This is a genomic window from Marisediminitalea lipolytica (genome assembly GCF_001758465.1).
GTDB classification, from domain to species: domain Bacteria; phylum Pseudomonadota; class Gammaproteobacteria; order Enterobacterales; family Alteromonadaceae; genus Alteromonas; species Alteromonas lipolytica.
On record NZ_MJIC01000010.1, the window covers coordinates 576,716 to 634,386 of the forward strand.

A 57,671-nucleotide genomic window follows, 5' to 3' on the forward strand; every position below is an offset into this window, starting at 1 on the left:
TGGCTGGCCGTCTTTTTTTGCGCAGAGTGAAGATAAAAACGTGGGCTACCGGTTTGATGACAGCCACGGAATGCGCCGCACCGAAATTTACTGCAAACATTGTGACGCCCATCTGGGTCATGTTTTCGATGATGGTCCGGCACCCACCGGCCAGCGTTATTGTGTTAACTCCGTAAGTCTGGATTTTCATCTTCAGAAATAATCTATCTGCAAAAAAGCGCTGTCGATGACAGCGCTTTGCTTATTTCCTACTTAAATAACCGCTATTTGAAAAAAATAACGATTTTTTTTCTGTAATTAAATTTCAGCTTTTCTCATAAACGATCGATTTTTAATGTTTTGGCATCAAATTCCCGGGCTTCGATTGCATCGGTAATTTCACCGGCCAGACGATCCAGAATGTCCACCGGCAGCGCGTATTGCTGACCCAGTGCCAGCAGCTGTGCGTTGTTGATGTTATTGGCAAAATGATTAGTTACTTTGGTCCAGACATAAGCCATGCGGTAATTTTCCGTGTCCAGTGAGAGCGTCATCAGCATGCTGGCAATATGACCGTCAATCTCCTGATCCACATTGGCATACTGACTTAACGCCATAAACAGAGCGTCACGCGCGGCCCGTGGGTCTTCGTCAATCAGGATGCCAGCTAAGTCACTGTAATATTTGGGTTCGGTAAATACGCCTTGTTTAGCCGCGGCAATAAAACGCCCTTTGGCTGCTTCATTCCCAAACCTAGACCATTGATAATAGGAGATATATGGGTCCGGAGAATTTTTTGTTTGCCACTGTAATTGTTTCAGCGCCTTATTAATCGATACGGTGGCATCCTTACGGGCAAACTCTTTTTCCCGGTATTTTATATATTCAATTTGAGATGCCTTGGAAATACAGGACTGGTATTTTTCGTAATTAATAAGCAGGTCGTATTTCGGGCGATCAGACTTATCATCCTTATAATCAAAGCGATGGCGGATAATGTCGGAGCGCTCTGCGCGACACCAGCCATCGGTATTTAAATCGGCACAAAAATGGGGGTAATCCTCACAGATGCTTTTAACACTGGGGGCAAACAGATCACCACAACCCGTGAGCAGTACTAATGAAAAAACGGGCAGAGTAGCAGGCTTAAATGTGGAAAACTTACTAAATAAATTGTCATAGATTGTTGTTTTTAGTGGTTTTCTGAAAATTTTCAACAATTTGGAGTTCCCTCTTTGATTATTTAGAATACACGCCGACGGGAATAAGCGGTTACACAGTGTTCTGACGTACAACCACATATTCCTGTACACATCGTCAATTTTATACATGATTTATTTGATGAAGGCACTAGTATGAACCAACCCTTTGAGCAAGAATTGCAATCCAGCTGGCAGGAACGCCAGGAATACGCAGAAATGATGTTACCCATTATCGGTAAGTTATACCGTAACAAATCCATCGAAATCTCTGTGTACGGTCGCACGTTATTAAACGCCAGTGCGATCGATGTAATCAAAGCTCATCGTAAAGTCCGTTTGCACGAAGGTATTAAATTACGCCTGCGCGAGAGCTACCCAATCCTAGAAGCTATCAATGAAATGCAACTGGCACCGGCCCAGATTGACATTGGCAAGCTGGCTTTCGACTTCCATTATGGCAGTGCCGTTGATAAAACTGACCTGACCGCTTACCTTAAGGACAAATTAGCGGACGTGGTTGATAAAACAGATGAACATGAACCACAAGACGTTGTGCTTTACGGTTTTGGCCGTATTGGTCGCTTACTGGCCCGCCTGATGATTGAACGTCAGGGGCAGAACAACAAGCTGCGTCTGCGTGCTATTGTTGTTCGTGGCGGCCGCGATGGCGATTTAGAAAAACGTGCCAGCCTGCTGCGTCGTGATTCGATTCACGGACCGTTCAACGGCAGTATTACCATTGACCATGAGCGTAATGCACTGAAAGCTAATGGTTCGTATATACAGGTTATCTATGCTAACAGTCCGGATGAAATCGATTATACCGCTTATGGTATTAACAATGCGCTCGTGATTGATAACACTGGTATTTGGCGTGACCGCGATGGGTTAGGCTTACACCTGAAGGCGAAAGGCACGGCAAAAGCACTGCTGACTGCACCTGGTAAAGGCGATATCAAGAACATCGTGTACGGTGTTAACAACAGCGATATCCTTGATTCAGACACTATTGTTTCTGCGGCCAGCTGTACCACTAATGCCATTACGCCAGTGCTTAAAGCGCTGGATGAAGAATACGGCATTGTGAATGGCCACGTTGAAACCGTTCACTCATACACCAATGACCAGAACCTGATTGATAACTATCATAAAGGTGAGCGTCGTGGACGTAGTGCGCCACTAAACATGGTTATTACCGAAACCGGTGCTGCTAAAGCGGTGGCCAAGGCTTATCCTAAGCTGGCGGGTAAATTAACCGGTAACGCGATCCGCGTGCCGACGCCGAATGTATCAATGGCTATCCTGAACCTGAACCTGGAAAAAGCCACCGACAAAGTGGCAGTGAATGAATTCCTGCGTGACACCGCGTTGTTCTCATCGCTGCAACATCAGATTGATTACACTGCATCGACCGAAGTGGTTTCTACCGATATGGTGGGTACCCGTGCAGCTTCTGTGGTCGATTCACAGGCGACAATTGTGGCAGACAACCGCTTAACCCTGTACGTCTGGTATGACAACGAATTTGGTTACAGCTGTCAGGTAATGCGTGTAGCCATGGATATGGCTGGAATTACTGTTCCAACGCTGCCAGCCTGATCGATTATTGCTTAAGCTTTAAACGGCACCTTTTACGGTGCCGTTTTTTTTTGCTCCCCGTAACTGATTAATAGATCGCCATAAACCACAAAAATCGGCTTTTCACCGTTTAAGTGCATAGTATTGTTAATCTCGACTGTGTTAAATTAAGTCATTCGCACAGACATATAAAACAGATAACTATAACGACAGATGCAGATATCCAGCCATTTTGATAGCGGTAACATCCGCGTGATTCGCGCCGAGCAACCAGACGACATCCTGCTTGCCATCAATAAAGATAACCAATCCGACTTTTACCAGTGGTTTCATTTTCGCCTAACCGGTGAAGTTAATTGTTTGCACACGCTGCAAATTACCGAACTGGCCGGTTCGGCTTATCCGAATGGCTGGGAAGGATACAACGTACTGGCGTCTTACGATCGTCAGACCTGGTTCAGGGTCGACAGTGAATTTAACGGTGATACGCTGACGTTTAGCATTGCGCTGGAACAGCCGCAGGTGTATTTCGCTTATTTCATTCCGTATAGCTACGAGCGTCATCTGGATTTGTTAGCCGATGCACAGTGTTCGCCTTTGTGTGAGTTAAAATACCTGGGCGAAACCCTGGACGGACGCGACATGTCCATGCTGGTGATTGGTGAGCCGGCTGAAGGAAAACGCAATATCTGGATTACTGCACGTCAACACCCCGGCGAGAGCATGGCCGAATGGTGTGCTGAAGGCATTATAGGGCGCCTGCTTGATGAGCAGGACGGTATTGCCCGTTCATTGCTGGACAAAGCGGTGTTTTACATTGTCCCGAATATGAACCCTGATGGCAGTGCCCGGGGTCATTTACGTACCAATGCGGTAGGGACTAACCTCAACCGTGAGTGGGAGACCCCCAGTCTGCAAGCCAGTCCTGAAGTGTATTATGTGCTCAACGCAATGCATGAAGTGGGCGTGGACATGTATCTGGATCTGCATGGTGACGAAGCGTTACCCTATAATTTTGTCGCCGGAAGTGAAGGAATTCCCGCTTACTCAGAACGTCTGGAGCAGCTTGAAAGTCAGTTTAAGCAGGCATTACTGATGGCGACGCCTGAGTTCCAGGATGAATTTGGCTATGCCAAAGATGCACCCGGACAAGCAAATCTGACCATTGCATCCAATGCGGTGGGACAAGCATTTGAATGTCTGGCCTATACGATAGAAATGCCTTTTAAAGATAATAATAATTTACCTGATCCATTATTCGGCTGGTCGGTGCAACGTTGCCAGCAGTTTGGTGAGGATATCCTGGTAGCCACGCACAATGTGGTTGGCAGCTTAAGGACATAATAACAATAAAACCCGTATCGCCCCTGCACAGACACAGCAGGGGACGCAGGGTTATCCATTTAACAACAAGGGGAAACTGGTTTGGAAGGCTTGTTTAATTTTTTAACGTCAGTCGACGGGATGCTGGGGGGAGCCGACTGGTTTCCTTTTGTGCTGTTAGGCGTAGGCTTATTTTTTACGATTTATCTTAAATTCCCACAAATTCGCTTTTTTAAGCATGCGTGGATGGTGGTAACGGGCAAGTTTGATCACAACGACGATCCAGGAGACACCACCCATTTCAGAGCGTTGACCACAGCCCTGTCCGGTACGGTAGGCACCGGTAATATCAGTGGTGTGGCCTTTGCTATCTTTTTAGGCGGACCGGCGGCTTTATTCTGGATGTGGGCCACGGCTTTTCTTGGCATGACCACCAAGTTTGTTGAGGTGACCTTATCTCACAAGTACCGGGTTAAAACCGAGGATGGAACCATGGCGGGCGGCCCCATGTATTTTATGGACCGCGGCCTGAACATGAAATGGCTGGCAGTGGCGTTTGCAATTGCTACGGTCATTTGTTCCTTTGGTACCGGTAACCTGCCACAAAGTAATGGTATTGCTACCAGTATCGAAGCGACGTTCGGCATTGACCCAATGATTGTGGGTGGTGTACTGGCGGTGCTGTTAGCCCTGGTTATTCTGGGCGGCATTCAGCGTATTGCCGCATTTACTGCCCGCGTAGTGCCGCTGATGGCAGTCATTTACCTGATTGGTGCGCTAGCCGTAATCTTCGCCAATATTGAAAATGTCGTGCCTTCGTTTATGGCTGTGATCAGCGATGCCTTTACCGGTTCGGCGGCAGCAGGCGGCTTTTTGGGCGCATCACTGGCTTACGCGTTTAACCGTGGGGTAAACCGTGGCTTATTCTCCAACGAAGCGGGGCAGGGCTCTGCACCTATAGCCCACGCGGCAGCAAAAACCACTGAGCCTGCCTCAGAAGGTATGGTGTCGTTACTTGAGCCGTTTATTGATACCATCATTATTTGTACTATTACCGGTCTGGTTATCCTGTCGTCGGGTGTGTGGAAGGAAAAACATGAAAACGTGTTTGACCGTTCTGACATGATTTTTGTGGCCGGTGAATATTCAGACACAGTGGATGCCGATAAACAGGCACTCTACAACTATCTTAACGGGGTTAGTGGCAGCGAGCTGGAAAATTATACCGGGGCAATTACGGTGGTGAACGGTACCGCAGTAACAGGTGGTTACACTTTGATTAACGCCCGCTCGGTAGCGGAAGACGTGCAGTTTTTAGTGGGCAGTGAAGATCCTTTCTCAGGTACGTTGCAAATTAAAAACGGTAAGCCGGTGAAAGAAAACCTGATGGTTAAAGGTAAATCACTGGTACACTCTGCACCGCTTACGACAATAGCGTTTACCCGTGGCTGGTTTGGTGATTTTGGTCAGTATATTGTATCGATTGGCTTGTTATTATTTGCTTTCTCAACTGCCATTGCCTGGTCTTATTATGGTGACCGCGCCATGACCTATTTGTTGGGGCCACGTTCCATCATGCCGTACCGGGTGATTTATGTTGCTGGTTTTTTCTGGGCATCATTCTCAGATACTACCCTGGTGTGGGCATTGTCAGCCGTAGCCATTGTGGTGATGACCCTGCCTAACCTGTTTGGTATTGTGCTGTTAAGTAAAGAAATGAAAGAAACCATGGATCATTACTGGCAGCGGGTAAAAGAGAGCGAAAAGTAAAAGTAAACCAGAGCCGGGGTTGCTAAGTAATAACAGTAACCCGGCGATGAAATACGAAAGCCAGGACCATCCTGGCTTTTTGATATGATGCGTGTAATGCGCAGCGAAATGCATTTGTGAGGAGATAGAATGGCATTAATTGATTGTCCGTCGTGTGGTAAAAAGATGTCAGATAAAGCCAAGACGTGTCCTAATTGTGACTTTTCTTACGGCGATGCCTCGGTTGAGGATATCGAACGTAAAGAGAGCATGAAACGCTTTAAGAAAATGCACAATATTCAAAATCAATCCATGCTGGCGATGCTGTTATTTATTGGTGGGTTTGGATTTATGTACTGGGGTGGCGTGTCGCCCGGTGATGTTCAGCACAGTGTGGCATTAATGACCTGTGTTATCGGTTTTTTGTGGTACGGCATTAACCGTGTTCGTATTGTCTTATTAAAGCGATCAAGTAAATGAATGTAGAACAACTTCTTGCCGCCATGACGCCGGACGTTTACGAACGTCTGCGTCAGGCTGTTGAAACGGGTAAGTGGCCGGATGGCAAGGTATTGTCTGACGAACAAAAAGAAAACTGTCTGCAGGCTGTTTTGTTATATCAGGCCAAAATCGCGCAAACTAACGAACATATGACAGTTGGTGAGACAGGCGAGATTATCCATAAAAGTAAAAGTGAGCTGCGTCGCGAATTACGCGAAAGTCAGTCAAATGAACAATCCATTGCGCGGTTTAAACAGGATGATATTTAGTCGATTTTTTTCGCCTTCCCATAGTAGTAACGATCCGGACACAAGATTAAAAGCCATTGCCAAACTGTCACCAGATTCGCCCAACGAACGGCGGATCCTGCACGAACTGGCTTTTAACGATGCTAATCATAATGTCAGCCTGGCGGCATTGGAAAAGCTTAATTCTTTTGTGCTGTGGCTGAAAATGTCACAAATTGCGAAAGACGTTAAATTGCTGAATGCAGCGCAGGCGCGGGTAGAGTGCGCCCTGATTGATGGTCATGCTGATATCAGTCTGCGTGAAATCAAAGAATATTTGCTGAAAACGGCACCCACCGAGCAACTGATGAAATGTCTGCCACTGATGACAGAGTTGCATCAGGATGCTGATTTTTGCCTGGCAGTACTGAGCAAAGTTAGTCGCAGCAGTTTTACTCAGCAGTTTATTATTGCCACCCCTGAGCAGAGCCTGAAGCGGGTTATTATCGAGCAAAGCCAGGACACTGACATGTTGCAGCGCTTATTGCGTAAAACGTCAGATAAAGCCTTACAGAGCGTGCTCAGTGAACGTATTGCGGTGTTAACCGAACTGGCCGAAAAGCCAGAAAAGCTGACGCGGGAAGTCACACTGGTGTTGTCCAAACTGATGGCCACTTTGGATAAAGCTGACTATTTACAAATTCGCGATAGCCAGCAGTTACTCAATGAGCAATATGCGGCGCTCAGCAGCCAATTCGATTGTCTCGATAGCGAAGCCCGGGACGCTTTTAATAGCAAACTACAGGCATTAAATACGCGTATTAACGCGCTGTTAGCGCGCTTAAAACCGGTGTACGAAGCAGAGCAACAGGCTGCCAGACACGAACAGGCCAAAGCAACTTCTGCCCAGGCTGTGGCTGAAGTAAAACGCTTACATAAGCAGTTGCAGGGCGAACAACTGTTAAGTCTGACCCTGGGCGAAGTCTCGGTGTTTCAACAGGCTGTGGAAGCGGCTGAGCGGGCGCTGGCAGAACTCCAGCAGTTTGAAGCGCCAGCGGAACAAATTGAGTCAATGCTGGAAAGCTACCGCAGCATGTGGGACCGGTTGCCAGAGTTACAGCGTCAGGTGACCGCGGCACAAAGTCAGCTGCAGAGCTGGGAAGCGTTATTGAAAGTGGATGACGCCGAGTGGCAACTGGACTCGTTAAAGCAGGAATGGCAACAACGGGTTGCTGACATGGTGGTGGTGCCAGCCTTTTTGCTCAACCGCTGGCAGCAGCTGTTTGAACAATTTAAGGTTATCCATCAGCAGCGCCAGTCCAGTCAGCAACGCCATCTTAAGCATTGCCGAAAGCATATCAATATCATTAATAACCTGGTGGAGCAGGGTAAGTACCGTGCGGCTATGACCCGTTTTCAGCGGCTCGAAGCAGACTATCAGTCCTTGCCACAGGATACTCAGGCGCTGCTCGAGAAACGCTTTGAGCAGACCCGCGAGCAAATTGCCCGTCTGGAAGGCTGGCAGATTTATCTTGCGGCGCCGCGAAAACCCGAGTTGATTGAACAGGCCGAAGCGCTTCTCAATGAAAAGCAGGACGATATGCCTGCGCGAGCGCGTTCCATTAAGTATTTGCGTCAGCAATGGCAAAGTCTCGGAGAAAGTCACAACGCCCAGGACAACGAGCTGAATCAACGCTTTGATGCGCTGTTGGAACAGGCTTTTGAACCTTGTCGTCGTTATTATGCGCAATTAGAACAGCAAAACGATGCCGCTGCCGAACAGCGTCAGCAGCTTATTGCGCAAATGCTGGCTTTGCCGGACACTGAACTGACAATGGCAGAACGCTACCAGCAGTTTGAAGCGCTTAAGAAGCAGTGGCAGCAGGCCAGTCAAACCGATGCTGAACGCTATCGTCAGCTGCGCGATGAGTGGGATACCGCTTGCGCTACAGTGCTCGATACTATTGTTCCCTGGCTGCAGGAAAATCGTCAGGCTAAACAGACGCTGATAGACGAAGTCAAAGCGTTAGCCAGTCAGGATGATATGGATTTTGCTCGTCAGCAGGCCAAAACGTATCAGAGTCAGTGGAAGTCAATTGGTCCTGCCGGTAAACGCTACGAATCTAAATTGTGGTTTGCATTTAAGCAGGCTAACGATGGGATTTTCAGCAAGGTCAAATCTGCCCAGGCGCAGCAAAAAGCTGAGCAGTCGGCGGCCGCTCAGCAGTGGCGCGAGCAGCTAAATTTAGTGGCTCAAGCCGTGAATGAAGCGACACAAGCCGACAGTGACATTCAGCAACAGTTGAGCGAGTGTGCCGCGGCTTTGCAGCAGGTTGCTGATAACCGAATGCAGAAATCATTACAGCGCGAATTAGACGCTTTGCAAGCCGAGTTTTCTGAGCAGGTAAATGCTCGTTTACAACAGCAACTGATGGAGGAATTAACTGACTGTCTGCAACAGCTGTTTAATGGCGCTACGATGTCATCCTGGCAAGCTTCTACTGCAACGCGGTTACCTGCGGCCTGGTTTAAAGGCAATGAAATTACGTCTGTTGAGGACTGGCAAAAAAACCTGGTAACACTGGAAGTGCTGGCGCAACTGGATTCACCGGAAGCGGAAGGTTCATTGCGTTCGACCATTCAGCTGCAACTGATGCAGTCCAAGCTTAATGGTGAACAATTACCGTCAGCCTCTCACCTGATTGCGGCATTACTGGCCAGTAATACCGTGCTGGCAGAATTAGACGCCAGTATGTTCAGGGGGCGCCTGCTGGATGTGTGTGCCAGTTTTATTCTGACTCAGGAGTAAACGGATGCGCAATTCGGTGGAATATGTTTTTCCTTCACAGCCGTTAGCATACCGGTTTTTAAATACGGTAAGGCACTTTGACGCGGAACAGTTGGTGGTTAAATATGGCCAGACTAATCTGCATGTTAAAGTGAGTTATCGGATTAAAACCGATGGATTTGATGCGACATTAGGGGAGCTGGATGATTTGGCCCGCCAGATGGAAGGCTGTGAAGTGTAATGTCGAAAACACCAGCGGTTTGCTGAATCATCTCACCTGAAACGATTATATTACCCGCAGATTTAACAATCTGACGGGTAATATTGCGTTAACGCTTTATTAATGATGCCACTGGTTAAAACTGATAACGCGCTGAAAGTGTGTAAGTTCTTGGCAGACCAGGTGAGCCGTTTACTGTTCCCCCTCCGGAAGGTACAGTGTCCAGTTTGCTCAGATAATACAGCTCGTCAGTCAGATTACGTCTTTCTATAGTGACAACCCAGACTTCATCAGGTGATACCCAACGAATGGATGCATTGACCAGGGTGTAGGCGTCAATTCGGTTACTGGCGGTATTATTGGCTTCGGCATATACATGGTCTGTGGCATTGATATCCAGACGCCAACGGAGATTACCCCGCGTGGTGGTAATATCGTACTGTGCGCCAAGACTCCAGCTACTTTGTGGTGTATAGGCGGGACGGCTGTTAAGCGGTAATCCGGTTGATGCATTCAGTTCAGTAAAGGCAAAATCCAGATAACTGTAGGAACCCTCGAGCAATAATCCGCTGACAGGCAGCCAGTCAAACTCTACTTCAATACCACTAACATCCGCCTTTCCGGCGTTGGTTGTAGCCAGACAGGGGAAGCCATACACAGGCCCGAAAAGTGCTGAGCATTCGTTTAGTGCGAGCTGAATAGCCTGATAGTCGTTGATAAAATAGGCGCTATTAACGCGCAGACGACGGTCTGAGGTTTCTGCCTTGATGCCCACTTCATAGGTGGTTAATTCTTCCGGCTCGAAGGTGATAACCTGAACATCATAATAGGGACGGGGATTAATGCCGCCGCCTTTGTACCCGGTTGACACCGATGCATAGGTAAGCACGTCAGGGTTTAGCGAGTAAGATAGCGCCGCACGGTAATCGATACGTTTATCGGCAAAAGTTTCCTGCTGTCCGTTCAGTGAGGCAATCAGGCAGTTTGGCGGATTGCCTGGTGCACCAAGCGGCGCGGTGCAGGGCTCAATTGGCGACAAATCCACATTTTGTCGTCGAAAGTTATAGGTTTTCTTGTCATTAGAGTAACGCAGTCCCAAACTGGCTGTCAGGTTGTCGGTAAGCGACATAATGCCATTGGCAAACAGTCCATAATTTGACGTGTCCACCCGATCCGGACCGTGTAAAAAATCAAACCCGGCATAACCGAGATTCACCCGTCCGGTCACCTCACTTTGCGAGTCAAAATAAAAACCGCCAAGGGTCCAGTTCACACCTTCTCCTGCTGTGCCGTTTAACCGCAGTTCCTGACTGTACTGTTGATGATTATTGGTTTGATACAGGGTCATTACCGGTACCGGCGATGCATCATTGTCACCGGCGAAGCTCGACTCGTATTTTCGGTAGCCAGAGATTGCAAGAAATTCTAAATCGTCATTAATAAGCCAGCTTACCTGTAAACTGGACCCGGTTGAGTCAAGTGTTCGATCCAGCGGCTGTTGGTAACCCACCCGGGGATCGGCATAAGTTGCATAAGTCCGGTAAGGGTCATCTGCAATGAAGTCAGCAGGGTTAATGACCTGAGGATTACCGAGTAATTCGAGCGGTACCAGCGTTGGCCACACTGCGCCATTTTCGGCAAAGACCGGCGCCAGAGTGGGACCATAACCCAATAAGGTATTAGGCGTGGTGTTGCTGTTGTCGTTGGTATGATCCACCGCGAAGTTCACTTCAACTGCATCAGTGGTAAACCAGCGAAGAGCCAGCCGCAAAGCGGTAGAGTCTGTATCACCATCAGCGCCGGTTTTACAATTACCCTCACTGGATGTTGAGGGAAAGCCTGACTCGGGAAAAAGGCAACCAAACTGATAACGGTCGATGTAGCCGTCACGGCGGGTTAAGACCCCTGACAACCTTGCATATAAAGCGTCGTCGATAAGGGTGAAATTAGCCGCGCCGCGTAGCTTGCTGGCATTGAATGAGCCGACGGACGCTTGCACGTAGCCATCGCGGTTTTCGTCTGGACGCCGGGTATAAAGCCTGATAGCACCACCAACCGAGTTCTTGCCAGACAAAGTTCCCTGCGGCCCGCGCAGGATCTCCACACGCTGAAGATCTAACAGCTCGAACACTGAGCCGGTGAGGGTGGAGTAATATACATCATCTACGTACAGCCCTACGCCGGGTTCAAGGGCCGGGTTGGAGTCAGTCTGTCCTACGCCGCGAATAAAAGCCACCAGTGCAGGTCCGGTGTAGGAACCGCCGGGGTTGAGCATGACATTGGGAGCTTGTGCCGCGATATCTGTGGTCGATGTCTGTCCCCGGGTATCCAGTGTCTCACCAGAAACAGCAGTAATGGCAAGGGGCGTGGATTGTTCTTCCTGTTTGATAAACTGCGCCGTGACGGTGATTTTTTCCAGCGTTGCTAAAGGCTCTGTCTGCGCCAACGCGGCCGGGGATGCACAGGCCAGTAGCGTCAAAAGAATGCGTTGCTGAGGTTGCATTATCAAGTTTATCTCCAATTTCACTCACGGCTGGGCAGAGCCATGCCTTGGTATCACTGATAAGTTAGTACATGAGCGTTAATGTTGCGCAATTTTGTTAGGCAAATTCATAAAAAACCATGTATCCGGTGCGACGCTATCTGGTCAGAAAGCGCGTGGTACATGGCTTGTGTTGTTTACGGCGTCAGTTACTGATATCAGGCTTCAAAGAGCACTTCATAGCCAGCATATTTGCGGATATTGATGACCCGATCGCCATCCAGCATCCAGTACTGGCCTTTAATGCCCGTCAGCGTGCCACTGAACGTGTTTTCTTTGTCTAAATTAATGGACTTGATTTTTTCAGGGTATTGATTGACCGGGTAAGCAATCTGGTGAGCCAAATCGTCAACGGTAGTAACAGCCTGCAAGCCCTTTTCACTGATGATTTCTTCAAGTTCGGGGGCCAGCTTTTCCAGCATGTCGTGCTTTAATGCTATTAAATCCTGTTGCTGTGGCGCGCCTTTCAGCATGGTCCGCCAGTTGGTTTTATCGCCAATATAGCGGGTACACAACTGTTCAACCCGCCCACTGGTAAGCCGGTCGGGTACCCTGAGCATCACCGTGGCCTGACTGGCGCCCTGGTCAATCCAGCGACTGGATATGCCATCGGTTACATGCCGGGTGATCCCCACCTTAAGATTGCCGGTGTTGGCCAAATAAACAAAGTGGTCAGAAAAACAATGTTCCTCGCCCCACTGTGGTTCACGGCAGGTCCCTTCATGGTAATGGCATTTTTCGGGTTTAATAATACAGCTGTCACACTGTGCCAGGGAAATCAGGCAAGGATAACAATAGCCCTGATTAAAGCTTTTTTTGGTTTTACGCTGACAGTGGACACAGAAAATATTGCCACTGTAGCTGACACTGACTGGCTGACCAATCAGCGCATTCATATCAATCAGGTTGTCTCCCACAGGCAGCTGGTACTGGGCCTGGTTTGCCGTGTCTGTAGATACGCGCATTTTTTTTAAAGTGCCGGTGTATTGCATAATCCGTTTTCCTTTAGCTGCTTAGTTCGCCCTGAAGACTGGTGGTAACCTGGGTTTTCAACGTTTCGAAATCCAGGGACTGGCTGAGTAGGTAGTGCAACTTGGCCAGCGTCGCCTCGGGGGTCATATCAAAGCCTGATACAACGCCGGCCTGCGAAAGACCGTGTCCCGTTTTATACCCACCCATATTGACCCGGCCTTTGAAGCACTGGGTGCAGTTAACTACCACGATCTCTCGTTCGGCTGCCAGGGCTAACTGGTCCAGCAACTGTTTGTTCTGGGGCGCATTGCCCACACCATAGCTCAGCAGAATTAAAGCATTAACCGGCTGTTGCAGGGTGTTTTGGATGACCATGGGTGAAATCCCCGGATACAGGCTCACTAAACCAATGGGTTGCGCTGTCACTTTATTTACCGTGATAGCCTGATTGGTTGAAGTGGCCAGTTCTCCCGCTTTGATACGAATATTGATACCCGCTTCCAGCAGCGGTGGAAAATTTGGAGAGTCAAAGGCATCAAAGCCATCAGCGTTGACCTTGCGACTGCGATTACCACGGAACAGTTTGTTATTAAAAAACAGGCTGACCTCGGCAATAGGATAATTGGCGGCAATATACAGGGCATTAAGCAAATTTACCTGACCATCGGAGCGCAGCTCCGCCAGGGGAATTTGTGAGCCGGTAACTATTACCGGTTTACTCAGCCCCTGCAGCATGAAACTTAGCGCCGACGCGGTGTAAGCCATGGTATCGGTGCCGTGTAAAATAATAAACGCATCAAAATTGGCGTAGTTCCGGGCGATGTCATCAGCGATATATTGCCAGTCGGAGGGACTCATGTCGGATGAGTCCATCAGTTCATCGTATTCTCGTAACGTAAATTCAGGCATTTCAGGTCGATGAAATTCCGGCATGGATGCCAGGGTCTTGGCTAAGAAGCCCGCCGCAGGTACATACCCTTCTGCGGAAGGTCGCATACCTATGGTACCGCCGGTATAGGCAATGTAGATGTGTTTTCGCATGGTGTTCTGACTTTGCTTTTTGGCCGGCATTGTAGCAGGAGTCGTTCGCTTTCAACAGTATTGGGGCGGGTTATTCGGGTCGGATGAGATTGCCGGTAAATGCAAGATAAACGCTGTTACTACGGGCTGTCCTTCGTTGGTTAATATTGCAGCGACAGAGGTTTAAGGGCAAACTTTACGAACTAGCAATGTGCTTAATGTTACCACTGTTAATTAATTCAGGACGTCGTGATGACAATAAAAACAGGAAGTTTGGTTTGTGTCGGCCCCGGCATGATTTTAGGCGCGCACATTACCGAGCGTTGTCGCAATTTTATCGCTCAGGCTGATGTGGTATTTATGAGTTGTCACACGCTGGTGGAGCAGTGGATTGCGACCATGAATAAGGACGTGCGTTCGTTACAACCGTATTACGGAGCTAATAAAGACCGCCGCGAAACCTATCGGGAAATGCAGCAGGCTATGATGAGTGAAGTGCGGCTGGGCAAAAAAGTGGTCGGCGTATTTTATGGCCACCCCGGAATTTTTGCTCAGGTGCCTCATTATGCTATCGAACAGGCCAGAGAGGAGGGCTATACTGCCTATATGGAGCCGGGCATTTCAGCAGATGCCTGTTTATATGCGGATATGGGGATCGATCCCGGTCGCTACGGTATACAACAGTACGAAGCCAGTCAGTTTTTGTTTTATCAACGCAATATCGATCCGTCGGCCTATCTGATACTATGGCAAATAGGTCATGTGGGTGATGTGTCGCTGACAACCCGGCAAAGCGGGCCTGCTGAACGTCAGGTTTTGGTTGAAGAGCTGGGCAGGTACTACCCGGAAAATCATCAGATTGCCATATATGAATGTCCGTTCATTATTACTGAAAAACCTAAAATTATTTGGTTTGCGCTGAAGGATTTACCACAGGCAGAAATCTCTCTGGTGTCGACGCTGGTTATTCCTCCCGGGCGAGCGATGACGCCGTCTTCTGATATCGTTGCACGTTTACGCTTGATTTATGAAACAACAAAGACTTACACTGGCAACGAGGCGACATAAGGCCCTGTACTTTGGTCGCTTTTAACCATTTATCAGGTTTGGATTAACAGCTTAAGGAAAGATGATGAGCGCAATTGAATTGTTAGAAAAACTGGGCAGTCAGCCGGATTTATCCATGCAGGATCTTAGCTCAGAACAACAGGCGCTGGTAAAAGCCCAAATTGAGATGGCGGGAGAAAGTCAGCCTACGCTGAGTATTGTTGAGCCAACCGACCCTGAGCCTGATGAAGAGCCAGAGCAAAAATAATTAACCAGAATTTGCAGATACTTTGATACGCTATACGCTTTTTTTTATATTCTGTTGTACTTGCTGGATTGTGAATTCCGCAGTTGCAGGCATTTATGAAACCGAAGCCCTGCAACAGGCGGATGAGCTGAGAATTTCCGATAAAGAAAATGCCCGGAAGTTACTGGACTCGATTGACAAACAGAAATTATCGGCAGATGAAGTCATTCTGTATGAATACATTGATGCTGTTATTCAACTATTCGACGGTGATGTAAAACAGGCTGCAGAAGTGTATCAGCGGCTATTGCTTACCGTTGAAGATGCTAAGCTGAAGATTCGGATTCAGGCTTCTTATCTTAATTTACTGGCGTCGCTGGGTAAGTGGGAAGAAGGGCTGGCGCTGGGCGAAGCCTTATTTAGCCAACTGGCAGAAACGGATGACACCGAGCTGCAGCAACGCGCCTATTTGGGATTGATTGCCTTTTACGACCAGCTTGAACAGCCAGAAACAGTTTTGATTCTGACCAGCCGAATTGTCGATAAAGAAAACGTGCCCCCTGAAGTAAAATGTGGCGCATTAGCGGCCCGGATTAACGCCTTTTTTAAACTCGATGATTATTCCTACACGTTTACAGACTACAATGACGCCAGTCAGTTTTGTTTAAAACATAACCTCACTATCTACTACGCGGTTCTGGAAGTCAGTAAAGTCAACTGGCTGATGAACAAAGGCGAATATTCCGAGGCCAGACTGTTTTTAGAAAAGCTGCTGGAAGTCCCTGAAGTACAAAATTTTGTACCCCAGACAACTACGGTGTTGTCTAAATATGCCGAAGTTAATCTGCTGCTGGGCGACACTGCCGAGGCTAAAACTGCCGCGCAGCGCGTATTAACTCTGGATACCGAAGTGAACAATTCCAGCGCCGTGATCAGTGCACTGGACACACTGCATAAAATTGCCAGTGATGAATCTAATTTTGAACAAGCGCTGCGCTACCTTGAACAACTGATGGCGTTGCAAGCGCAGGAAAGTTCGGCGCAGTTAAGTAAGCAACTGGCGATTCAAAAAGCCTGGTTTGAAATTGATGCCAAGCAAAGTCAGATTGAGCTGTTAGATAAACAAAATGCGTTGCTAACGGCGAAAGCGAAGTTGTCTGGCGAGAGCCTGGAAAATTCGCTGCTGGCACTTTCTCTGGTCTCGTTACTGTTGGCCTCATTGATTTTCTGGTCATATCGTAGTCATAAAATTCAGGCTAAATTAAAGTATTACGCCAGAACCGATATGTTAACGCAGATCTCAAATCGCGCGTATTTTAACGAACAGTGCAATGATTGCCTCAACCAGGCGCAGAAAAACCAGTCAAAAATGAGTTTAATCCTGCTGGATCTTGACCATTTTAAAAACATCAACGATTCTTATGGCCATCAAATTGGTGATTGGGCATTAACCCAGGTTGCTAAAGTGATATCTGCTACCTTGGATGAAGAGGCTATTTTTGGTCGTCTGGGTGGCGAGGAGTTTGGTATTCTGCTTAGAGGTGAGCATAGCGAAATAGCTTTGCAAATCGCGGAACGTTGTCGGGTAGCAATTGAGCGTATTGAACCGACGGTGTCTGAATATCAGTTTAAGCTGACCGTAAGTTTAGGCGTCAGTAACACATCACAAGTGGGTTATAAGTTCGAAAACCTCTATGCCGCGGCAGATTTAGCTTTATATCAATCCAAGCACTATGGTCGTAACCGCGTCTACGAATATTCAGCTGCAATGGCAGAATAGCCTGTGCGTGGATGTAATTGTAATAAATAAGGAAATCAAACAAAGAGGCAGGAAGCCAAATTAAAGAGTAGTAAGATGTTGCTGGTATTTACGCTGTTTGATAAGTGCTGTTCACACAGAGTAAAAGTCATATTGCTTTTTTGGCTTTTGGGTGGTGTAAACTGTTGTTTTGCCAATACCAATGCCAATTTCATTGCCAGCCAGTTAGCGCTGGCCGATCAGCTCAAGGTTCGCGACCCTGACCAGTCATTTGCCATTCTGAACACCCTTTCAGGCAGGAAACTGTCGGAACTGCAAAAAGATTACCACCAGTACCTGGTGGGGTTTAATGCGGCTATCCACAGTGAAATTCCCCGAGCCATAAATCTGATATCCCCGGTAAGCGAGCGCCATCCTGCCGATGAACTGGGTATGCGAAGCCGTTCAACCTTGCTTAGTTTGTATGGTGGCCTGAAAGACTGGTCAAAAGCGCTTGTGGTGGCCAGTGAGCTGGAGTCCTTACTGGAAAGCATGCCGCGTACCCCGCAGTGGCACCTGGCCAATGTGGGGGCTGGCAACTTTTATCTTAAACTGGCCATGTTTGATACTGCGTTCCAACTGTTAGATGAAGCTTATCAAAGCCAGTCACAGGTAATTGATGAAGAGCTTCGCTGTCGCTATGGCAGTCAGCGTTTGGCTGCATTCATCGGACTGGCAACGGACCAGGTAAAGCCTGCAATGTTTAACGAAGTGCAGTTACTTTGCTCTTCACTGCCCAGCAGCGTTTACACTCTGGAGTTTGCAATCATCTGGGCCCGCTACCTGATGGACTCTGGTCATTATATTGAGGCACTGGCTAAAGCTAACGAGTTTGAACAAGCGATCCTTGATCTTGACTATTTTTATTTCAGGGTAGCACTGCAAAATACTAAAGCCCGTGCCCTGGTTGCATTAGAACACTATGACAAGGCAGCCGCGATAGTTGATGAATTGTTGGGTTATCCTAACATCACCGACTACCGGGAAGGTTTTAGCAAGGCTGCGCGGGTCAAGGTGGCGTTGGCATCCAAAGCGCAGGATTATGCCTCCGCCTATAACTGGCAACTGCAAATGGCGGAAATTGAGCGTCAGCTACAGCTTGAGGAAAAAGCCAAAGCGCTGGCGGTATTCCGGGCAAAGTCCATGCAAAAGGCTGCCGATACAGCTTTGCAATTACTGGCCGATAACCAGGCACTGCTGCGGGAAGACCTGCGTTATGCAGAACACAAACTCCTTAACCTTTATCTGACCATCGCACTGGTATGCTCGCTTTTACTCGTGGCGGGTTTTGCATTTTACCGTATGCGACAACAAAAGCAGACCTGGTTAAAACTGGCGTCTACCGATGCTTTAACCGGGCTGGCAAATCGTCGTCATTTTATCGCCCATATGGATAACGTATTGCGCAAAAACAGGTTTGTTGCACCTTTAAGTCTTATTCTGTGTGACCTGGATGGGATTAAGCAAATAAATGATACTTATGGCCATCAGGCCGGTGACTGGGCACTGGAGCAGGTAGGACTGGTGCTCAGGGAATACGCCACAGAAAACACGGTTTGCAGTGCAAGGATTGCTGGCGACGAATTTGTGATCTGTCTGGAATCAACATCCGCCGTGACTGCTATGGAATATTGTGACCAGTTACAACAGCACCTGGCTGGTATTGATACCCGGGCGGTTTGTGGCGATATTTCACTCAGTGCCAGTTTTGGGGTGTGTGATACGGATCAGACAGGGGCAATACTCACTGCGCTAATCAGTGGTGCCGACCTGGCCATGTATCAGGCGAAAAAAGCCGGTCGGCGACGTGCGGTAATTTATCAGGCGCATTCGCCTGACAAATAAGGTGTTATTTCACTTCCTCACCAGCAGCCTGGCGGTCAGCGTGATAACTTGAACGTACCATGGGGCCGCAGGCAGCATGCACAAAGCCCAGTTGTTTGGCTGTTTCGCCCAGTGCGTCAAATTCATTAGGGTGCACGTAGCGCTTCACCGGGAAGTGATGGCGGCTGGGTTGTAAATATTGCCCCAGGGTAAGCATTTCCACATTATGGGCACGAAGATCCTTAAGCACTTCTTCAATTTCTTCGTTGGTTTCGCCCATCCCCATCATCAGACCTGACTTGGTTGCTACGTCAGGGTGCTGCTCCTTGAATTTCTTCAATAAATCCAGTGACCACTGATAGTTAGCGCCTGGCCGGCATTCGCGGTACAAGCGCGGAATGGTTTCCAGGTTATGGTTAAACACATCGGGTGGAGCGTCTTTTAAAATTGCCAGGGCGCGGTCCATTCGACCACGAAAATCCGGTACCAATACTTCTATTTTGGTCGCTGGGCTGTGTTCGCGAATGGCTTTGATACAATCAACAAAATGCTGCGCACCACCGTCCCGCAGATCATCGCGGTCAACCGAAGTGATAACAACATATTTAAGCGCCATTTCCTTGATAGTGGTGGCCAGTTTTAACGGCTCTTCGGCGCTGGGAGGCAGCGGCTTGCCGTGGGCAACATCACAAAACGGGCATCGACGGGTACAGATGTCACCCAAAATCATAAAGGTAGCCGTGCCATGATTAAAACATTCGGCCAGGTTAGGGCAGCTGGCTTCTTCACATACAGAATGAAGCTTATTTTTGCGTAACGTCTGTTTGATATGGTCAATACGATCGGTGGTACGTGGCAGTTTGATTTTTATCCATTCTGGTTTGCGCAGCATTTCCTCTTTTTCAGTGGGAATGATGGTAACTGGTATGTGCTTGACCTTTTCATCGTCACGGAGTTTTACTCCGGCTTTTGCTTTTACGTTACTCATTAAAGCCTTCTATAGTTTGCAATTGCGCCAGTGACAGCTCAGCCTGTAAATGTTTAAGCATGAGTCTGGTCGCGTCTTGAATGTTATCCGGCCCGCCTAGACGAGCACAGTCTGTCATTTCCATTCCCTCATAGCCACAGGGATTGATTCGCTGGAAAGGTGACAGGTCCATATTTACATTAAGGGCCAGCCCGTGGAAAGAACAACCTTTTCGGATACGCAGGCCCAGTGAACAGATTTTCTGACCGCTAACATAGACACCAGGTGCGTCCGGGCGTGCATTGGCGGCAATCCCACTCTCGGCCAGCGTGCTGATAACGGCATTTTCCATAGCCGTAACTAACTCCCGCACACCTAACTTGCGCCGACGAACGTTGAGCAGCAGATAAATAACCAGCTGACCAGGGCCGTGATAAGTTACCTGACCACCACGGTCTACCTGTACCACCGGAATATCCCCCGGCATCAGTATATGTTCGGCTTTTCCTGCCTGGCCCTGGGTGAATACGGGATCGTGTTCAACCAGCCATATCTCATCAGCGTTGTCGTCACTACGGGTGTCGGTGAAGCTTTGCATTGCCTGCCATACCGGCTGGTAGGCACGTCGCCCTAACTGGCGAACAATCACCGTGTCGAGTTGGCTGGTCACTTACAGTACTACTCTCACCAGCTCTATTTTGGCCAGTTCAGTATAAATTAATTCCATGTGTTCTTTACTGGTAACGGTAACCGCTACTGATACAGAGTGGTAATTCCCTTTAGTGCTTGGTTTAACTTTCGGCGCGTAATCCCCCGGCGCATGTTCCTGCAAACAGGAAACCACATGGACAGGCAGGTCTTCATGGGCAAGGCCCATTACCTTAAAAGTTTGCACCGTTGGAAAATCCAGCAGTTCATCAAATCGCGTGTCTAATTTAGTCACTTTGGCTACCTCTCAAAAATATCACGGCACGAATTTTACCAATTCGTGCCATGCTTCACCAGATTACCCCGTGGTATTCCGGTGGTATTGAACGCTATTACGCGGCGTTAATCGTTAAGGCCCAGTTTCAGGGTAATATAATCCATTAATTGATCAAACATGCCGCCTTCTTTCACTTCCTGTAATGTTACCAGGGGGTATTGCGCGACATCTTCACCATCCAGTTGCAGATACAGCGTACCCACGACTTCACCTTTGGCCAGTGGGGCTTCCAGGTTTTTATCTAATTCAAAGTTAGCCTCTAAATTGGCCACTTGTCCACGAGGGATAGTAATTGGTGTGGACTGATTAATGCCCAGGTCCACAGTATCGCGATCACCCATGTAGATCCGGTGCGAAACAAAGCTGTCGCCTGCTTTGTATGGGGTTACCGTTTCATAAAAACGGAAACCATAGCGCAGCAGTTTTTTGTTCTCTTCCTTACGGGCTCGCTCGCTTTCAGTGCCCATCACGACAGAGATAAGACGCATGTCACCCTGTGTGGCAGAGGTAATCAAAGAATAACCGGCATCTGAGGTATGGCCGGTTTTAATGCCGTCTACGTTCAGACTCTGGTCCCACAGCAGGCTGTTACGGTTATATTGCTTAATACCGTTGTAAGTAAATTCTTTCTCGCTGTAAATTTTGTACATCTCAGGCGTTTCTTCCACCAGCGCCCGGGACAGGTTGGCCATGTCGCGTGGTGAGGTGTAGTGATCCGGATCGTGCAGGCCGTGAGCATTAACAAAATGGCTGGCTGTCATGCCCAAGTTTGCTGCGTGGGCATTCATCATACTGGCAAACGCGCTCTCTGAACCGGCAATATGTTCTGCCATGGCAACACAGGCATCGTTACCAGACTGCACGATAATGCCTCGTAGCAGGTCATGCACAGTTACTATGGTACCCACTTCAATAAACATTTTGGACGAATCCGGGAAGTTCTTGGCCCATGCATTCTCAGAAATTTTCACTTCGTCATCTAACGAAATATTACCCGCCTGAATTTCCTTACCGATAACATAAACGGTCATGATCTTAGTCAGACTGGCAGGGGCAAGCTGCATATCAGCATTTTGTTCTGCAATGCTGGTGCCGGTTTCGTAGTCCAGTAAAACAAAGCCGGAGGCGGCCACACTGGGTGGTGGAGGGATCACGACTGCTGCCCTGGCCAACTGCCAGCAAACGCTGGCGAGTGACAGCACAATGCCAAAGAGCAAAGAAGAGGTGAATGACGGTTTAGCGCGCTTTATTATAGTATGCATGTATCTACCGTTTGTGTTGAAAGCGAAAATCGGTTGTATCGGGGGCATTTTAACGTATGCCGCAAGCTTGGACTAGAGTCGGGGCAAAAAGTTTAATTTCAATAACCACAGCGTAATTATTACGCCTACAAATTGGCGGCTATCTTATACGCGCCTGGATAGCCATTTTGTTTGAGCTCTTCTAATAACATGTTGAGTTTGAAACGGTCGGTGAGTGGTCCTAAGCGCAGACGGTAAATATCATTGATTAACGGAAACTCCGCAGGTACCTGATAGAGTGACGACAGTCCATTTGAGAGCTGACGGGCTCGCTGAATATCGGTTAGCGCCGCCACCTGGATGTAATAGCCCTGAGACGCCGCCTGAGCTTTTGTTACTGCGGTTGGTTGTTGTGGACTGACCTCGTCATTCGCTGGTATCTCAGCGGGTTGACTGGCTGCCTGCAAACTTTGTTCTTCAGGTAACTCGCCTGCAAACAGCGCATAGGGTACCGGCGCCTGGGTACCAACAGTTACCATATCCTGCTGGTCCACATGAATGACTTCCAGTTTTACCCGGGTGGTTCCATGCTGGTGAAAGCCGAGTTTTTTGGCGGCAGCGTAGGATAAATCGATGATACGTTCGGAATGAAACGGACCACGGTCGTTGACCCGCACAATCGCTGCCCGCTTATTGTCAAGATTGGTCACTTTTACATAGGACGGCAAGGGCAGGGTTTTGTGCGCCGCCGTCATACCAAACATATCGTACACTTCACCGTTGGAGGTGATATGGCCATGAAATTTTTGTCCGTACCAGGAGGCAAAACCTTCGGCGGTATAGCCTTTACCAGACAATAATGGTGTGTATGACTCGCCAAACACTTCATAGGGCAGGTTATTTTGTTCGCGATAAGGTTCGTAACGAGGCGTGGCATCCTGCATATCTGGTTCGTCATAAACGAAATCCGGCGCCGAGTCCTGCGCCTGACTATAGCGTGAAGGAGCCTGACAACCCGTAAGCAGCGCCAATGTGCAAAGCGAAATAACTAATGAAGACCGTGTCATTACCGCGATAACAGCCGTTTTTGAGTACCAATGCCCATAAGAATGCCAAATCCGGCCAGCAATGTCACCATCGAGGTGCCGCCGTAACTGACTAAAGGCAAGGGGACTCCTACCACCGGCAGAATACCGGATACCATGCCCATGTTAACAAACACATAAACAAAAAAGGTGAGGGTGATACTTCCCGCCAACAGCTTGCTGTAGGCATTCTGCGCGCGTACTGCCAGCATTAACCCCCGCACAATGATAAATAAATATATGGCGAGCAGAATCAATACCCCGGTGAGACCAAACTCTTCGCTGAATACCGCAAAAATAAAGTCAGTGTGCCGCTCGGGCAAAAATTCCAGCTGTGATTGTGTGCCCTGGAGCCAGCCTTTGCCTTCCAGACCACCAGAGCCGATGGCGATTTTGGACTGGATAATGTGGTAACCAGAGCCCAGTGGGTCACTTTCCGGGTTCATAAAGGTGATGACCCGTTGCTTTTGATAATCCTGCATCAGGAAAAACCACATGATCGGCAGAAACGCACCGCCCAATCCGGCCACAATGGTGATCAGGCGCCAGCTCATTCCGGCCAGAAATATAGCAAAAATACCGGAGCTGGCAATGAGTAGCGAGGTACCCAGATCAGGTTGTTTGGCAATTAAGATTGTAGGAACGAACACCAGCGTAAAACTGATTAGTATTTGTGGCAGGTGGGGCGGAAGGGTAAATTTACTGATATACCAGGCTACCATCATGGGTACTGCCAGTTTCATGGCTTCAGAAGGTTGAAAGCGGACGAATCCCAAATCCAGCCAGCGCTGTGCACCTTTGCCTACATCACCAAACACCAGTACCCCGATCAGCATTAATATCCCCGCGCCATAGGCGTAGATACTCAGGCGCCGAAAGGCCATTGGCGGTACCTGAGCCAGCACCACCATTACGCCCAGCGCAATGCCCAGGCGCACCATCTGGCGCTCGATGAGTGCCATGTCCTGGCCGCCGGCTGAATAGATGGTCACTAAACCAACGCCCATTAACACCAGCAGGCCGAGCATGAGGGGAATATCAATGTGAAATCGATCCCAAATGCTGAAGTGATTCTCTTTTATGGTACTGCGTTTCAATGCCCTGGTTCTCCATTGTTAGCGGATTGACTGGCAAAGAGTTCCGGCTGATACAGTCTAAAATAAGCATCCATCATCTGACGGGCAATCGGGGCCGCATTTTTACTGCCACCACCGGCGTTCTCCAGCACAACTGCTACAGTTATCTCGGGTTTATCATAGGGGGCGTAGCCGACATACATAGCGTTATCCCGCAGGCGCTCATCGACTTTTTCGGCATCGTATTCTTCTCCCTGTGCTACCGAGAATAACTGAGCTGTACCAGTCTTACCGGCCGAAATGTAGGGGGTTTTGGCGAAGGCAAAGCGAGCGCCGCCGTATTCGCCGTTTACCACTTCGTACATGGCATGCTGAACGGCATCCCAGTTATCCTGATTAACAATCTCGATGGGACGCAAAAACTTGAGTTGTTCGGGGGTAAGCTGGCCATCAGCGTTACGGTATCCCTGTAAAATCTGCGGGACGAAACGAGCGCCGTAATTAACCAGGGCGTTAGTGGCATGGATCAGTTGAATGGGGGTAATGGTCCAGTACCCCTGACCGATACCCACGGCAATGGTGTCACCTATATACCAGGGCTGGTTAAAGCGGGCTTGTTTCCAGCCACGGCTGGGTAGGTTGGCGTCACTTTCTTCATACAAATCTATCCCGGTATAATCACCAAAACCAAATTCAGACATGTAGTCGCTGATTTTATCGATTCCCATCTCATAAGCCAGCTCATAAAAATAGGTGTCGCAGGAAACTTCGATGGCTTTGGCTAAATCAACATCGCCATGACCCCATTTACGCCAGTCGCGCCAAACGTGAGTTACATTAGGTAAGCGGTATTGTCCGGTATCTTTAATCGTGTACTCCTGGGTTACCGTGTTGGTTTCCAGGCCAAGTAAACCCAACAGGGGTTTAACCGTTGAGGCCGGAGGATACTGACCCTGGGTCGCCCGGTTGATTAACGGGCGATCCGGTGAGTTAAGCAGGGCCGAATAGTTTTTACTGCTGATGCCGTGGACAAACAGATTAGGGTCGTAACCCGGATTGGAATACATGGCCAGAATGCCGCCGGTGAGTGCCGAGGAAATAATTACGGTGCCACGCTGCTCTTTCAGTGCCTCCTGGGCGGCCAGTTGCAGTCGAATGTCGATATTCAGGACAATATCCCGGCCTGGGGTCGGCGGTTCGACGTCCAGGGTGCGAATGATGCGTCCCTGACTGTTCACTTCTACCTGCTGATAGCCCACTTTGCCGTGTAAAATATCTTCGTGGTATTTTTCTATGCCAAGCTTACCGATGTCGTAGGTTGCAGCATAGTTGGCTTCTTGCCCGGCCACCTGGATTTTTTGCAGGTCTTTTTTGTTGATTTTAGACACATAACCGAGGGCATGGGTCAGGGTATCCTGATAGGGGTAATAGCGCGCCAGCCGGGCTTCAATAGAAGCGCCCGGAAAGCGATGACTGCGACTGGCAAACCGCGCAACTTCCTCTTCGCTTAACCTGCTGCGCAGAGCAACCGGTTTAAACCGGCGCTGACGGCGCAGGGCTTGTCTGAAGTCTTCGACTTCCTCGTCGGTGATCCCCATCAGCGTTTGCAACTGACTAAGAGTGTCATCCAGGTTGTCCACTTGCTCGGGCACGATTTCGAGACTGTAGACGGGTCTGTTTTCAGCCAGCAAAACGCCGTTGCGGTCGTAAATCAGGCCGCGATTCGGTGCAATAGGCAGCACTTTAATGCGATTGCCATTAGAACGGGTCTGATAGTCGTCAAAGTGCTTTACCTGCAGGTAATACAGGTTGCTCACTACCATGGCTAACAGCAATATAACAATAAGACCGGCGATCACGGCGCGGCGGGCAAATAAATTAGCCTCAGCGGTATGATCGCGGATGGTCTGGCGCTTAATGGGCATGCATTATTCCCGGTGATACGGATGGTTTTGGGTAACCGACCACGCCCGGTATAAGGACTCTGCCACAATAATACGGACTAACGGGTGGGGCAATGTTAAAGGTGACAAAGACCAGCGCTGTTCCGCCAGCGCACAGCATGCCGGATCCAGCCCTTCCGGCCCGCCAATCAGCAGGCTGATATCGCGACCGTCCATTTTCCAGCTGTCCAGCTGACGGGCAAGGGTAGGGGTGTCCCAGGGCTTGCCGGTCACTTCCAGCGTAACGACTTTGTCTGATTTGCCGATGGCGGCAATCATGGCCTCGCCTTCCTTTTGCAGGATACGTTTGATATCGGCGTTTTTACCCCGTTTACCGGGCGCGATTTCGGTAAATGAAACCGGCATATCGGCGGGAAAACGGCGTAGAAATTCGTTGGTACCCGTGTTTACCCAGTCAGGCATTTTATTGCCTACTGCAATAACCTGTATGCGCACAGCTAACTAACTCCGTGTCGATTAAGGGTTAACCCCACAGTTTCTCTAACTGATAAAAGTCCCGCGCTTCATCCTGCATAACATGCACGATGATTTCACCGAGGTCGACTAACACCCATTCACCGGTTTCTTTTCCTTCCACACTTAACGGGGCGTGACCGGCGTGTTTGGCTTCCAGCTGTACGTGTTCGGCAATAGAACTGACATGGCGTTTGGAATTACCCGAACAAATTACCATAGTGTCAGTTACCGTTGATTTTCCCTTGACGTCTAATTCAACAATATCCCGTCCTTTCATATCGTCGATTTTATCCAGGATAAAGGCTTTTAGCTGCTCGTGTTGCAAAAGGTCTCCTCGCTGACACCTGTGGTGCCATATAACTCATGTTGTTTAATATAGTGCAGGACTGCCGGGTTTAGCCAGTCGGTCACGACACTGCTACTGGTTTGATTTGTTGCCAGAGCATTACGTAACAGGGTGGAAGACACCGCGTAATCCTGACTCTCTGTTATGTAAACTAACCCGGCGGGCAGGCGGTGAAAATCCGCCAGCTGATCACTTTTATGGGTATCCAGCCATGCCTGTAATTGTTCATCCGGCTTACCCGGGCTGGCGGGTCTTCTCATAACCACGATATGGCAGTAATCGGTCAGTGATTGCCATTGATACCAGCTGGGCAGATTATACAGTGAATCTTCGCCCAACAGAAAAAACAATGGTGCGTCACCATACCTTGTGCGTAAATGCTGTAAGGTTTTTAGCGTATATGAGGGCGCTGGTAACGACAGTTCCAGCGGCTCCACATAGAGTCTCGGTTCGTTCTCACACTCCAGTTCCAGCATTGCCAGGCGATGTTGTGTATCCGTCTGCGGGGCTGTTTTATGCGGAGGCAGTTTACAAGGCAGCAAGCCCAGTCGGTCTACGCCAATCGCTGTAATTGCCTCAAGCCCCGCATTAATATGCCCCTGATGCGGTGGATTGAAGGTGCCTCCCAGTAACGCCCGCATCAGCTTAAATCTGCACTTTCAGCAAAGGCCATATGCGCCAGCGGTACGCCGGTAAAAAGCAGGCAGAGATGGCACAATTTAATATAGGGGCGAATGACCGTTGTTTGCTTAAACAACAAGTCTGCTTCACTGAGCTGCTCACCGATGGCAGTTAACTCATTTTTACTGAGTCGTTGCATGGCCTGCTGATAATACCCCTGTCGATTCTTCCATATCCCCAGCCTGGGCCAGGTAATCGTTTGCCCGGTTTGCTGCAAATGGTTGAGCTTCCACAGGGTTTGCCATTCGCGGATCAGGGCCCAGATGATGATGTTTGGCTCTATACCTTCGCTCTCAAGGCGTTGCAGAATTTTGACACAGCGATTGCGATCACCCTGCAACATAATATCGACTAACTGAAACACGTTAAATCGTGATTGGTCTACCAGTGCACTGGCCAGGCGTTCTTCATTTAACTGTTTGTCAGGGTAGGCCAGACTAAGCTTTTCGATTTCCTGCGCGGCAGCCATCAGGTTACCTTCGCTAAAATCGGCAATGAGCTTGACGCTGGCCGGCGTAAACTGAAACCCTTCGCCCTGCAGACGCTGTTGGATCCACTTGTGCAACTGATTGCCTTCCAGCGGGTAGCACAGAGTAAATACGCCTGTGGCATCCAGGGCTTTAAACCATTTGGTTTTTTGTACATCCTTACCAATCCGCGGCCCGTGAATAATCAGCAAGGTATCGACAGACAACGTACTGGCCAGCTCGGTTAAGATACCGGCACCCTCAGTACCGGGCTTGCCGGTGGGGAGTTCCAGTTCAATCAGTTGTCTGGCGGCAAATAACGACATGCTTTGAGTCGCGTCTATCAGTCTGGACCAGCTGAATTCGCCGTCAGCCACCAGCACTGTGCGTTCTTCAAACCCGGCTTGTTTTGCCGTGGTTCGCAGTGCCTGTAAGATTTCAAACTTTTGCTGAGGCTCATCACCGAACACCAGATAACAGCCTTTCAGGCCATCTCTGAGTGATTGAGTAAAGCGATCGGGATAAACCTGCACGGGTTACTTTCCGGCGTACTGGCTGGATAACAGACGAATAATACGGTCTGCTGCTTCCAGGCGCATTTCGCTGAGGACCAGATTAAGTTCGCGTGATTTGGCCAGTACCTGATCAGGGTCGTCCTGGTATTCCCGCAGTACTTCAAACGAAGTCTTAAGTGCTTCGCCATCAGGGAAAACGACAGTATAACGCACGCCATAGATGAGTTCGTATTCTGCCACCTGACCGGTAGCAAACACCGACAATAAACGGCGATTAAGCTGTTCTGGTTCCAGTTGTATCGTGATGGTACTTGCCTGTTTAGCCGGATCGGCGCTGCTGCCGCCGTCGATGCGATACACAGTCATACGTTTTTCAAGGGCCCGAACCAGCAACGCACTCTGACTGGATGCCTGCACTAACAGGTAGTCAGTGTTACTTGGTAAGGCCTTGTCACTGCGTAAATGAAAACCACAGCTGGCTAACGCCAGTGTGGTTATCAAAACGGTTAGCAGCTGACGAATCATCGTAAAATGACGCATCAGTTAGCAACGATATTGACCAGCTTACCGGGTACCACAATCACTTTGCGGGTTGTTTTACCTTCGATAAATTGCTGGACGTTGGGCTGGTCTTTGGCCAGTTGCTCCAGTTCTTCCTTAGTCGCGCTGGCTGCCACGGTGATTTTGGCCCGCAGCTTGCCATTAACCTGCACGATGATCATCTTCTCATCTTCAACCAGCGCGTCTTTATCCGCTACTGGCCATGGCGCGGTCTCAATGCTATCGCTGTGACCTAACAGCGACCACATATGATGACAGATATGCGGTGTAATTGGATTAAGCAGTAATACAATGCTGTTAACTGCTTCGCGCATTAAGGCGATATCCTGAGCTGATTCCTGCGGTGCCTTTTGCAGGTGATTCAGCAGCTCCATAATGGCGGCAACAGCGGTGTTGAAGGTTTGGCGACGACCCAAATCATCACTGACTTTTTCAATCGTTTTGTGCACTTCACGGCGTAATGCCTGCTGTGATTTATCCAGCGCTTTGACATCCAGCGCTGCCGGCGTGCCTGCGTCAAGGTGTTCTGTAACCAGTCGCCACACCCGGCGCAAGAAACGGTTAGCGCCTTCTACACCTGAATCCACCCATTCCAGGGTTTGCTCTGGTGGCGCAGCGAACATGGTGAATAAGCGCACGGTGTCGGCACCATACTGGTCGATGACCTGCTGCGGATCGATACCGTTATTTTTAGACTTCGACATCTTGGTCATACCGCCGTGCTGTACCGGCGTATTATCAGCTGTCAGCCAGGCTTTTACGATACGGCCTTTGTCGTCTTTCTCGGTAGACACTTCAGTAGGTGAGTACCAGGTTTTCTTGCCTTTTTCGTCTTCGCTGTAATAGGAATCCGCTAATACCATGCCCTGACATAACAAACGTTTGTAGGGTTCATCAGACTCCACCAGGCCTTCATCGCGTAACAGTTTGTGATAAAAACGTGAGTACAACAGGTGCAGGATAGCATGCTCGATACCACCTACGTACTGATCAACCGGCAGCCAGTAGTTAGCTTTAGCCGGGTCCAACATAGCATCTTCAGTATTTGCGCAGCTGTAACGGGCGTAATACCAGGATGACTCCATGAAGGTATCGAAAGTGTCGGTTTCGCGCAGGGCTGCTTCGCCGTTATAAGTGGTTTTTGCCCATTCAGGGTCGGCTTTGATAGGCGAGGTAACGCCGTTCATTTCCACATCTTCTGGCAGAACAACCGGCAGTTGATCAGCCGGCACAGGCACTGATTCGCCGTTTTCCAGATTTAACATCGGAATGGGCGCGCCCCAGTAACGCTGACGGCTCACCCCCCAGTCACGCAGGCGGTAGTTAACTTTACGCTGACCACAGCCAAGTTCTACCAGTTTGTCGGCTATGCCATTAAAAGCGGCGTCAAACTCAAGGCCGTCAAAGTCCTGAGAATTGACCAACACACCTTTTTCGGTAAAGGCAGCAACACTTAAATCACAATCTGTATTACTGCCTTCAAGCGGCTGAATGACCTGTTTGATGGGTAACGCGTAACGGGTTGCGAATTCCCAGTCGCGCTGGTCGTGACCCGGTACAGCCATTACTGCGCCTGAGCCATAATCCATTAATACAAAGTTAGCTATCCACACCGGCACCTGTTCACCGGTTAATGGGTGAATAACACTAAAGCCAGTGGCGAAGCCTTTTTTCTCCATGGTGGCCAGTTCGGCTTCGGCAACCTTGGTGTTTCTGCACTCGTCGATAAATGCAGCGACTTCGGCATTGTTTTGCGCGGCAGCCTCTGCCAGCGGATGCTGGGCAGCAACGGCAACGTAAGTTACCCCCATAAAGGTATCCGGACGGGTAGTGTAAACCGTTAAATCGCTAACCCCGTTAACTTCTTCCGCCAGCTGGAAGGTGATCTCTACACCTTCTGAGCGGCCAATCCAGTTGGCCTGCATCGCGCGGACTTGCTCAGGCCAGTCTTCCAGCTGTTCTAAATCCTGCAATAACTCTTCGGCGTAATCGGTGATTTTAATAAACCACTGGGGGATTTCTTTTTGCTCGACTACTGCACCTGAACGCCAGCCGCGACCGTCGATAACCTGCTCGTTGGCCAGTACAGTCTGGTCTACCGGATCCCAGTTAACCGTGGAGTTCTTTTTATAAACCAGGCCTTTTTCGTAAAGACGAGTGAAGAACCACTGTTCCCAACGGTAGTAATCGGCTTTACAGGTAGTGACTTCGCGATCCCAGTCATAACCGAAACCCAGCGACTTAAGCTGGTTTTTCATATAATCGATATTAGAGTAGGTCCACTTTGCCGGCGCTGTATTATTGTTTATAGCGGCGTTTTCAGCAGGCAGGCCAAAGGCGTCCCAACCCATCGGTTGCAGTACATTTTTGCCTTGCATGCGTTGGAAACGGCTGATCACATCACCAATGGTATAGTTACGAACGTGACCCATGTGGAGGCGACCACTTGGGTAGGGGAACATCGACAGGCAGTAGAATTTTTCTTTGCCAGGATCTTCCTCGACCTTAAATGCATTAGTGTCTTGCCAGTGCTGCTGAACAGCACTTTCTATTTCTTGTGGATTATACTGATTTTCGGCCATTTACCTGAGGCTTCCGCTTTATTTTAACTTAAACAACTGTGCTGGCAGCGCGAGTGGAAAAATCGCTTAAATACCGCTACCTGCATGTTATGGGTATAATAACCCCATAGAATAACTTAGCGGTCCGGTATCTCACAATAGCCATAGCGCAATGAAGCGGAATAATTGTGTTAATTGGCCGTAATTTAATCGTTATTGATAAAATCAACCAGGGCTTGCAGCTGAATCCCCTGTACCTGAGCCACAATTGGAGCAAGTTCAGCAAAACCCTCGGGGTAGAATCCCTGGACCCGATAGGTAAGAGTAATGCGGGTTTTAGTGCCATTTTCGGTAAACTGCCAGTCTAACGCGCCGTAAACCCCCATGCCCTGCAATGGTCCAAGCCCGCCGGACATACGCAGCAATTTACCTGGCTCAACAAAAACTATTTGCATATGCTGGGCAGATCGGTTTTGCGCGGTTTCACAAAAGCAACCTCCCGTCAGGGGTTCTATACTAAACCGGCCTTCATCTCCCCACCAGCTATGGTCCTTGGGCCACCAGCTATCCACATCGTTAACCAGTGCTTGCCAGACGGTATCGGGCAACGCGTTTATTGTGGCTGTATTTTCGATAATAAATCCGCTGTCACTGACCGCTACTACTTTGGTTTCGGCAAGACAGGCTGAAACAGCAAACAGCATTACTAGAGCAAGATATCGCATGAAAATTGAATTCCACAATGGTAGCTGATTAATCGTTGAGCAAGGCTAGTATGTAATTTGGGCAAACACAAGTTTAGGGTTTGACAGGCAGGGGGAATCAGGATTCACTGTAATGAGAGATAAAATAAAGAAGAATACAGCTATGACCTGGGAGCGGTTACCTGCCACACAGCTCACCCCCAATATTAATCGTCGTGCCATCAATCAGGCGTTAAAGGACGATGCCGCATTAAATTCCACCTTTATAGGTCAGGAGCGGGCCCGCGAAGCGCTGACTTTTGGTTTAAATATTAACTCTACAGGCTACAACCTGTATGTCATGGGTGAACATGCTACCGGGCGTTTTACCCTGGTTAAGGAATATATCGAGCGTCACGTCAGTAAGCTGGCAACTCCGGATGACTGGTGTTTTATTAATAACTTTGAGGAAGAGCGCGAACCACTGGTATTACGCATGCATCCAGGGGGAGCCAAAGAGTTTGCCAAAGACATGGCAAATCTGGTGGACGAATTGCTCGATACCTTTCCGGCCGCCTTTGACAACCCAGGATATCAGCGCAAAAAAGCCGCTATTGGCAGAACATTCGAGCAAAAATATGATGAAGCCATCAATAGCGTAGAGCGTTTTGCGCTGGCTAATTCGGTTGCGATGCATGAGGAAGACGGTACTGTCAGTTTCCTGCCAATAGTCAATAACCGGCCCGTGGACGACAGCGAATTTGCGCAACTGACTGAAGAACAGCAGGACAGCTTTTACCAGCTTATCGGAGAGCTGGAAAACCGCCTGAGTGAGAGTTTGTTGTCTTTACCGGTGTGGAAGCGGGAAAACTCTGAACAGTTACGTAAACTTAACCGGGATACCGCTGAGCACGGTATTCGCCCCTTGCTGAAAGAGCTGGAGCATAAATATGCCGGCGATTTGGGGGTGCTCAAGCATCTCAGACAGTTAAAATCCCATTTAATTGAAGCAGTAGTGGCGTTTTTAACCGAAGATCCCAAAGCAGAAAAGCTGGATGAAAGGGATCGTCGCGAGTTGCTGGAAGAACACTTTTTGCCTAACGTGGTATGCGCCCACAGTCTGGACAGTGGCGCACCAGTGGTTTACGAACCTAATCCGACCTATCAGAATTTATTTGGTGTCATCGAATATACCCATGTGGGCGGCTCTATGTACACCAACTATAAAATGATTCGGCCTGGTGCGTTGCATCGTGCTAACGGCGGGTATTTGTTGTTGGATGCTGACCAGCTGTTACACCAGCCCTATGTTTGGGACGCCCTTAAGCTGGCGATAAAGTTTGGCAAACTGAAAATGGATTTGCCGCAGCAGGATGTGGGCATGACCAGTGCCATGACACTGATGCCCCAGGCTATCGATTTAAAAGTCAAAGTGATCCTGATGGGTTCCCGCGAGCTTTATTATACCTTGCAGGATTATGACTCGGAATTTAATGAGCTTTTCCGGGTGCTGGTAGATTTTGACCATGAGATCAGTGCCACACGGCAAAATTTGTTTGATTTTGTGGGCCGGGTCCGCAAGAAAATTCTGCAGCTGGGTCTGACCGGCATTACGTCACCAGCCATGTGCCGGTTGGTGGAGTATTCGCTGCGTATGGCCGAGCACCAGGAAAAACTGTCTGCCCATTTTGCGGATGTTATCGAGCTGCTCAACGAAGCCCATTATTTTTGCGTAAAAGTGGGTGACACCGAACTTGATTTAGGGCACTTAAATTCCGCCCTGATGGCGAAAAAACGCCGTACCGGCCGGGTAAGTACCTCGTTGCTTAATGATATCAAAGAAGGGCAGGTCCTGATTGCGACAGAAGGAAAAGCCATTGGTAAAGTGAATGGCCTGACCGTGATGGACATTGGCGACACGGCCTTTGGAACACCGGCAAGGATCACCTCAACGGTGTATGCCGGTGCCAGTGGTGTGGTTGATATCGAACGTGAAGTGGAGCTGGGCCAGCCCATTCACTCTAAAGGGGTACTGCTGTTAACCGGTTATCTGGGTAATAAGTATGCGCAGTCTTTTCCGTTGACTGTGTCGGCCAATATTGCCCTTGAACAGTCCTATGGGCATATCGATGGTGACAGTGCGTCGTTAGGCGAACTGGTTGCCCTTATTTCAGCGATTACTGATATTCCCGCCAGCCAGTCGCTGGCCATAACCGGCTCCATCAATCAGTATGGTGAGGTTCAGGCAGTAGGCGGGGTTAATGAGAAAATCGAAGGCTTCTTCGATGTCTGTCAGCACCGGGGTTTAAATGGCGAGCAGGGGGTGATTATTCCCAAATCCAATGTGCGTCATCTGGTGTTGGATAAAGCGGTGGTCGAAGCGGTGAAAAAAGGCCAGTTTGCTATTTACAGCGTGGAAACTGTGGATGATGCGCTGGAGCTGTTAATGGAAAAAGAAGCCGGCGTGTTGTCGAGTCGGGGACGCTATCCTAAGAACACCGTTAACGATTTAGCGGTGAAGCGTTTATACCAGATCGCCTGTACCGTGAATGGTGGCGAAGAATAGCAGGCTACCTCAGCACAGCCTGCTGTTTTTGGTGTTACCTGGGGGGCATTCGCAGTGCACCATCCAGACGCAGGGTTTCGCCATTTATGTAACTGTTTTCGCAGATATGCATCACCAGACTGGCAAACTCTGCCGGCAGGCCCAGGCGTTTGGGAAATGGCACCGTGGCGCCCAGTGCGTCCTGCACCTCCTGGGGCATGGCCGTAAGTAACGGTGTGCCCATTACCCCCGGTGCCACGCTGTTTACTCTGATCCCCAACGCGGCTAAATCCCTGGCCATAGGCAGAGTAAGTCCGATAATGCCCGCTTTACTGGCGGCATAAGCCGTTTGCCCGATTTGCCCTTCATAACCCGCAATGGACGCCGTATTGATAATTACGCCACGCTCTGAAGTAGCCGGGTCCGGTGCATTCAGTGCCATTTTAGCAGCCGCCAAACGAGCGACATTAAAGGTGCCAGAGAGGTTGATTGCCAGTGTCTGATTAAATTTTGCCAGGCTGGCGGGGGAGCCATCGCGGTTGAGTAAACGTTCTGCGGGCGCAACACCAGCGCAGTTTACACAAAAATGAACCTGGCCAAATTTTGCCACGGCACTGTCAAAAGCCTGAGCGATGGCTTGTTCGCTGGTGACGTCTGCCTGAACGAATAAAGCCCGCTCGTTACCGAAAATCGCCTGCTTTTCAGTTCCTGCCGTTGCGTTAAGATCGATCAGAACCAGGTTTGCCCCAGCGTTAAAAAAAGCCTCAGCCACCGCCAGGCCCAGCCCTGAACACCCACCGGTGATCACAGCTGTATGATTGGCTAAATGCATAGATATTCCGTAATGTTATTAGAATGTAAATTAATTCTACCTAACGTTTACGGAAAGGGAATGATTGGATGGCGACAGCTTACCTTATTTTGGCAACTGAATTTTACACTCTTCACTGAGACGGTAGAGGATCAGGGTATGACCAATTACCTGTAATTTTTCGCTGGCGGTCTCACGGATGATGGCCTCCATAATCAGGCTTTTTTCTTCACGATCATCTGTAGGCACTTTTACTTTAATCAGTTCGTGGTGATTAAGTGCACTGTCGATTTCGGCTAAAACGCCTTCAGTTAAGCCATTGGCACCAAGCTGCACTACCGGTTTAAGTGGGTGGGCCAGGCCTTTCAGGAATTGCTTTTGTTTATTAGAAAGTTTCATTATTCAGTTTTTCTTACAATTTAAGTTCAAAGTCTGTCTTGAAAAAACGTATTCTAACGCCATCTCGACTACAATCCTAATGACAATGTGTGGGAAAGACAAAAAAGACGTATTCAGCGGGTCGATAGCGTTGATTAGCATCGCATTATTGACAACAATCCGGTTGGGAACGATGTTACATGCATAAATGTTTTCCACCTGGGTTTTTATTTACCGCTTTTGAACAGAATTGGCTGAATAAACGTAGATACCAGGAATACGGCGTTTTTGCTATACAGTGAAGTGAGGCAGGCGCCTGTAATATTGCAGCTAGGTACATGGAAGAATACGGGATTCAGTGTCAACTTTGGATTGAGATAGACCTGAACCTGGCGGGAGTTTTGCAGTCACAGTGTTTCAGCAAGGAGGTAAATGCGTTATTTCCGGTTAACCGGGATAACTTTACAACCAGCAGGAGACGAGCGGAGAATCGGTTCGCAACGGGCCTGACAGAAGTGTATTTGGTAGCAAGCATCTATAAAGTATAGTAGGCTTAGGTATCGCGTTTTTGAGACACTCACCGGCAGCTTCAGGTGACGCAAATTGGCGTCATTAACAGGCCGGATGATTTTTTACAGAGGTTAGTAGCATTGAGCGACATGGCAAAAAACTTAATCTTGTGGTTGGTAATCGCAGTAGTTCTGATGGCGGTTTTCCAGAGTTTTTCTCCCAGCGAGTCGGGCCGGGCACAAACTGACTACACCACATTCTTAAAAGAAGTAAAGCAGGGCACTATTCGTGAAGTGCGCATCAGCAGCGATAACAACGAAATTCGTGGTGTTAAGCGCTCTGGTGAAACCTTTAAAACTTACATTCCGTATTTTGACGATCAGTTGATCTCAGATTTGGTTAAACAGGACGTACGCGTACTGGGTGAGCCGCCTGAGCAACCTTCTATTCTGACGTCTATCTTCATTTCCTGGTTCCCGATGCTGCTGTTAATCGCAGTGTGGATCTTCTTTATGCGGCAGATGCAGGGTGGCGGTGGCCGTGGTGCCATGTCATTCGGTAAGAGCAAAGCCCGTTTGTTGAGCGAAGATCAAATTAAGACAACGTTTGCCGACGTGGCGGGTTGTGACGAAGCGAAAGAAGACGTGGCTGAACTGGTAGACTTCCTGCGTGATCCGTCTAAATTCCAGAAACTGGGCGGTAAAATCCCGAAAGGCGTATTAATGGTGGGTCCGCCGGGAACCGGTAAAACGCTACTGGCAAAAGCCATTGCGGGTGAAGCAAAAGTGCCATTCTTTACCATTTCAGGTTCTGACTTTGTTGAAATGTTTGTGGGTGTGGGTGCATCCCGGGTACGTGACATGTTTGAGCAAGCGCGTAAGGCAGCGCCATGCATTATCTTTATCGACGAGATTGATGCGGTAGGCCGTCAGCGTGGTGCTGGTTTAGGCGGTGGTCACGACGAGCGCGAACAAACCCTTAACCAGATGCTGGTTGAAATGGACGGGTTTGAAGGTCACGAAGGCATTATCGTTATTGCTGCAACCAACCGTCCTGATGTACTGGATCCGGCATTACTGCGTCCTGGTCGTTTCGACCGTCAGGTAGTGGTAGGGTTGCCAGACATTCGTGGCCGTGAGCAAATTCTTAAAGTTCACGTGCGCAAAGTGCCTGTGGCGGATGATGTAGAGCCATCAGTGATTGCCCGTGGTACGCCTGGTTTCTCTGGTGCTGATTTGGCTAACCTGGTGAACGAAGCGGCATTGTTCGCGGCGCGTGCTAACCGTCGTCTGGTATCGATGGAAGAGTTTGAAAAAGCCAAAGACAAGATCATGATGGGGTCAGAGCGTAAGTCCATGGTTATGTCGGAAGAAGAGAAGACCATGACGGCTTACCACGAAGCAGGTCATGCTATTGTGGGTCGCCTGGTGCCTGAGCACGATCCGGTTTATAAAGTGTCAATTATTCCACGTGGTCGCGCACTGGGTGTAACCATGTACCTGCCAGAGCAAGACCGGGTAAGTCATACCAAGCAACATCTTGAAAGCATGATTTCAAGCTTGTTTGGCGGACGTCTGGCTGAGCAAATCATTTACGGCTCAGAAAAGGTCACCACCGGTGCTTCTAACGACATTGAACGTGCGACTGATATTGCCCGTAAAATGGTAACTCAGTGGGGCCTGTCAGATAAAATGGGGCCAATGCTGTACGCCGAAGAAGAAGGTGAAGTGTTCCTGGGTAAATCAATGTCTAAGGCATCCAATATGTCTGATGACACTGCCCGGGCGATTGATGCCGAAATTAAATCGGTTATCGACCGCAACTATGAGCGTGCACAGAAAATCCTCGAAGACAACATCGATATCCTGCACTCAATGAAAGATGCGTTAATGAAGTATGAAACCATTGATGCCAAGCAGATCGATGATTTGATGGCCCGTCGCGATGTGCGTGCACCTGCTGGCTGGGATGATCGTCCTTCCAGCGGTGACAAGCCAAGCGGTGGCGCGCCAGCCAAAGAAGGTGAAATCACTAATGATGGTGTAGACAAACCTTCTGTAGGCAAGCCGGGCGACCTGCCAGGCTAATCAGCCCTGCGTTGAGAGAAGCGTCGGACATTCCGGCGCTTTTTTGTATTTACTTTCTGCTATGTAAATTCTTATGCAAATCCGATCGATTACTTTAACCAAAACACAACCTCAGGTGATGGGGATCTTAAACGTTACGCCAGACTCGTTTTCTGATGGTGGCCGTCACAACACGTTACAGGCCGCTTTAAAACAAGCCCGTGAGATGGAACAGGCCGGAGCAACCATTATTGATATTGGCGGCGAGTCAACCCGGCCAGGTGCACCCGATGTTAGTCTGGAGGAAGAGATCGCCCGGGTCGTGCCAGTTGTTGCTGCGCTGCGTGCACAATCGGATGTGGTTATTTCTGTCGATACCAGTAAGGCCGAGGTCATGCGCGAATCGCTCGCGGTGGGTGCCGATTTAATCAATGATGTCAGAGCGTTGCAAGAGCCAGGATGTAAAGAAGTGGTGGCGGAATATGGCGCGCCGGTATGCCTGATGCACATGCAGGGACAACCACGAACCATGCAGGCTGCACCAGAATATGCCAACCTGTTCGGTGAGGTAGACCAGTTCTTCAACGAACAAATCGCAGCCTGTGAAGCAGCCGGAATTAGCCGTGATAAAATCCTGCTTGACCCTGGGTTTGGCTTCGGTAAAACTCTAACGCACAACTATCAGCTGTTGCATGAACTGGAGCGGTTTCATCGGTTTGATATGCCCTTACTGGTTGGTATGTCACGTAAATCAATGATTGGAAATCTGACTGGTCAGCCTGTAGAAAAGCGTTTGGCCGGAAGTTTAGCTGTAGCCACCATTGCCGCGATGAAAGGCGCGCAAATAATAAGAGTACATGATGTCGGGGAAACGGCAGATGTGGTGAAAGTGGTCAGCTATATGAATACATTATAATTAGGATAATTTTATGGGCGCGAGAAAATATTTTGGTACAGACGGTATTCGGGGCAAAGTGGGCGAAAGTGCCATTAACCCGGAATTTGTCATTAAATTAGGTTGGGCTGCCGGTAAGGTGTTAGCTGGCCAGGGTACCAATAAAGTGCTTATCGGTAAGGACACGCGTATATCAGGCTACATGCTGGAAGCGGCGCTGGAAGCCGGCTTGTCTGCGGCAGGCATTAACAGTAGCTTACTGGGCCCGATGCCCACACCAGCAATAGCTTACCTGACCAAAACTTTTCGTGCAGAAGCGGGGATTGTGATCAGTGCGTCGCATAATCCTTACTACGATAACGGGATTAAATTCTTTTCATCAGATGGTTATAAACTGGATGATGACATCGAAATTGCCATTGAGGCGATGATGGACCAGCCGATGACCTGTGTAGCGTCTAATAAACTGGGTAAAGCCTCGCGCATAAACGATGCCGCTGGACGTTATATTGAATACTGTAAAGGTACTTTCCCTTCCGAACTGTCTCTGCAAGGGCTAAAAGTGGTGGTCGATTGTGCCCATGGCGCAACCTACCATATTGCACCTAACGTGCTGGCCGAACTTGGCGCTGACGTGATTGAAATTGGTACTAAGCCGAATGGTCTGAATATCAATGAAGGTGTGGGTGCAACCAGTATGCGCTCAACGGTAGAGGCAGTGCTGGAACATGGCGCAGATTTAGGCTTTGCACTGGATGGCGATGGCGACCGGATTATGATGGTTGATCATTTGGGCAATGTCATTGATGGCGATCAGGTGCTATTCATTATTGCCCGTGATGCGCTGAAAGCCGGACGACTTAATGGTGGGGTAGTAGGCACCTTAATGAGTAATCTGGGCCTGGAAATTGCCCTGAGTAAGCTGGGCGTGCCTTTTGAACGTTCTAAAGTAGGCGACCGCTATGTGATGGAACTGTTGCAACAAAAGAACTGGACCATAGGCGGCGAGAATTCTGGCCACGTACTGAATTTAAACCTGGCCTCTACCGGTGATGGCATTATTGCAGGCCTGCAGGTGATCTCTGCTATGTTGCGGGCAAATATGTCTTTGCATGATTTAGCCAGCGGATTTGAAAAGTTCCCACAGACCCTGGTCAACGTGCGTTTTGAAAATGCCGACAGCGATCCATTATCCAGTGATGCAGTACTCACCGCGAAAGCTGAAGCAGAAAAATCCCTGGGCCGTCAGGGTCGTGTCTTACTGCGAAAAAGTGGGACCGAGCCACTGATTCGGGTTATGGTGGAATCGGATGATGAGCTGGCATCGACCACCTGGGCAGAAAAAATTGCTGATGCTGTTCGCAATGTATCCAGTTAGTCTGTTTTAACTCAATAATTTGCGGTTTTTTACTTGTATAATCGTAATGGAATAGTTAATATCACGCCCGCTTTGACGGTGGGACGAGTCAAACACAGTAGGGAATACTACGATGAGAAAAACAATAGTCGCCGGAAATTGGAAAATGAACGGTAGCCGTTCATTGGTTAACGAGTTTTCAACGCTGATGAGTGGTGTTGATGAAGCAACCGTATCGGTTGTGGTATGTCCGCCAGCCTGTTATCTCGCAGAGTTTTCTTCCCCTGGGTTTGCTTTGGGCGCACAGACTCTGAGTGAACTGGACAACGGTGCTCACACCGGTGATATCTCAGCACAAATGCTGCTGGAACTGGGTTGTGATTATGTCATTGTTGGTCACTCAGAGCGCCGTGAAGATCACGGTGAGTCAAACGAGCTGGTTGCGGTTAAAGCCGCAAAAGCCATTGCCAGTGGTTTAATTCCGATTATTTGTGTCGGTGAAACTCTGGAAACCCGCGAAGCGGGGCAGCTTAAGTCGTTTTTAGCGGCGCAACTGGATGCGTTGACCGCAGTGTTAACGGCGGAAGAGCTGCAAAAGGCCGTACTGGCCTACGAGCCAATTTGGGCTATAGGTACCGGCGTTACGGCAACACCTGAACAGGCTCAGGAAGTTCACGCATTTATCCGTGAACACTTAGCTGAATTCAGCCAGTCACTGGCGCAGTCATTACAAATTTTGTACGGCGGCAGTGTTAAGGCATCAAATGCTAAAGAGTTATTTGCTCAACCGGATATTGACGGTGGCCTGATTGGCGGAGCAAGCCTGAAAGTAGAAGAGTTTATACAAGTTTGCCAGGCGGCAGGCTAACGAGGAAACAAAATGATTTATCAAGTGCTGTTGGTAGCATACCTGATTGTAGCGCTGTTGCTGATTGGCTTTGTGCTGATCCAGCAGGGTAAAGGTGCCGATATGGGCGCTTCGTTTGGTGCCGGTGGTTCCAACACGGTATTTGGTTCAAGTGGTTCAGGTAATTTTATGACCCGTACCACTGGTATTCTTGCCACGCTGTTTTTTGTAATCAGTCTGGTATTAGGTAGTCTTACTGCTCAGCGTGAAAAAGCACCTGATGAGTGGGAAAATCTGGAAGTGCCTGTTTCTGCTGCGCCGGCAGATACGGATGTGCCAGCAGCGCCAGCTGAAGATAACAGCGGCAATACACCTAACTAAGGTTGTAGAGAAAGTTTTGCGGAAGTGGTGGAATTGGTAGACACGCCATCTTGAGGGGGTGGTGGCTTCGGCCGTGCGGGTTCAAGTCCCGCTTTCCGCACCAAATGTAAAAAGCCATCCAGCTACGGATGGCTTTTTTTGTTTATAGCCACAGTGATACTGTTGTACCCGGTATTAGGCAACTATACTGTGTCCAGGCGCTTTTTAATTTGGTTGTTAGAATATGAATCTTCTTGTAAAACTGCTTATAGCAGGGCTATTGCCACCATTGTCCGTTTACCTGAATAAGGGTATTGGCGGCGTTTTCTGGTTAAACATATTGCTTACCATTGTCGGTTACGTGCCTGGTATGCTGCATGCAGTTTACCTGACCTTTACCACCCATAACTCGCCCGCAGTACCCTCATAGTGAATCCTGGCCATTACTGCGGACAAACTTACCAAGGGTAAGAACCAGTAGCACACAAATGCTTAGCAATAGCGCAGCGATAATGATTGGCCCATAACTATTGCGCGCCAGCGGCGACATAAACAGCAAAAACTGTATTATCAGCGGCACCGCAAGCATAACGTAAATGGCCAGTTTAAGCGGATTCATAATTTTAGCCTCAGGCGAGCTCTGCCATTTCTTCCTGATAGGCGGCGCCAAGGGCATTTTTTTGCTGTTCTTTTAACAGGCGGCCGCCAATCTGAAAAAATTCCTGCTCTTCGTCATCCAGATGATGCTCGACTTGCTCCTTAAGCTGCTTTAAATAACGTAACCAGGCTGGTGAGCTGCAATCAGTATCATCCAGTTTTTCAAGTAGCTCATCTATCTCGTGATGCTCCGCGATACCGTGTCGGGAAAGTTCTACCGCACCGTCATATTCCATCAGCGGTGAATAAAAATGGCGCTCTTCAGCGGTGGCATGGCGCGACAGCTCGTCTTTGAGTTCCTCGAAATAGTCCCGGCGAGCGGCAGTATCGCCATGGGTTTGTACCAATATCTTCAGTAATAAGCGCTGCTTTTCATGGTCCTGGCGTAGTGCTTCAAAAATCGTCATGGTTTGCTCCTGTCAAAGTTGTTCATGGTCGTGATAGCGATCACGCTTAAACTACAAGTTGCAATCTTTGTTCCCTAAATAACCTACTGATAAATATGGTGTTTATTGATGGTGGAGGGGTTTTGAAGAAAAAGTAGCGTAAATATTACGCTACTTTTGTAATTGAGAAACACTAAGCGGTGAGGGGAATATTTTCTTTAAAGCGGGTAGTGTCGGCCAGCATATTCAGACTTTTCGGCTGGCAGCTAATGCTCAGCGACTTACCGCGATAGGTTTCGCCGTCGATCACATAAGTTTGTTCGCCAGGAAATTCAACGCTGATCTGTTGCACTTTACGATGATGAATATTACCGGACATCTTTTTTGACTCTGCGTTGCTGAAGACTAATTCTGCTACTGTCAGTAATGGCTTATGCTCTTCTGATGGCGACAGCCAGGTGATGTCCAGTTTACCGTCTGTCATATCGGGGATGTCGCCACCCTGAGCAAGAGCCGTGCTTAGCGGGGCAGCATTGGCAATGACGAAAGACGGAGTATCAAGCTCAAATTCTTCGTCATCCATAGCTACTTTCAGCGCAAGGGTCTCATTGTTGGTCATCGCTTTCCATAAACCTTCCAGGTAAGCCATTTGCCCACCGTTGTTTTTTTCATCCCGATCGGCATGTTCAATCATTTGTGACTCAAAGCCAATGGCAGAAACCAGCAGCATTAAGCGGCCGTTACACTCGGCAGTATCCACCGGCGTATAATGCTGCTCGCAAATGACTTCACACGCTCGGGTAATCGGCGCGAGCTTGCTGCGAAACCCATACACAATCTGACTTAACGCGTTGGCTGTTCCCAGTGGCACAATGCCCAGTACCTTTTCATGTTCACGGGCAATGGTGGCCACCTCTGTCACCGTGCCATCTCCACCACAGGCTATCAACACCTCGTTACCTGCTGAAACCGCTTGCCGGGCCTGCCAGGTTGCATCCTGCTCCGGTGTGGTTTCGTAAATAGTGACCCTGAACTGACTATTCAGGTATGACAGGATTTCTTCTTTATACTGTACCCACTTGCCTCCGCCAGCCACTGGGTTCGCAATCAGTGCCAGCTGAGTATGCAGTTTCAGTCGGCCACGCTGTTTTACCTTAGTCAGGCTTTTCAGCTGGCTTTTGTTGAGTCTTGCAGTGGCTCTGACAGACTGAATTTTATTCATCACGTCAACAATTGACAGCGTATTATTTCTTGCCAGCAAGTAAGCCGCCATCACCAGTACTGAGCGACCTCGACCCAGCGCGCAGTGCACCAGCACTTTTCGATCTTCACGTAAGTGTTGGTCTATCCAGTTGAGAGCCAGGTGTAGCTGTTCTGTGGTAGGGCTGGTGTGGTCAAGCACCGGAATATTCAGGTAATCCACATCGTAGCGGTAACTGGTCCAGTCCAGACTATCGAATTCAGCGGTGACATCGAGAATGCAATCAATTCCCTGGTGCTTTAACTGCTCGACATCCTTACTTACCAACCGCGTTCCGAGATAGAGCTGGTCTTCAATTTTTTGAATGTTAGGGACTTTGTCGGTTTTGCGAGCATAATAATTGTAAAGTTGTGCACCTAATAAAAAAGGAATAAACAACCAGCGTGCAAACCACGGTATCCGACCATCTGTCTTTTTACGAAACAGTTCCGGGTAATGGGATAAGTAGGCAATACACACCACGAAGAGCGATGCTGCGCCCCAAAGTAAAATAATGTTGAGCCACCAGTAAGGCAATGTTGCTGCGAGTACGCACAATAGCAGTCCGGCCATTAAGTAATATTTAACCATTTTCATTATTGATCTGTGCTCCTGTGTGAACCCCAAGATAACTTTGTCGTATTAACTGTTTAATACACTGTTAAATACAAAATTTATGCCTGACGGGAGCCCAATGACAAATAAAATGGTGATTAATCTGCTTAACCTGCTTGGTTTTCAGGTGTGTTGGTGGCTATTAATTTTGTATCAGGATCAGTACTGGTGGGTGGTCGCCGCAATGTTGTGTTGTCATCTGTTGCTGGTCCGTGGCTGGGCTTCTGAGCTGCTGATAATGTTGTGTGTGGCCGTTACCGGTTTGCTTACCGACAGTTTGCTGACCCTGAGTGGTGTGTATATTTTTTCCGACGCCGGGCAATTATTACCGGTACCTTTTTGGCTTGGGTTGCTATGGGCTGCGTTTGCCGCAACCCTTCGTCATAGCCTGGGGTACCTGCGTAAGCACTATGGGTTAGCTGCTGGTCTTGGTGCCATTGGCGGCACCAGCAGTTACGTGGCTGGTATGCAGCTGGGTGCAGTGTCTTTTGGCCCGGAACTGTCTGTGGTGGTTGGTTTGCTGGTTGTAGTCTGGGCGCTCCTGACACCTTTGATCTATTTACTTACCGAATACGTTGAAGCCACATCAATTCACATAATTCAGGGCAAACCTGAACGAGACAGCAAGGAAATACAATGACTCCTGTATCTTTGGTAACCGGAGGCAACCGCGGTATTGGTTTCGCTATTGCCGAAGGTTTGCTTAAACTGGGCCACAAAGTTCTGGTGGCGGGAAGAAATGAAGACGAAGCTGAGCGGGCATGCCAGTTACTCAACGGTGATGCACATCCTGTGGTAATGGATCTGGCCAGTCAGGATGCCATTGAAGACGCTATTACTCGCGCTACAGCGATATACTCTGATATTGATATACTAATTAATAACGCTGGTGTAATGGATAAGGGGGCGGTAACGGAGCTTGCGGCAGAGGACTGGCAACGTTCTTTTGACGTGCACGTAAAAGGGCCTGCGACGCTGACAAGGTTGTTGTTACCAGCCATGCTTAAAAACAACTATGGGCGCATCATTAATGTTTCCAGCGGTTATGGCAGTTACAATGAAAAAATGGCCGGCCCACCAGCTTACGCTGTCACCAAAGCCGCGCTCAATGCCTTAACCGTCAAAACCGCAGCAGAAGTTCCCGTTGGTGCTAATGTAAAAGTTAACGCTATGTGCCCGGGTTGGGTACATTCCCGAATGGGAGGCCCAGGTGCACCGCTGACTCCGGAAGAGGGCGCAGATACCGCATTGTGGCTGGCAAGTCTGGACAGCGATAGTCCAAATGGCATGTTTTTCCGTCAACGTAAACCGATTCGTTGGTAACTCAATATAATCCGCCAGTGTGAATTTTTTTCACACTTGCGGGAAGGAATGCTCAGTCTGGCTTGCCCTTGTTACTTCTCTAACTCTCTCTTTTTTTGTAAGTCATTAAAAATAAATAGAAATTCCCTTTGGTCAAGATTGGCCCCTGCCTTGCTTGTTGTAAGTTATAAGTTAGCAAATGCCATAAGGGCGCTTTTATCATGTTGTCTTGCTTACAGGGCGAATTGATAGTGAAAGGAGAGTATGTAGTGAGCGAGTCTTTGCAATCATCAGCGGTAATTACTGAGCGTAAGCCAAACCTGACCTCATCACTTAATGTTGAACCCGATTTTCTGACCGTAGGCGTCGTCCTTTATGAATGGAACGCCAGTATACGTGAGCGTGTGCAGCGGTTGGGTGCTGTGCTGGGACGAACCGGCATAAAGATACAGTTGCTCAATCATACTGACTTAGTGAAACAAACAGACAAAACTCAAAATTTGGGCGGGGTAGTGTACCAACTTCCTCCTGATAACAGCAGCCCTCTGGCCAAACGTTTCGAAATGATATTTAACCATGCGGGACAAGGGCTTTTACGCGACTGTCGCATCGCTGCTGCTTTTACCATTCCCGACAAGGCACGTCATACGAATATTGAACTGGGCATTAAGGTGAGTATGGCGTGTCATGTGTCTCAGTGTCAGTGGCTCGGTCTCGCTCACACCGGGGCAGACTCCATTGATTTTCAATCGTGGTGCGAAGGTCTTGCGGCAACCCTTCGTCAGTTAGCTACCAATCAGTCCACTCTTGCGGCCTGAATTTATTTGTTTTGCCAATATTTAGAGTCGTAATTAAATTGTCACATCTCAAATATAAAAAGCAGCCTCACCAGAACGGAGGCTGTTTTTTATTTTAATACCGTAAAATCAGACATCTTATAAAATAAAATCATTATTAACAATGCATTAGATGTTTTACTCTTTAAGAGTTTAATAATTCTTATAGCGCTGCTTTTAGTCCGTTTTTTGTTTGTAACTCGCTGAAAAGCGCAATTTTGTCTTCTTAAGCATAAAAACCAACCTTGAAATAAAAATTCATACACGTATAATTAGTGCACTAATTAATATTGATGTGAACCGAAATCACTAAGGCAAATATTTTTTATGGCGATAGAAAGTTATATCTCGTTGGCAATCTATTTCGCAGTCATGCTGGGAATAGGACTCTTTGCTTATAAGCAGTCAACCAGTGATATTTCCGGCTACATTCTGGGTGGACGTCAGGTCAGCCCTCATGTAACAGCACTCTCTGCGGGTGCATCAGACATGAGTGGCTGGATGCTAATGGGCTTACCCGGCGCTATGTTTCTGACCGGGTTTGACGCCATGTATATTGCCATTGGTTTAGTTGTCGGAGCGCTGGCTAACTATTATCTGGTCGCGCCTAAGCTGCGGGTTTACACCGAGGTAGCTGATGACTCATTAACGATCCCTGAGTTTTTTGCCAAACGTTTCGGACAGTCTGACGCCAGTGTGCGAATGGTGTCTGCCGCGATTATCGTGATGTTTTTTACACTTTACACCTCCGCTGGCCTGGTAGCAGGTGGCAAGTTGTTTGAAAGTGCATTTGATATGGGTTACCAAACCGGCCTTATCATTACACTGGCCGTTGTGGTGTCTTATACCTTACTGGGTGGCTTTCTGGCGGTGAGCATGACGGACTTTGTGCAGGGGTGCATTATGTTTGTTGCACTGGTGTTGGTGCCTGTTGTTGCGTTTACCGAATTCGACAGTCTGGCGCAGATGAACAGCGCCGCTTTTGAGTCAGTGCCTTCACTGGCCGAGTCATGGCAGGGGCTTACTGCTGTAGGTTTGGTATCCAGTCTGGCGTGGGGATTGGGCTATTTTGGTCAGCCCCATATTATTGTCAGATTTATGGCAATCCGCTCAGTCAAAGCGATTGCAACGGCTCGCAATATAGGTATGTCATGGATGCTGGTGACTATTATTGGCGCACTGGGTACCGGGTTTGTTGGTATTGCTTACGCTAATCAGTTTGGTTTGCAGGTTGACGACGCAGAAACGATTTTCATTATTTTCTCGGAAATCTTGTTTCACCCGTTAATCAGTGGCTTTTTGATGGCAGCCATACTCGCCGCCATCATGAGTACCATCTCGTCACAGTTGTTGGTATCGGCCAGTTCACTGACCGAAGATATCTACCGTGTGGTGAGCAATAAAGAGGCAACACAGGAAGAAACAGTAGCGATTGGTCGTTATGGCGTTGCCGGCGTGGCTTTGGTTGCGTTGCTGCTGGCATGGGATTCGTCAAACAGTATTTTGTCATTGGTGAGTAATGCCTGGGCAGGTTTTGGTGCCGCTTTTGGTCCATTGGTACTGTTTTGTTTATACAAGAAAAATTTAACTCATAAAGCTGCTCTCGCAGGCATTTTAAGTGGTGCAATTACTGTCCTGTTCTGGATATATGCACCGGTTCTGGAGGGCGGAGCAACGCTAAGTAGTGTTGTATATGAGATTGTCCCCGGCTTTATCATTAGCTCACTGACTATCTGGGGCGTAATTATCTTCAGTGACGAGCCGCACGCAAAGGTGCAGGCGAAATTTATCGAAACGAATAAAGTTTTAGCAGAATTATCGTAAGGTGAAAGGATATATGAATCGTTCAAACTGGAAACGCATTGTAGTTAAGGTTGGTAGTGCGTTAATTGCACCTAGCCGACAGGGATGTAGTAGTCATTATTTATTAAGTATTGCGCAATTTATCGTTCGTTGTCGGGCGCAGGGCATTCAGGTGGTGCTGGTTTCTTCTGGCTCAGTCGCGGCGGGAGCGCATCTTTTCCCGGAGCTGACCAAGAAAGATATCGCTGTCAAGAAAGCCATGGCGGCCGCTGGTCAGACCGAGATGATGGCCACGTGGGATAAACTCTTCGACTTTGCCACGGCGCAAATGTTGTTAACCCATGCCGATTTACGTGATCGTGAGCGCTATGTGAGTATTCGCGATACGTTAAATAGTCTGCTTGAGCACGACATACTGCCTATTGTTAACGAGAACGATACTGTCACGACCGACAAACTTAAAGTTGGCGATAACGATAATCTGTCAGCGATGGTTGCCACTGCAGCCGATGCCGATGCGCTGATTATCTGTTCAGATGTCGACGGGTTATACGATAAAAACCCGCATAAACATGATGACGCCAAACTGCTGTCATGGGTAGATACTATCGATGCATCAATCTACGCCATGGCGGGTGGTGCAGCCGAAGATGGGGTAGGCACAGGCGGTATGCGAACGAAAGTCGAAGCTGCTGAAAAAGCGGTATCTCATGGTATCGACACCTTTATCATCAACGGTTTTACTGAGCTGTCGTTTAACATGATGCTGGCAGGCAAAAACCCGGGCACGCATTTCCAGGCTGATGAAAAGCCGATGCAGGAAAACATCCACTGGATGACACATACCTCGAATGCGCAGGGTGAGGTGGTTATAAAAGAAGACTTTAGTGAACCTTTGGATCAAGGGGTAGAAGGGTTAACCAGTAGCGAAATTCTTGATGTGAAAGGCGAGTTTTCGGTGGGTGATACCATACTGGTCCGTCGGGAAGACGGTAAAAAGCTGGCCAAAGCGAGATCAAATTACAGTAGCTGTTTACTGAATTTTATTGCTAATGAGGGCAATGAAAAGTTTGCGACCGAATTTGAAGAAAAGACCGGTCCGATTATTTCAGAACAGCACATTGCAGTATTGGAGAACAAATGAGTTTAATTACACAAATTGCTAACGACACTGCTAACGCTGCCAAAACGTTAGCGATTTTAGATGAAGCAACGAAAAATAAAGTACTGGCTGCCATGGCGGCTGCCATTCGTGATAACCAGGACGAGATAGTTAAGGTTAACACCAAAGAAGTTGCTGAGGGTAAACAAGCTGGTCTGGATGATGCCATGTTAGACCGCCTGACCCTTACGCCTGCGCGTATCGAAGATATGGCTGCAGGCATCGAAACCATTATTGAACTGGCCGATCCGGTAGGGCAGGAACGTTCAATTATGGAACGTCCAAACGGCCTGCAAATTAACAAAATGCGTGTGCCCCTTGGTGTGGTTTGTATGATTTACGAAGCCCGTCCAAACGTAACCGCTGATGCCGGTGCTTTATGTTTTAAATCGGGTAACGGCGTAATTCTGCGTGGTGGTAAAGAAGCCCTGCAAACCAGCATGGCGATTGCCGGCTTATTGCAGCAGGTACTGCGTGAGCACGATTTACCTGAAGCGTTAATCAGCGTGATCCCGGATCCGGACCGTGCCCTGATGCAAGAACTGATGGAGCAGGTTGATACTATCGACGTGATTATTCCTCGTGGTGGTGAAGGCCTTATCCGTTATGTCACCGATAACAGTAAGGTGCCGGTAATTCAGCACTTTAAAGGTGTTTGCCACTTATATGTCGACAAAGACGCTGATCTGGACATGGCACTGGAGCTTTTGATCAATGGTAAAACCCAACGTACCGGCGTGTGTAACGCACTGGAGGGTTTGGTAGTGCATCAGGCAATTGCTGGTGATTTTCTGCCTCGGGTCAATAAAATGTGTCAGGAGAAAGGCGTTACGGTGCATGCTAACGAAGCGGCAGCCAGCTATTTCGACAATGCCGATGTGATTGGCGATGACGAGTTTGGCGAAGAGTACCTTGGCCTTGAAATCGCTATCCGCGTAGTTAAAGACTACGACGAAGCACTGTCGCACATTCATAAATTTGGTAGTCACCATACAGAGGTGATTTGTACACAGAATATGGATGCGGCAAAGCACTTCCAGCGTGCCGTGGATGCCTCGGCGGTAATGATTAATGCGTCTTCACGCTTTAATGATGGTAGCCAGCTTGGCCTTGGTGCTGAAATTGGTATAGCGACCACTAAGTTACATGCTTATGGTCCGATGGGACTGGAGTCGCTGACCACTGAAAAATACGTGGTAACCGGTAACGGCCAAATTCGCGAATAACAGCGACGGACGGACCCGGAAGGGCATGGTAAGGTTGAGTTTTTTGGTATAACCTGCCACCCTTCAATCAGATGTATTAGTCCACCTTAAGGGTGGACTTTTTTATTGGAGGAGCATGATTGCATGGCGGTAATTGACTTTATCGACAAGAATTGGGCAATTTTTTTAGCCTACACCCAGTCTTATAAATTGCTGACATCACTGGCGCTGGTTGTGCTGTTTCTGGCAGCTAAGCGCATCGTAATCAGGCTACTGCGCCGTCAGGGTAAAAAGAAGGGGGACGACCGCCGCCATTCCATCAATTTGATTGACCAGCTGGGCAATGCCATTTTACTGGTTTTATTACTCATGCTGTGGTCAACCGAAGTGCAAAACCTGGCGCTGTCTATCGCCGCCTTTATGGTGGCAATAGTGTTTGCTACCCGCGAGATGATCCAGTGTTTCATGGGCTTCATCTATTACATGACTACCCGTCCTTTTCGGGTGGGAGATTGGGTTCAGCTGGGTGAACAGGTGGGCGAAGTGGTCGAAATGGACTGGGCCAAAACCACCTTGCTTGAGGTAGACGCTGAACATTATGGATATACCGGTAAGCATGTTTATGTACCTAATAATCAACTGATGATCCAGGTCGTTAAAAACCTAAACTTTTTGCGCCGCTATCGTTTGCACGAATTCTCTATCATCCTAGAGCCGCTGGTTAATCCGTACCAATTACTGGATGAGTTCAGGGCAAAATCCATCGCACACTGCGGACATTTCCGGGACGTAGCCGAGCGTTATAAAAGCTGGATAGAACGTAACCTTGATGCAGAGTTTATCAGTATCGATCCGGTCATCGACATCGAAACCAATAACTTTGCCAAGTTTGTCATTAAAATTGGTTTGTTTTGTCCTTCCGATGAATCCTTATCGCTGGAAGAAAAAATTCGCTCTGACTGGTTAGATCTGTGGTTCAGTGCAGTTCGCAGAGAGCAGAAAAAAGGCGCATTACCGCCAATTAGCGCAGAGCGCGCTTAAATCCAGTCCCGGCGCTGGCTGAAATGATGGCTTAAAAAGTCCATTTGGTCAGCCAGTATGCGCCGGTTCATTAAATAAAACCGTTCATACAGATTTGGCGCAAAAGGCACTGCCAGTAACGGCATGTTGGCTTCTTCCGGTGTGCGAGCGCCTTTTTGATGATTGCAGCGCACACAGGCAGTCGCCACATTTTGCCAGATGTTTTTACCGCCGCGAGAGCGGGGGATAATGTGGTCGCGGGTTAACTGGCCAGAGCGGAACTGATCGCCACAATATAAACATAAGTAGTTGTCGCGGCGAAATAAATAGCGGTTACACAAGGCAATTTTGCCGTTTTGAGTGACCTTGCCATCGCAGGCAATGATTGAACTGATACGCAGCTGGCTTTGCTCGCCGTGACGATTCCAGCCGCCATAAAGTGTGCGGTGTTGCGCACCTAATTCAAACAGTACTTTATTCTGGGCGTAATAGCGTGCAGCCTGATACACATCAAGCCAGTCCTGTGGAGCACCTGCTTTATTGAGCCTAAGAATTAACATTTCTGTCTCTCAATCCGTTAAAAGTAATGTTTTAACTACAGTACTGTTATAAATCAGTATGACAGATTGATGAAAAGACGCCATAGACCGGCGCAAAAATGTCCAATTTACAGTAGTTAATCAATTTTTTTGTTTAGTTGTGATTAGTTATTGGTAAACCACGGTTGACGCCGCTATACTAACGGCCGCGTTTAAAAGCGAAGAAATTGTAAAGAAAGATTTAAAGGACAAATAGTGACTCCTATTACAAAAACATTCCAGTATGGTCAGCATACTGTATCTTTAGAAACGGGCGTAATTGCCCGTCAGGCAACCGCTGCAGTTCTAGCCAGCATGGACGATACCACTGTACTGGTAACCGTAGTCGGTAAAAAAGAAGCCAAAGCCGATCAGGATTTTTTCCCGCTGACGGTTAACTATCAGGAAAAAACCTACGCAGCCGGTAAAATCCCGGGTGGATTCTTCAAACGTGAAGGTCGTCCCTCTGAAGGTGAAACCTTAACTGCACGTCTGATCGACCGTCCAATCCGTCCACTGTTCCCTGAAGGCTTCAAAAACGAAGTTCAGGTTGTGGTAACGGTTGTTTCTGCTAACCCTGAAATTCCAACCGATATCATTTCAATGATCGGTACCTCAGCGGCACTGGCCATCTCTGGTATTCCTTTCAACGGCCCGATTGGTGCGGCGCGTGTAGGTTACACCGATGGCGAATACGTACTGAATACCCGTAACAGCGAACAGGAAGCCAGCCAGCTGGATTTAGTGGTTGCCGGTACTGAAGGTGCGGTACTGATGGTTGAATCAGAAGCCAGCGTGCTGTCTGAAGAAGTTATGCTTGGCGCGGTAATGTTCGGTCACGAGCAGTTACAAACAGTTGTTTCTGCGGTAAATGAATTTGCTGCTGAAGTGAACACGCCGAAGTGGGACTGGGTTGCTCCGCAGGAAAACACCAGCCTGAAAGATAAAATCAAAGCCCTTGCGCTTGAAGGTATGACTGCTGCTTATCAGATTTCTGACAAGCTGGAGCGTAAAGACGCGGTTACTGCGGTAACTGAAAAAGCGGCAGCTGAAATTCTGGCGGCTGATGAAGAGCAGGACCAGAAAGAAGTGCTGGACTTGTTACATGAGCTGGAAAGTGACGTTGTACGTTCACGCATTCTGGCAGGTGAGCCGCGTATCGATGGCCGTGATCCAACTATGGTTCGTGCGCTTAACGTGTCTACCGGTGTACTGCCACGTACTCACGGTTCTGCGGTATTTACCCGTGGTGAAACTCAGGCCCTGGTTGTTGCAACCTTAGGTACTGAACGTGACGCCCAGATGATTGACGAACTGTCTGGTAAGAAAGACAGCCGCTTCATGCTGCACTATAACTTCCCTCCATACTGTGTGGGTGAGACCGGCATGATTGGTTCACCTAAGCGTCGTGAAATTGGTCACGGTCGTCTGGCTAAGCGTGGTATTCAGGCAGTTATGCCTTCTGATGAAGAATTCCCGTACGTAGTTCGTGTGGTATCTGAAATCACTGAATCAAACGGTTCATCTTCAATGGCTTCTGTATGTGGTACCTCACTGGCGTTAATGGATGCTGGTGTACCAATTAAAGCCTCTGTTGCTGGTATCGCCATGGGTCTGGTTAAGAGCGACGATAACTTCGTAGTTCTGTCTGACATCTTAGGTGATGAAGATCACTTAGGTGACATGGACTTTAAAGTTGCCGGTACCACTGAAGGTGTTACCGCTCTGCAGATGGATATCAAAATTGAAGGTATCACTAAAGAAATCATGCAGATTGCCCTTAAACAGGCAAAAGAAGCCCGTTTACACATTCTTGGCGTAATGGACTCTGCTCTGGGCGGTCACCGCGAAGAAATGAGCGAATTTGCACCGCGCATTTACACGCTGAAGATTGATCAGGACAAGATCCGTGACGTTATCGGTAAAGGTGGCGCGATGATTCGTTCAATCACTGAAGAATCTGACACCAACATCGAAATCGAAGATGACGGTACAGTGAAGATCTTCGCAACCGAGCGTGCTAAAGCGGAAATCGCCATTGCTAAGATTGAACAGGTGACTGCAGAAATCGAAGTAGGTAAAACCTACAACGGTAAAGTAACCCGTATCGTAGACTTCGGTGCATTCGTTGAAGTATTACCAGGTAAAGAAGGTCTGGTACACATTTCACAAATCGCTCATGAGCGCGTAAACAAGGTAACTGATTACCTGTCTGAAGGTCAGATGGTTGACGTAAAAGTAATGGAAATCGACCGTCAGAACCGTGTACGTTTAAGCATTAAAGAGCTGCTGGAAAAGCCAGCTAAGCCTGAGTCTTCTGACGACGCTTAATCGTAAACCGATTTAAATCAGTATAAAGGGGCTCAGGCCCCTTTTTTTATGGTGAACAGAAGGAAAAAACGACAATGGATAAATCAGTACAAACCGAAATTGAAGCGGCAGTGTTTCGCCGTTTGATCACGCATCTGGATGAGCATAAAGATGTGCAAAACATCGAGCTGATGATACTGGCTGACTTTTGCCGGAATTGCCTGGCTAAGTGGTACAGCAAAGCGGCAGAAGACGTGGGTGAGGAAGTTGATTACGATGAAGCCCGCCGTATTGTTTACAAAATGCCATACAGCGAGTGGAAAGAAAAACACCAGTTACCAGCCACAGAAGAGCAGCTGGCGGCATTTAATGCAAAGCAGGAAGCGAAAAAGGGCTAACCGCGGTGTTGCTCATCGGGCAGAGTATAGTTGTGTGGTAGCAACTCTGCTACGGTGGTCTGTGTACACTCACCGGTAGAGGTCAACAGGTAAACCGGGGTGGCAGCGTCAGCGAATTCAGCAATTTTTTGTCGGCATCCGCCACAGGGGTAGCAATAGTCTTCGTTGGGACTCACCACCAGTATCTCGTTTATTCGGCTTCCACCCTGGGTGATCATGGTGCCAATGGCCGATGCTTCTGCACATTGCCCCTGCGGAAACGCGGCGTTTTCAACGTTGCAGCCCGCATAGATGTGCTTGTCATCGGCGATAATAGCGGCACCAACTCTGAATTTCGAATAGGGGGCGTACGCATTTTTCTGAGCTTTAAGTGCGGCGTCTTTTAATTGTTGTAACAATTTACTACTTCCTTTTAAGTCGTTATTTTTGTTTTAATCCCACTCTTAGATACGTGTTCGCGTTTTACTTCTGTTATAGTTGTGATTATCGCGACGAATAGGAATGAATTATATTTACCATGCTTAGTCGATTGAGTCTTATCTTTTTTGTTTTAGTGCTAACCGGATGTGCACAAACAGCGCCTCAACCTAAACAAACCGAAATGGGGAACCTGCTGGTGCCGGAGCCTGCGCCATTAAGTATTCGTTCACAGGTGGCTATCGCTCGCTTCGGCCAGATCCTGGCTAATTCGGAACTCACCGATGATGATAAAGCTCAACTGCATTTTCAACGCGGCATGTTATACGACAGTGTCGGACTGGGCGGCCTGGCGCAGTTTGATTACAACCGGGCCATCGATTTTAAACCAGACATGGCAGAAGCCTATAATTCGCTGGGCGTGCACATGGTACAACAGGAGCAGTTCAGTCGTGCCTACGAAGCCTTTGATTCTACGCTGGATTTAGATCCTGATTACGATTTTGCATTTTTAAACCGGGGTATCGCACTCTATTATGGCGGTCGTCCGGATCTGGCGGTATCAGACCTGGCCACTTTTGCCGATAAAGCCCCTGAAGATCCCTTTCGGGTGTTGTGGGCCTATTTTGCCGAACAAAAAATAGCGCCTGACACTGCCAGACAAACCTTATCCCAACGCCGCCAGCTTTTACCGGTAACGCATTGGGCGACGGGGTTGGTTGATTTGTTTTTAGGTCAGCAGGATGAAAAAGCATTACTGGATTCGTTACTGCACGGGATTACCAGTGAAAAAGAACTGACCGACCGTTTGTGTGAGGCTTATTTTTACCTTGGCAAGTACCACGAAGAAAACGACCAACCGGGTGTGGCGTCCAATTATTTTAAGTTTGCGTTGAGTACCAATGTATACGAATACGTAGAGCACCGTTACGCCCGCCTGGAACTGCAACGCTTAAGGCAAAATACGGTAGCCGATTAAGCTCATGATGTTTTTCAGGGCGACCTGTCTGGCCGTTTTTACGTCTTTGACGATAGCGGCAGACAGCGGGCATTTACCCTCACAGTTACTGGCGAATGCCGGGCAGGCTGATAAACCTGCGCCTTTGTTATGGTTGTCGGTGTTACAGGACAATCAGCAGGCTAAGGAGCGCTTGCTTGCTTATGCTGAGGACCAACAGGACGAATACTGGCTGGAAATGCTCATAAAGGCGGGTTATTCACCCGCCGCGCTGGCGCTTTCCCGTATCGAAGATAATCCCCGTGTTACTCAGCGTCTGGTGCGCCTTGCCGCCCGTGGCGGCGTAGCTGAAGCCCAGTATGAATTTGCCTTAACCAGAGACGACTTCGCCCATCGTGAAACCTGGTTAA

The 57,671-nt window shown here is 48.6% G+C and carries 55 protein-coding genes and 1 tRNA gene (2 of these 56 running past the window's edge); 31 read left to right on the top strand and 25 right to left on the bottom strand.

Features of this window, described 5'->3' with window-relative positions:
* Positions 1 to 202, top strand: partial view of a peptide-methionine (R)-S-oxide reductase MsrB gene (gene msrB / locus BFC17_RS08045; protein WP_070175927.1) — the 3' portion only. 182 nt of this gene lie to the left of the window's left edge; the window shows 202 of its 384 coding nt (coding positions 183-384); its start codon lies beyond the left edge, outside the window; the stop codon is at positions 200 to 202.
* 112 nt (positions 203 to 314) lie between these two features.
* Here msrB and BFC17_RS08050 read toward each other — a convergent pair whose 3' ends face one another.
* On the bottom strand, positions 315 to 1,196 hold the full coding sequence (locus tag BFC17_RS08050) for a DUF2989 domain-containing protein (protein ID WP_175439546.1): 882 nt from the start codon (positions 1,194 to 1,196) through the stop codon (positions 315 to 317).
* 138 nt (positions 1,197 to 1,334) lie between these two features.
* Between BFC17_RS08050 and BFC17_RS08055 the strand changes: the two genes are divergently transcribed.
* The 7 genes from BFC17_RS08055 (at position 1,335) to BFC17_RS08085 (ending at position 9,588) form a co-directional block, all read left to right on the top strand.
* A complete protein-coding gene (locus BFC17_RS08055) occupies positions 1,335 to 2,780 on the top strand; it encodes a glyceraldehyde-3-phosphate dehydrogenase (protein ID WP_070175929.1) in 1,446 nt (481 codons plus the stop codon).
* Between the two features lie 192 nt (positions 2,781 to 2,972).
* On the top strand, positions 2,973 to 4,103 hold the full coding sequence (locus tag BFC17_RS08060) for a M14 family metallopeptidase (protein ID WP_070175930.1): 1,131 nt from the start codon (positions 2,973 to 2,975) through the stop codon (positions 4,101 to 4,103).
* A gap of 81 nt (positions 4,104 to 4,184) precedes the next feature.
* Complete coding sequence (locus BFC17_RS08065; RefSeq protein ID WP_070175931.1) at positions 4,185 to 5,852, top strand: alanine/glycine:cation symporter family protein; 1,668 nt, start codon at positions 4,185 to 4,187, stop codon at positions 5,850 to 5,852.
* Positions 5,853 to 5,981: 129 nt separating this feature from the next.
* Positions 5,982 to 6,311 carry a zinc ribbon domain-containing protein gene (locus BFC17_RS08070; protein WP_070175932.1) on the top strand — a complete coding sequence of 110 codons (330 nt, stop codon included), beginning with the start codon at positions 5,982 to 5,984 and terminating at the stop codon, positions 6,309 to 6,311.
* Positions 6,308 to 6,601, top strand: a complete 294-nt coding sequence (locus BFC17_RS08075; RefSeq protein WP_070175933.1) for a YeaC family protein — start codon at positions 6,308 to 6,310, stop codon at positions 6,599 to 6,601. Before BFC17_RS08070 ends, BFC17_RS08075 begins: the two co-directional genes overlap by 4 nt.
* A complete protein-coding gene (locus BFC17_RS08080) occupies positions 6,591 to 9,368 on the top strand; it encodes a DUF349 domain-containing protein (RefSeq protein ID WP_070175934.1) in 2,778 nt (925 codons plus the stop codon). Before BFC17_RS08075 ends, BFC17_RS08080 begins: the two co-directional genes overlap by 11 nt.
* Positions 9,369 to 9,372: 4 nt before the next feature.
* Entirely contained in the window at positions 9,373 to 9,588 is a 216-nt protein-coding gene (locus BFC17_RS08085) for a hypothetical protein (protein ID WP_070175935.1), read from the top strand.
* 115 nt (positions 9,589 to 9,703) lie between these two features.
* Here BFC17_RS08085 and BFC17_RS08090 read toward each other — a convergent pair whose 3' ends face one another.
* From BFC17_RS08090 to ansA, 3 genes are all read right to left on the bottom strand, one after another.
* Positions 9,704 to 12,070 carry a TonB-dependent receptor gene (locus BFC17_RS08090; protein WP_070175936.1) on the bottom strand — a complete coding sequence of 789 codons (2,367 nt, stop codon included), beginning with the start codon at positions 12,068 to 12,070 and terminating at the stop codon, positions 9,704 to 9,706.
* A gap of 197 nt (positions 12,071 to 12,267) precedes the next feature.
* On the bottom strand, positions 12,268 to 13,101 hold the full coding sequence (locus tag BFC17_RS08095) for a DUF2797 domain-containing protein (protein ID WP_070175937.1): 834 nt from the start codon (positions 13,099 to 13,101) through the stop codon (positions 12,268 to 12,270).
* Between the two features lie 13 nt (positions 13,102 to 13,114).
* The gene (ansA, locus tag BFC17_RS08100) at positions 13,115 to 14,122 is read right to left on the bottom strand and encodes an asparaginase (RefSeq protein WP_070176279.1); all 1,008 of its coding nucleotides are present in this window, start codon (positions 14,120 to 14,122) and stop codon (positions 13,115 to 13,117) included.
* A gap of 231 nt (positions 14,123 to 14,353) precedes the next feature.
* On the opposite strand from ansA, the gene BFC17_RS08105 reads away from it, so the two are divergent.
* The 4 genes from BFC17_RS08105 to BFC17_RS08120 all read left to right on the top strand — a co-directional run bounded on the left by BFC17_RS08105 (position 14,354) and on the right by BFC17_RS08120 (position 19,038).
* Positions 14,354 to 15,169, top strand: a complete 816-nt coding sequence (locus BFC17_RS08105) for an SAM-dependent methyltransferase (protein ID WP_070175938.1) — start codon at positions 14,354 to 14,356, stop codon at positions 15,167 to 15,169.
* A 64-nt stretch (positions 15,170 to 15,233) separates the two neighbouring features.
* Complete coding sequence (locus BFC17_RS08110; protein WP_070175939.1) at positions 15,234 to 15,416, top strand: hypothetical protein; 183 nt, start codon at positions 15,234 to 15,236, stop codon at positions 15,414 to 15,416.
* Positions 15,417 to 15,486: 70 nt separating this feature from the next.
* On the top strand, positions 15,487 to 17,175 hold the full coding sequence (locus tag BFC17_RS08115) for a GGDEF domain-containing protein (RefSeq protein ID WP_070175940.1): 1,689 nt from the start codon (positions 15,487 to 15,489) through the stop codon (positions 17,173 to 17,175).
* A 75-nt stretch (positions 17,176 to 17,250) separates the two neighbouring features.
* Positions 17,251 to 19,038 (top strand): GGDEF domain-containing protein, encoded by a 1,788-nt coding sequence (locus BFC17_RS08120; protein WP_070175941.1) that lies wholly within the window; start codon positions 17,251 to 17,253, stop codon positions 19,036 to 19,038.
* Between the two features lie 4 nt (positions 19,039 to 19,042).
* Here the strand turns inward: BFC17_RS08120 and lipA are convergent, their stop codons facing one another.
* From lipA to BFC17_RS08190, 14 genes are all read right to left on the bottom strand, one after another.
* Positions 19,043 to 20,005, bottom strand: coding sequence for a lipoyl synthase (lipA, locus tag BFC17_RS08125; protein ID WP_070175942.1), 963 nt, complete (start codon positions 20,003 to 20,005; stop codon positions 19,043 to 19,045).
* Positions 19,998 to 20,654, bottom strand: coding sequence for a lipoyl(octanoyl) transferase LipB (gene lipB, locus BFC17_RS08130; protein ID WP_070175943.1), 657 nt, complete (start codon positions 20,652 to 20,654; stop codon positions 19,998 to 20,000). Before lipB ends, lipA begins: the two co-directional genes overlap by 8 nt.
* Positions 20,655 to 20,927, bottom strand: coding sequence for a DUF493 family protein YbeD (gene ybeD / locus BFC17_RS08135; RefSeq protein ID WP_083271640.1), 273 nt, complete (start codon positions 20,925 to 20,927; stop codon positions 20,655 to 20,657).
* 107 nt (positions 20,928 to 21,034) lie between these two features.
* Positions 21,035 to 22,231, bottom strand: a complete 1,197-nt coding sequence (locus BFC17_RS08140) for a D-alanyl-D-alanine carboxypeptidase family protein (RefSeq protein ID WP_070175944.1) — start codon at positions 22,229 to 22,231, stop codon at positions 21,035 to 21,037.
* A 125-nt stretch (positions 22,232 to 22,356) separates the two neighbouring features.
* Positions 22,357 to 23,277 carry a septal ring lytic transglycosylase RlpA family protein gene (locus BFC17_RS08145; RefSeq protein WP_070175945.1) on the bottom strand — a complete coding sequence of 307 codons (921 nt, stop codon included), beginning with the start codon at positions 23,275 to 23,277 and terminating at the stop codon, positions 22,357 to 22,359.
* Positions 23,277 to 24,392, bottom strand: a complete 1,116-nt coding sequence (gene rodA, locus BFC17_RS08150) for a rod shape-determining protein RodA (protein WP_070175946.1) — start codon at positions 24,390 to 24,392, stop codon at positions 23,277 to 23,279. The genes BFC17_RS08145 and rodA overlap by 1 nt, the downstream gene beginning before the upstream one ends.
* Positions 24,389 to 26,296, bottom strand: a complete 1,908-nt coding sequence (mrdA, locus tag BFC17_RS08155; protein WP_070175947.1) for a penicillin-binding protein 2 — start codon at positions 26,294 to 26,296, stop codon at positions 24,389 to 24,391. The genes rodA and mrdA overlap by 4 nt, the downstream gene beginning before the upstream one ends.
* Before the next feature lie 3 nt (positions 26,297 to 26,299).
* Positions 26,300 to 26,770: a 23S rRNA (pseudouridine(1915)-N(3))-methyltransferase RlmH gene (rlmH, locus tag BFC17_RS08160; protein ID WP_070175948.1), complete on the bottom strand. Its 471-nt coding sequence runs from the start codon at positions 26,768 to 26,770 to the stop codon at positions 26,300 to 26,302.
* A gap of 28 nt (positions 26,771 to 26,798) precedes the next feature.
* A complete protein-coding gene (gene rsfS / locus BFC17_RS08165; protein WP_070175949.1) occupies positions 26,799 to 27,116 on the bottom strand; it encodes a ribosome silencing factor in 318 nt (105 codons plus the stop codon).
* The gene (nadD, locus tag BFC17_RS08170; protein ID WP_070175950.1) at positions 27,098 to 27,778 is read right to left on the bottom strand and encodes a nicotinate-nucleotide adenylyltransferase; all 681 of its coding nucleotides are present in this window, start codon (positions 27,776 to 27,778) and stop codon (positions 27,098 to 27,100) included. Before nadD ends, rsfS begins: the two co-directional genes overlap by 19 nt.
* Positions 27,778 to 28,818, bottom strand: a complete 1,041-nt coding sequence (gene holA, locus BFC17_RS08175) for a DNA polymerase III subunit delta (RefSeq protein ID WP_070175951.1) — start codon at positions 28,816 to 28,818, stop codon at positions 27,778 to 27,780. Before holA ends, nadD begins: the two co-directional genes overlap by 1 nt.
* A 3-nt stretch (positions 28,819 to 28,821) precedes the next feature.
* A complete protein-coding gene (locus BFC17_RS08180; protein WP_229680896.1) occupies positions 28,822 to 29,340 on the bottom strand; it encodes an LPS-assembly lipoprotein LptE in 519 nt (172 codons plus the stop codon).
* A complete protein-coding gene (gene leuS, locus BFC17_RS08185) occupies positions 29,340 to 31,943 on the bottom strand; it encodes a leucine--tRNA ligase (RefSeq protein ID WP_070175952.1) in 2,604 nt (867 codons plus the stop codon). Before leuS ends, BFC17_RS08180 begins: the two co-directional genes overlap by 1 nt.
* Before the next feature lie 185 nt (positions 31,944 to 32,128).
* Positions 32,129 to 32,647 (bottom strand): SRPBCC family protein, encoded by a 519-nt coding sequence (locus BFC17_RS08190; protein ID WP_070175953.1) that lies wholly within the window; start codon positions 32,645 to 32,647, stop codon positions 32,129 to 32,131.
* A 112-nt stretch (positions 32,648 to 32,759) separates the two neighbouring features.
* Here BFC17_RS08190 and BFC17_RS08195 point away from each other — a divergent pair, with 112 nt between their 5' ends.
* The gene (locus BFC17_RS08195) at positions 32,760 to 35,171 is read left to right on the top strand and encodes a Lon protease family protein (RefSeq protein ID WP_229680897.1); all 2,412 of its coding nucleotides are present in this window, start codon (positions 32,760 to 32,762) and stop codon (positions 35,169 to 35,171) included.
* 34 nt (positions 35,172 to 35,205) lie between these two features.
* Here the strand turns inward: BFC17_RS08195 and BFC17_RS08200 are convergent, their stop codons facing one another.
* Both BFC17_RS08200 and yhbY read right to left on the bottom strand, forming a co-directional pair.
* Positions 35,206 to 35,982, bottom strand: coding sequence for an SDR family oxidoreductase (locus BFC17_RS08200; RefSeq protein WP_070175955.1), 777 nt, complete (start codon positions 35,980 to 35,982; stop codon positions 35,206 to 35,208).
* Positions 35,983 to 36,066: 84 nt separating this feature from the next.
* Complete coding sequence (yhbY, locus tag BFC17_RS08205) at positions 36,067 to 36,360, bottom strand: ribosome assembly RNA-binding protein YhbY (protein ID WP_070175956.1); 294 nt, start codon at positions 36,358 to 36,360, stop codon at positions 36,067 to 36,069.
* A 629-nt stretch (positions 36,361 to 36,989) separates the two neighbouring features.
* On the opposite strand from yhbY, the gene ftsH reads away from it, so the two are divergent.
* From ftsH to BFC17_RS08245, 7 genes are all read left to right on the top strand, one after another.
* A complete protein-coding gene (ftsH, locus tag BFC17_RS08215) occupies positions 36,990 to 38,936 on the top strand; it encodes an ATP-dependent zinc metalloprotease FtsH (protein ID WP_070176282.1) in 1,947 nt (648 codons plus the stop codon).
* 73 nt (positions 38,937 to 39,009) lie between these two features.
* Positions 39,010 to 39,831, top strand: coding sequence for a dihydropteroate synthase (folP, locus tag BFC17_RS08220; RefSeq protein ID WP_070175958.1), 822 nt, complete (start codon positions 39,010 to 39,012; stop codon positions 39,829 to 39,831).
* A gap of 13 nt (positions 39,832 to 39,844) precedes the next feature.
* Positions 39,845 to 41,188, top strand: coding sequence for a phosphoglucosamine mutase (gene glmM, locus BFC17_RS08225; protein WP_070175959.1), 1,344 nt, complete (start codon positions 39,845 to 39,847; stop codon positions 41,186 to 41,188).
* 112 nt (positions 41,189 to 41,300) lie between these two features.
* A complete protein-coding gene (tpiA, locus tag BFC17_RS08230; RefSeq protein ID WP_070175960.1) occupies positions 41,301 to 42,035 on the top strand; it encodes a triose-phosphate isomerase in 735 nt (244 codons plus the stop codon).
* 12 nt (positions 42,036 to 42,047) lie between these two features.
* A complete protein-coding gene (gene secG / locus BFC17_RS08235) occupies positions 42,048 to 42,395 on the top strand; it encodes a preprotein translocase subunit SecG (RefSeq protein ID WP_070175961.1) in 348 nt (115 codons plus the stop codon).
* An 18-nt stretch (positions 42,396 to 42,413) separates the two neighbouring features.
* Positions 42,414 to 42,498, top strand: a tRNA-Leu gene (locus tag BFC17_RS08240).
* A gap of 120 nt (positions 42,499 to 42,618) precedes the next feature.
* Positions 42,619 to 42,804 carry a YqaE/Pmp3 family membrane protein gene (locus BFC17_RS08245; RefSeq protein WP_070175962.1) on the top strand — a complete coding sequence of 62 codons (186 nt, stop codon included), beginning with the start codon at positions 42,619 to 42,621 and terminating at the stop codon, positions 42,802 to 42,804.
* Here the strand turns inward: BFC17_RS08245 and BFC17_RS08250 are convergent.
* From BFC17_RS08250 to BFC17_RS08260, 3 genes are all read right to left on the bottom strand, one after another.
* Positions 42,799 to 42,993 carry a hypothetical protein gene (locus BFC17_RS08250; RefSeq protein WP_070175963.1) on the bottom strand — a complete coding sequence of 65 codons (195 nt, stop codon included), beginning with the start codon at positions 42,991 to 42,993 and terminating at the stop codon, positions 42,799 to 42,801. The genes BFC17_RS08245 and BFC17_RS08250 overlap by 6 nt on opposite strands.
* Positions 42,994 to 43,003: 10 nt before the next feature.
* Entirely contained in the window at positions 43,004 to 43,438 is a 435-nt protein-coding gene (locus BFC17_RS08255; protein WP_070175964.1) for a hemerythrin domain-containing protein, read from the bottom strand.
* Between the two features lie 172 nt (positions 43,439 to 43,610).
* Positions 43,611 to 45,254, bottom strand: a complete 1,644-nt coding sequence (locus BFC17_RS08260) for a diacylglycerol kinase family protein (protein ID WP_070175965.1) — start codon at positions 45,252 to 45,254, stop codon at positions 43,611 to 43,613.
* A 97-nt stretch (positions 45,255 to 45,351) separates the two neighbouring features.
* Between BFC17_RS08260 and BFC17_RS08265 the strand changes: the two genes are divergently transcribed.
* The 7 genes from BFC17_RS08265 to BFC17_RS08295 all read left to right on the top strand — a co-directional run bounded on the left by BFC17_RS08265 (position 45,352) and on the right by BFC17_RS08295 (position 52,621).
* On the top strand, positions 45,352 to 45,912 hold the full coding sequence (locus BFC17_RS08265) for a DUF2878 domain-containing protein (RefSeq protein WP_175439547.1): 561 nt from the start codon (positions 45,352 to 45,354) through the stop codon (positions 45,910 to 45,912).
* Positions 45,909 to 46,595: an SDR family NAD(P)-dependent oxidoreductase gene (locus BFC17_RS08270; protein ID WP_070175966.1), complete on the top strand. Its 687-nt coding sequence runs from the start codon at positions 45,909 to 45,911 to the stop codon at positions 46,593 to 46,595. The genes BFC17_RS08265 and BFC17_RS08270 overlap by 4 nt, the downstream gene beginning before the upstream one ends.
* A gap of 248 nt (positions 46,596 to 46,843) precedes the next feature.
* Positions 46,844 to 47,392, top strand: coding sequence for a hypothetical protein (locus BFC17_RS08275; RefSeq protein WP_070175967.1), 549 nt, complete (start codon positions 46,844 to 46,846; stop codon positions 47,390 to 47,392).
* A 345-nt stretch (positions 47,393 to 47,737) separates the two neighbouring features.
* On the top strand, positions 47,738 to 49,234 hold the full coding sequence (gene putP / locus BFC17_RS08280; protein WP_070175968.1) for a sodium/proline symporter PutP: 1,497 nt from the start codon (positions 47,738 to 47,740) through the stop codon (positions 49,232 to 49,234).
* Between the two features lie 13 nt (positions 49,235 to 49,247).
* Positions 49,248 to 50,357 (top strand): glutamate 5-kinase, encoded by a 1,110-nt coding sequence (proB, locus tag BFC17_RS08285; protein ID WP_070175969.1) that lies wholly within the window; start codon positions 49,248 to 49,250, stop codon positions 50,355 to 50,357.
* Entirely contained in the window at positions 50,354 to 51,601 is a 1,248-nt protein-coding gene (locus tag BFC17_RS08290) for a glutamate-5-semialdehyde dehydrogenase (protein ID WP_070175970.1), read from the top strand. The genes proB and BFC17_RS08290 overlap by 4 nt, the downstream gene beginning before the upstream one ends.
* A 123-nt stretch (positions 51,602 to 51,724) precedes the next feature.
* On the top strand, positions 51,725 to 52,621 hold the full coding sequence (locus BFC17_RS08295; RefSeq protein WP_070175971.1) for a mechanosensitive ion channel family protein: 897 nt from the start codon (positions 51,725 to 51,727) through the stop codon (positions 52,619 to 52,621).
* Here BFC17_RS08295 and BFC17_RS08300 read toward each other — a convergent pair.
* The gene (locus BFC17_RS08300) at positions 52,618 to 53,160 is read right to left on the bottom strand and encodes an HNH endonuclease (RefSeq protein WP_070175972.1); all 543 of its coding nucleotides are present in this window, start codon (positions 53,158 to 53,160) and stop codon (positions 52,618 to 52,620) included. The two genes, BFC17_RS08295 and BFC17_RS08300, sit on opposite strands and share 4 nt — an antisense overlap.
* A gap of 234 nt (positions 53,161 to 53,394) precedes the next feature.
* Between BFC17_RS08300 and pnp the strand changes: the two genes are divergently transcribed.
* Both pnp and BFC17_RS08310 read left to right on the top strand, forming a co-directional pair.
* On the top strand, positions 53,395 to 55,509 hold the full coding sequence (gene pnp / locus BFC17_RS08305) for a polyribonucleotide nucleotidyltransferase (RefSeq protein WP_070175973.1): 2,115 nt from the start codon (positions 53,395 to 53,397) through the stop codon (positions 55,507 to 55,509).
* A 74-nt stretch (positions 55,510 to 55,583) separates the two neighbouring features.
* Entirely contained in the window at positions 55,584 to 55,886 is a 303-nt protein-coding gene (locus BFC17_RS08310) for a DUF1244 domain-containing protein (protein WP_070175974.1), read from the top strand.
* Here BFC17_RS08310 and cdd read toward each other — a convergent pair.
* Complete coding sequence (cdd, locus tag BFC17_RS08315; protein WP_070175975.1) at positions 55,883 to 56,284, bottom strand: cytidine deaminase; 402 nt, start codon at positions 56,282 to 56,284, stop codon at positions 55,883 to 55,885. The genes BFC17_RS08310 and cdd overlap by 4 nt on opposite strands.
* Positions 56,285 to 56,403: 119 nt before the next feature.
* On the opposite strand from cdd, the gene nlpI reads away from it, so the two are divergent.
* The gene (gene nlpI, locus BFC17_RS08320) at positions 56,404 to 57,282 is read left to right on the top strand and encodes a lipoprotein NlpI (RefSeq protein ID WP_070175976.1); all 879 of its coding nucleotides are present in this window, start codon (positions 56,404 to 56,406) and stop codon (positions 57,280 to 57,282) included.
* Positions 57,283 to 57,286: 4 nt separating this feature from the next.
* Positions 57,287 to 57,671: the 5' portion of an SEL1-like repeat protein gene (locus BFC17_RS08325; RefSeq protein WP_070175977.1), read on the top strand. 1,109 nt of this gene lie beyond the right edge of the window; only the first 385 of its 1,494 coding nucleotides appear in the window; its start codon is at positions 57,287 to 57,289; the stop codon falls past the right edge of the window.

Bases quoted from the DNA above. Each gene is read 5' to 3' on its own strand.
- mrdA (WP_070175947.1), bottom strand. From the start codon at position 26,296: ATGCCCATTAAGCGCCAGACCATCCGCGATCATACCGCTGAGGCTAAT.
- BFC17_RS08300 (WP_070175972.1), bottom strand. From the start codon at position 53,160: ATGTTAATTCTTAGGCTCAATAAAGCAGGTGCTCCACAGGACTGGCTT.
- BFC17_RS08120 (WP_070175941.1), top strand. From the start codon at position 17,251: ATGTTGCTGGTATTTACGCTGTTTGATAAGTGCTGTTCACACAGAGTA.
- BFC17_RS08090 (WP_070175936.1), bottom strand. From the start codon at position 12,070: ATGCAACCTCAGCAACGCATTCTTTTGACGCTACTGGCCTGTGCATCC.
- tpiA (WP_070175960.1), top strand. From the start codon at position 41,301: ATGAGAAAAACAATAGTCGCCGGAAATTGGAAAATGAACGGTAGCCGT.
- BFC17_RS08095 (WP_070175937.1), bottom strand. From the start codon at position 13,101: ATGCAATACACCGGCACTTTAAAAAAAATGCGCGTATCTACAGACACG.
- BFC17_RS08075 (WP_070175933.1), top strand. From the start codon at position 6,308: ATGAATGTAGAACAACTTCTTGCCGCCATGACGCCGGACGTTTACGAA.
- BFC17_RS08140 (WP_070175944.1), bottom strand. From the start codon at position 22,231: ATGCATACTATAATAAAGCGCGCTAAACCGTCATTCACCTCTTCTTTG.
- yhbY (WP_070175956.1), bottom strand. From the start codon at position 36,360: ATGAAACTTTCTAATAAACAAAAGCAATTCCTGAAAGGCCTGGCCCAC.
- BFC17_RS08105 (WP_070175938.1), top strand. From the start codon at position 14,354: ATGACAATAAAAACAGGAAGTTTGGTTTGTGTCGGCCCCGGCATGATT.
- BFC17_RS08110 (WP_070175939.1), top strand. From the start codon at position 15,234: ATGAGCGCAATTGAATTGTTAGAAAAACTGGGCAGTCAGCCGGATTTA.
- BFC17_RS08260 (WP_070175965.1), bottom strand. From the start codon at position 45,254: ATGAAAATGGTTAAATATTACTTAATGGCCGGACTGCTATTGTGCGTA.
- folP (WP_070175958.1), top strand. From the start codon at position 39,010: ATGCAAATCCGATCGATTACTTTAACCAAAACACAACCTCAGGTGATG.
- leuS (WP_070175952.1), bottom strand. From the start codon at position 31,943: ATGGCCGAAAATCAGTATAATCCACAAGAAATAGAAAGTGCTGTTCAG.
- BFC17_RS08265 (WP_175439547.1), top strand. From the start codon at position 45,352: ATGACAAATAAAATGGTGATTAATCTGCTTAACCTGCTTGGTTTTCAG.
- nadD (WP_070175950.1), bottom strand. From the start codon at position 27,778: ATGCGGGCGTTACTGGGAGGCACCTTCAATCCACCGCATCAGGGGCAT.
- BFC17_RS08250 (WP_070175963.1), bottom strand. From the start codon at position 42,993: ATGAATCCGCTTAAACTGGCCATTTACGTTATGCTTGCGGTGCCGCTG.
- lipA (WP_070175942.1), bottom strand. From the start codon at position 20,005: ATGAGTAACGTAAAAGCAAAAGCCGGAGTAAAACTCCGTGACGATGAA.
- BFC17_RS08085 (WP_070175935.1), top strand. From the start codon at position 9,373: ATGCGCAATTCGGTGGAATATGTTTTTCCTTCACAGCCGTTAGCATAC.
- BFC17_RS08255 (WP_070175964.1), bottom strand. From the start codon at position 43,438: ATGACGATTTTTGAAGCACTACGCCAGGACCATGAAAAGCAGCGCTTA.
- ansA (WP_070176279.1), bottom strand. From the start codon at position 14,122: ATGCGAAAACACATCTACATTGCCTATACCGGCGGTACCATAGGTATG.
- BFC17_RS08245 (WP_070175962.1), top strand. From the start codon at position 42,619: ATGAATCTTCTTGTAAAACTGCTTATAGCAGGGCTATTGCCACCATTG.
- BFC17_RS08180 (WP_229680896.1), bottom strand. From the start codon at position 29,340: ATGCGTCATTTTACGATGATTCGTCAGCTGCTAACCGTTTTGATAACC.
- nlpI (WP_070175976.1), top strand. From the start codon at position 56,404: ATGCTTAGTCGATTGAGTCTTATCTTTTTTGTTTTAGTGCTAACCGGA.
- BFC17_RS08200 (WP_070175955.1), bottom strand. From the start codon at position 35,982: ATGCATTTAGCCAATCATACAGCTGTGATCACCGGTGGGTGTTCAGGG.
- BFC17_RS08290 (WP_070175970.1), top strand. From the start codon at position 50,354: ATGAGTTTAATTACACAAATTGCTAACGACACTGCTAACGCTGCCAAA.
- BFC17_RS08195 (WP_229680897.1), top strand. From the start codon at position 32,760: ATGAGAGATAAAATAAAGAAGAATACAGCTATGACCTGGGAGCGGTTA.
- BFC17_RS08070 (WP_070175932.1), top strand. From the start codon at position 5,982: ATGGCATTAATTGATTGTCCGTCGTGTGGTAAAAAGATGTCAGATAAA.
- secG (WP_070175961.1), top strand. From the start codon at position 42,048: ATGATTTATCAAGTGCTGTTGGTAGCATACCTGATTGTAGCGCTGTTG.
- BFC17_RS08310 (WP_070175974.1), top strand. From the start codon at position 55,584: ATGGATAAATCAGTACAAACCGAAATTGAAGCGGCAGTGTTTCGCCGT.
- BFC17_RS08190 (WP_070175953.1), bottom strand. From the start codon at position 32,647: ATGCGATATCTTGCTCTAGTAATGCTGTTTGCTGTTTCAGCCTGTCTT.
- BFC17_RS08055 (WP_070175929.1), top strand. From the start codon at position 1,335: ATGAACCAACCCTTTGAGCAAGAATTGCAATCCAGCTGGCAGGAACGC.
- proB (WP_070175969.1), top strand. From the start codon at position 49,248: ATGAATCGTTCAAACTGGAAACGCATTGTAGTTAAGGTTGGTAGTGCG.
- BFC17_RS08295 (WP_070175971.1), top strand. From the start codon at position 51,725: ATGGCGGTAATTGACTTTATCGACAAGAATTGGGCAATTTTTTTAGCC.
- glmM (WP_070175959.1), top strand. From the start codon at position 39,845: ATGGGCGCGAGAAAATATTTTGGTACAGACGGTATTCGGGGCAAAGTG.
- BFC17_RS08145 (WP_070175945.1), bottom strand. From the start codon at position 23,277: ATGACACGGTCTTCATTAGTTATTTCGCTTTGCACATTGGCGCTGCTT.
- BFC17_RS08060 (WP_070175930.1), top strand. From the start codon at position 2,973: ATGCAGATATCCAGCCATTTTGATAGCGGTAACATCCGCGTGATTCGC.
- BFC17_RS08270 (WP_070175966.1), top strand. From the start codon at position 45,909: ATGACTCCTGTATCTTTGGTAACCGGAGGCAACCGCGGTATTGGTTTC.
- putP (WP_070175968.1), top strand. From the start codon at position 47,738: ATGGCGATAGAAAGTTATATCTCGTTGGCAATCTATTTCGCAGTCATG.
- BFC17_RS08080 (WP_070175934.1), top strand. From the start codon at position 6,591: ATGATATTTAGTCGATTTTTTTCGCCTTCCCATAGTAGTAACGATCCG.